Source organism: Rhizobium sp. Root149, from assembly GCF_001427345.1.
Classification (GTDB): domain Bacteria; phylum Pseudomonadota; class Alphaproteobacteria; order Rhizobiales; family Rhizobiaceae; genus Neorhizobium; species Neorhizobium rhizoryzae.
In genome coordinates this window covers 56,482-114,152 of the sequence record NZ_LMGD01000026.1, presented here as the reverse complement: position 1 = coordinate 114,152, position 57,671 = coordinate 56,482, and the positions used below count along the sequence as shown (strand labels likewise).

Annotated in this window: 48 protein-coding genes and 12 pseudogenes (2 of these 60 only partly in view); 25 read left to right on the top strand and 35 right to left on the bottom strand. The window is 57.5% G+C overall.

The features are described 5' to 3' along the window. Window positions 1-624 (bottom strand): annotated as a pseudogene (locus ASD54_RS25660) (site-specific integrase) (it extends 523 nt beyond the left edge of the window). Window positions 625-978: 354 nt separating this feature from the next. On the opposite strand from ASD54_RS25660, the gene ASD54_RS25655 reads away from it, so the two are divergent. Then, window positions 979-1,326 (top strand): hypothetical protein, encoded by a 348-nt coding sequence (locus tag ASD54_RS25655; protein ID WP_062557436.1) that lies wholly within the window; start codon window positions 979-981, stop codon window positions 1,324-1,326. A 5-nt stretch (window positions 1,327-1,331) separates the two neighbouring features. On the opposite strand, the gene ASD54_RS25650 is transcribed toward ASD54_RS25655, so the two are convergent. Then, window positions 1,332-3,005: a transposase gene (locus tag ASD54_RS25650; protein WP_062557435.1), complete on the bottom strand. Its 1,674-nt coding sequence runs from the start codon at window positions 3,003-3,005 to the stop codon at window positions 1,332-1,334. Window positions 3,006-3,019: 14 nt separating this feature from the next. On the opposite strand from ASD54_RS25650, the gene ASD54_RS25645 reads away from it, so the two are divergent. Then, window positions 3,020-4,198, top strand: a complete 1,179-nt coding sequence (locus ASD54_RS25645) for an RHE_PE00001 family protein (protein ID WP_062557434.1) — start codon at window positions 3,020-3,022, stop codon at window positions 4,196-4,198. A 506-nt stretch (window positions 4,199-4,704) separates the two neighbouring features. Here ASD54_RS25645 and istB (ASD54_RS25635) read toward each other — a convergent pair. Both istB (ASD54_RS25635) and istA (ASD54_RS25630) read right to left on the bottom strand, forming a co-directional pair. Further along, window positions 4,705-5,499 (bottom strand): IS21-like element helper ATPase IstB, encoded by a 795-nt coding sequence (istB, locus tag ASD54_RS25635; RefSeq protein WP_062557432.1) that lies wholly within the window; start codon window positions 5,497-5,499, stop codon window positions 4,705-4,707. Beyond that, window positions 5,489-7,020, bottom strand: a pseudogene (istA, locus tag ASD54_RS25630) (IS21 family transposase). The gene istB (ASD54_RS25635) and the pseudogene istA (ASD54_RS25630) overlap by 11 nt, the downstream one beginning before the upstream one ends. A gap of 165 nt (window positions 7,021-7,185) precedes the next feature. On the opposite strand from istA (ASD54_RS25630), the gene ASD54_RS25625 reads away from it, so the two are divergent. After that, window positions 7,186-7,644, top strand: a complete 459-nt coding sequence (locus tag ASD54_RS25625; RefSeq protein WP_082547401.1) for a carboxymuconolactone decarboxylase family protein — start codon at window positions 7,186-7,188, stop codon at window positions 7,642-7,644. A 613-nt stretch (window positions 7,645-8,257) separates the two neighbouring features. Beyond that, window positions 8,258-9,295 (top strand): 2-keto-3-deoxygluconate permease, encoded by a 1,038-nt coding sequence (locus ASD54_RS25620; RefSeq protein WP_062557430.1) that lies wholly within the window; start codon window positions 8,258-8,260, stop codon window positions 9,293-9,295. Between the two features lie 168 nt (window positions 9,296-9,463). Here the strand turns inward: ASD54_RS25620 and ASD54_RS25615 are convergent. From ASD54_RS25615 to ASD54_RS25530, 19 genes and pseudogenes are all read right to left on the bottom strand, one after another. After that, window positions 9,464-10,672, bottom strand: a pseudogene (locus ASD54_RS25615) (IS66 family transposase); the annotation flags it as partial. Window positions 10,673-10,730: 58 nt separating this feature from the next. Continuing rightward, the gene (tnpB, locus tag ASD54_RS25610; RefSeq protein ID WP_062557429.1) at window positions 10,731-11,081 is read right to left on the bottom strand and encodes an IS66 family insertion sequence element accessory protein TnpB; all 351 of its coding nucleotides are present in this window, start codon (window positions 11,079-11,081) and stop codon (window positions 10,731-10,733) included. Beyond that, window positions 11,078-11,449 (bottom strand): transposase, encoded by a 372-nt coding sequence (locus ASD54_RS25605; protein ID WP_244484858.1) that lies wholly within the window; start codon window positions 11,447-11,449, stop codon window positions 11,078-11,080. Before ASD54_RS25605 ends, tnpB begins: the two co-directional genes overlap by 4 nt. Window positions 11,450-11,802: 353 nt before the next feature. Further along, a pseudogene (locus ASD54_RS26755) lies at window positions 11,803-11,962 on the bottom strand (IS630 family transposase); the annotation flags it as partial. Then, window positions 11,932-12,756, bottom strand: a complete 825-nt coding sequence (gene pcaD / locus ASD54_RS25600; RefSeq protein WP_244484857.1) for a 3-oxoadipate enol-lactonase — start codon at window positions 12,754-12,756, stop codon at window positions 11,932-11,934. The gene pcaD and the pseudogene ASD54_RS26755, both read right to left, overlap by 31 nt. 12 nt (window positions 12,757-12,768) lie before the next feature. Next, window positions 12,769-13,173: a RidA family protein gene (locus ASD54_RS25595; RefSeq protein WP_062557427.1), complete on the bottom strand. Its 405-nt coding sequence runs from the start codon at window positions 13,171-13,173 to the stop codon at window positions 12,769-12,771. Window positions 13,174-13,186: 13 nt separating this feature from the next. Then, window positions 13,187-14,458 (bottom strand): benzoate/H(+) symporter BenE family transporter, encoded by a 1,272-nt coding sequence (locus ASD54_RS25590; protein WP_200958494.1) that lies wholly within the window; start codon window positions 14,456-14,458, stop codon window positions 13,187-13,189. Then, window positions 14,451-15,239 (bottom strand): benzoate diol dehydrogenase BenD, encoded by a 789-nt coding sequence (benD, locus tag ASD54_RS25585; RefSeq protein ID WP_062557426.1) that lies wholly within the window; start codon window positions 15,237-15,239, stop codon window positions 14,451-14,453. The genes ASD54_RS25590 and benD overlap by 8 nt, the downstream gene beginning before the upstream one ends. After that, window positions 15,236-16,261, bottom strand: coding sequence for a benzoate 1,2-dioxygenase electron transfer component BenC (benC, locus tag ASD54_RS25580; RefSeq protein ID WP_062557425.1), 1,026 nt, complete (start codon window positions 16,259-16,261; stop codon window positions 15,236-15,238). Before benC ends, benD begins: the two co-directional genes overlap by 4 nt. A 35-nt stretch (window positions 16,262-16,296) precedes the next feature. Beyond that, window positions 16,297-16,785 (bottom strand): benzoate 1,2-dioxygenase small subunit, encoded by a 489-nt coding sequence (gene benB, locus ASD54_RS25575; RefSeq protein WP_062557424.1) that lies wholly within the window; start codon window positions 16,783-16,785, stop codon window positions 16,297-16,299. After that, window positions 16,782-18,140, bottom strand: coding sequence for a Rieske 2Fe-2S domain-containing protein (locus tag ASD54_RS25570; protein ID WP_062557423.1), 1,359 nt, complete (start codon window positions 18,138-18,140; stop codon window positions 16,782-16,784). The genes benB and ASD54_RS25570 overlap by 4 nt, the downstream gene beginning before the upstream one ends. A 100-nt stretch (window positions 18,141-18,240) precedes the next feature. Beyond that, on the bottom strand, window positions 18,241-19,179 hold the full coding sequence (catA, locus tag ASD54_RS25565) for a catechol 1,2-dioxygenase (RefSeq protein ID WP_062557422.1): 939 nt from the start codon (window positions 19,177-19,179) through the stop codon (window positions 18,241-18,243). Window positions 19,180-19,246: 67 nt separating this feature from the next. Continuing rightward, window positions 19,247-19,537, bottom strand: coding sequence for a muconolactone Delta-isomerase (catC, locus tag ASD54_RS25560; RefSeq protein WP_062557421.1), 291 nt, complete (start codon window positions 19,535-19,537; stop codon window positions 19,247-19,249). 10 nt (window positions 19,538-19,547) lie between these two features. Beyond that, the gene (locus ASD54_RS25555; RefSeq protein WP_062557420.1) at window positions 19,548-20,729 is read right to left on the bottom strand and encodes a muconate/chloromuconate family cycloisomerase; all 1,182 of its coding nucleotides are present in this window, start codon (window positions 20,727-20,729) and stop codon (window positions 19,548-19,550) included. A gap of 270 nt (window positions 20,730-20,999) precedes the next feature. Further along, complete coding sequence (locus ASD54_RS25550) at window positions 21,000-21,713, bottom strand: ABC transporter ATP-binding protein (protein WP_062557419.1); 714 nt, start codon at window positions 21,711-21,713, stop codon at window positions 21,000-21,002. Further along, window positions 21,710-22,468, bottom strand: a complete 759-nt coding sequence (locus ASD54_RS25545) for an ABC transporter ATP-binding protein (protein WP_062557418.1) — start codon at window positions 22,466-22,468, stop codon at window positions 21,710-21,712. Before ASD54_RS25545 ends, ASD54_RS25550 begins: the two co-directional genes overlap by 4 nt. Beyond that, entirely contained in the window at window positions 22,465-23,466 is a 1,002-nt protein-coding gene (locus ASD54_RS25540) for a branched-chain amino acid ABC transporter permease (protein ID WP_062557417.1), read from the bottom strand. Before ASD54_RS25540 ends, ASD54_RS25545 begins: the two co-directional genes overlap by 4 nt. 2 nt (window positions 23,467-23,468) lie before the next feature. Beyond that, window positions 23,469-24,341, bottom strand: coding sequence for a branched-chain amino acid ABC transporter permease (locus tag ASD54_RS25535; protein ID WP_062557416.1), 873 nt, complete (start codon window positions 24,339-24,341; stop codon window positions 23,469-23,471). A 94-nt stretch (window positions 24,342-24,435) separates the two neighbouring features. After that, window positions 24,436-25,647, bottom strand: coding sequence for an ABC transporter substrate-binding protein (locus tag ASD54_RS25530; RefSeq protein WP_062557415.1), 1,212 nt, complete (start codon window positions 25,645-25,647; stop codon window positions 24,436-24,438). A 340-nt stretch (window positions 25,648-25,987) separates the two neighbouring features. On the opposite strand from ASD54_RS25530, the gene ASD54_RS25525 reads away from it, so the two are divergent. Beyond that, on the top strand, window positions 25,988-26,920 hold the full coding sequence (locus tag ASD54_RS25525; protein WP_062557414.1) for a LysR family transcriptional regulator: 933 nt from the start codon (window positions 25,988-25,990) through the stop codon (window positions 26,918-26,920). A gap of 336 nt (window positions 26,921-27,256) precedes the next feature. Here the strand turns inward: ASD54_RS25525 and ASD54_RS25520 are convergent, their stop codons facing one another. The 3 genes from ASD54_RS25520 to ASD54_RS25510 form a co-directional block, all read right to left on the bottom strand. After that, entirely contained in the window at window positions 27,257-27,457 is a 201-nt protein-coding gene (locus ASD54_RS25520; RefSeq protein ID WP_062557413.1) for a hypothetical protein, read from the bottom strand. Window positions 27,458-27,468: 11 nt separating this feature from the next. Further along, window positions 27,469-28,683 carry an NtaA/DmoA family FMN-dependent monooxygenase gene (locus ASD54_RS25515; RefSeq protein ID WP_200958498.1) on the bottom strand — a complete coding sequence of 405 codons (1,215 nt, stop codon included), beginning with the start codon at window positions 28,681-28,683 and terminating at the stop codon, window positions 27,469-27,471. 148 nt (window positions 28,684-28,831) lie between these two features. Then, window positions 28,832-29,284, bottom strand: a complete 453-nt coding sequence (locus ASD54_RS25510; protein ID WP_062557412.1) for a MarR family winged helix-turn-helix transcriptional regulator — start codon at window positions 29,282-29,284, stop codon at window positions 28,832-28,834. A gap of 367 nt (window positions 29,285-29,651) precedes the next feature. Between ASD54_RS25510 and ASD54_RS25500 the strand changes: the two genes are divergently transcribed. Beyond that, complete coding sequence (locus ASD54_RS25500) at window positions 29,652-30,401, top strand: glucose 1-dehydrogenase (protein ID WP_062557410.1); 750 nt, start codon at window positions 29,652-29,654, stop codon at window positions 30,399-30,401. A 77-nt stretch (window positions 30,402-30,478) separates the two neighbouring features. After that, window positions 30,479-30,763, top strand: coding sequence for a nitroreductase family protein (locus ASD54_RS25495; RefSeq protein WP_348272053.1), 285 nt, complete (start codon window positions 30,479-30,481; stop codon window positions 30,761-30,763). Here ASD54_RS25495 and ASD54_RS26355 read toward each other — a convergent pair. The 3 pseudogenes from ASD54_RS26355 to ASD54_RS25480 all read right to left on the bottom strand — a co-directional run. Beyond that, a pseudogene (locus ASD54_RS26355) lies at window positions 30,725-31,330 on the bottom strand (transposase); the annotation flags it as partial. The gene ASD54_RS25495 and the pseudogene ASD54_RS26355 overlap by 39 nt on opposite strands. Window positions 31,331-31,688: 358 nt before the next feature. Continuing rightward, window positions 31,689-32,117 (bottom strand): annotated as a pseudogene (locus tag ASD54_RS26350) (transposase family protein); the annotation flags it as partial. Between the two features lie 60 nt (window positions 32,118-32,177). Continuing rightward, window positions 32,178-33,314 (bottom strand): annotated as a pseudogene (locus tag ASD54_RS25480) (IS3 family transposase). Between the two features lie 642 nt (window positions 33,315-33,956). On the opposite strand from ASD54_RS25480, the gene ASD54_RS25470 reads away from it, so the two are divergent. Together ASD54_RS25470 and ASD54_RS25465 are read left to right on the top strand one after the other, a co-directional pair. Next, window positions 33,957-36,308 (top strand): EAL domain-containing protein, encoded by a 2,352-nt coding sequence (locus tag ASD54_RS25470; protein ID WP_062557406.1) that lies wholly within the window; start codon window positions 33,957-33,959, stop codon window positions 36,306-36,308. Between the two features lie 8 nt (window positions 36,309-36,316). Next, window positions 36,317-36,739 (top strand): BLUF domain-containing protein, encoded by a 423-nt coding sequence (locus tag ASD54_RS25465; protein WP_062557405.1) that lies wholly within the window; start codon window positions 36,317-36,319, stop codon window positions 36,737-36,739. Between the two features lie 257 nt (window positions 36,740-36,996). Here ASD54_RS25465 and ASD54_RS25460 read toward each other — a convergent pair whose 3' ends face one another. Continuing rightward, complete coding sequence (locus ASD54_RS25460; protein WP_062557404.1) at window positions 36,997-37,443, bottom strand: AraC family transcriptional regulator; 447 nt, start codon at window positions 37,441-37,443, stop codon at window positions 36,997-36,999. Between the two features lie 122 nt (window positions 37,444-37,565). Between ASD54_RS25460 and ASD54_RS25455 the strand changes: the two are divergent. Further along, a pseudogene (locus ASD54_RS25455) lies at window positions 37,566-38,536 on the top strand (IS3 family transposase); the annotation flags it as partial. A gap of 209 nt (window positions 38,537-38,745) precedes the next feature. Here the strand turns inward: ASD54_RS25455 and istB (ASD54_RS25450) are convergent. After that, window positions 38,746-39,545, bottom strand: a pseudogene (gene istB / locus ASD54_RS25450) (IS21-like element ISSme2 family helper ATPase IstB). Then, a pseudogene (gene istA, locus ASD54_RS25445) lies at window positions 39,545-40,833 on the bottom strand (IS21 family transposase). Before istA (ASD54_RS25445) ends, istB (ASD54_RS25450) begins: the two co-directional pseudogenes overlap by 1 nt. A 72-nt stretch (window positions 40,834-40,905) precedes the next feature. Here istA (ASD54_RS25445) and ASD54_RS27540 point away from each other — a divergent pair. From ASD54_RS27540 to ASD54_RS25375, 15 genes and pseudogenes are all read left to right on the top strand, one after another. Next, window positions 40,906-41,088: pseudogene (locus ASD54_RS27540) on the top strand (hypothetical protein); the annotation flags it as partial. A gap of 118 nt (window positions 41,089-41,206) precedes the next feature. Continuing rightward, on the top strand, window positions 41,207-41,965 hold the full coding sequence (locus tag ASD54_RS25440; protein WP_082547399.1) for an SDR family NAD(P)-dependent oxidoreductase: 759 nt from the start codon (window positions 41,207-41,209) through the stop codon (window positions 41,963-41,965). A 101-nt stretch (window positions 41,966-42,066) separates the two neighbouring features. Then, window positions 42,067-43,752 (top strand): FAD-binding protein, encoded by a 1,686-nt coding sequence (locus ASD54_RS25435; protein ID WP_062557402.1) that lies wholly within the window; start codon window positions 42,067-42,069, stop codon window positions 43,750-43,752. Between the two features lie 14 nt (window positions 43,753-43,766). Continuing rightward, window positions 43,767-44,066 carry a YciI family protein gene (locus tag ASD54_RS25430; RefSeq protein WP_062557401.1) on the top strand — a complete coding sequence of 100 codons (300 nt, stop codon included), beginning with the start codon at window positions 43,767-43,769 and terminating at the stop codon, window positions 44,064-44,066. A 136-nt stretch (window positions 44,067-44,202) separates the two neighbouring features. Beyond that, window positions 44,203-45,252: a branched-chain amino acid ABC transporter permease gene (locus tag ASD54_RS25425; protein WP_062557400.1), complete on the top strand. Its 1,050-nt coding sequence runs from the start codon at window positions 44,203-44,205 to the stop codon at window positions 45,250-45,252. Next, entirely contained in the window at window positions 45,252-47,069 is a 1,818-nt protein-coding gene (locus ASD54_RS25420; protein ID WP_062557399.1) for a branched-chain amino acid ABC transporter ATP-binding protein/permease, read from the top strand. The genes ASD54_RS25425 and ASD54_RS25420 overlap by 1 nt, the downstream gene beginning before the upstream one ends. Next, window positions 47,069-47,791, top strand: coding sequence for an ABC transporter ATP-binding protein (locus ASD54_RS25415; RefSeq protein ID WP_156379376.1), 723 nt, complete (start codon window positions 47,069-47,071; stop codon window positions 47,789-47,791). Before ASD54_RS25420 ends, ASD54_RS25415 begins: the two co-directional genes overlap by 1 nt. Window positions 47,792-47,857: 66 nt before the next feature. Then, window positions 47,858-49,009 (top strand): ABC transporter substrate-binding protein, encoded by a 1,152-nt coding sequence (locus ASD54_RS25410; protein WP_062557397.1) that lies wholly within the window; start codon window positions 47,858-47,860, stop codon window positions 49,007-49,009. A gap of 60 nt (window positions 49,010-49,069) precedes the next feature. Continuing rightward, window positions 49,070-49,777 carry an NIPSNAP family protein gene (locus ASD54_RS25405; protein ID WP_062557396.1) on the top strand — a complete coding sequence of 236 codons (708 nt, stop codon included), beginning with the start codon at window positions 49,070-49,072 and terminating at the stop codon, window positions 49,775-49,777. Between the two features lie 47 nt (window positions 49,778-49,824). Then, complete coding sequence (locus ASD54_RS25400) at window positions 49,825-50,667, top strand: fumarylacetoacetate hydrolase family protein (protein ID WP_062557395.1); 843 nt, start codon at window positions 49,825-49,827, stop codon at window positions 50,665-50,667. Between the two features lie 13 nt (window positions 50,668-50,680). Next, window positions 50,681-51,421, top strand: a complete 741-nt coding sequence (locus tag ASD54_RS25395) for a GntR family transcriptional regulator (RefSeq protein WP_062557394.1) — start codon at window positions 50,681-50,683, stop codon at window positions 51,419-51,421. 72 nt (window positions 51,422-51,493) lie between these two features. Continuing rightward, window positions 51,494-53,131, top strand: a complete 1,638-nt coding sequence (locus ASD54_RS25390) for an FAD-dependent monooxygenase (protein ID WP_062557393.1) — start codon at window positions 51,494-51,496, stop codon at window positions 53,129-53,131. Between the two features lie 17 nt (window positions 53,132-53,148). Beyond that, window positions 53,149-53,898, top strand: coding sequence for an SDR family oxidoreductase (locus ASD54_RS25385; protein WP_062557392.1), 750 nt, complete (start codon window positions 53,149-53,151; stop codon window positions 53,896-53,898). A 1-nt stretch (window position 53,899) separates the two neighbouring features. Further along, complete coding sequence (locus tag ASD54_RS25380) at window positions 53,900-54,655, top strand: SDR family NAD(P)-dependent oxidoreductase (RefSeq protein ID WP_062557391.1); 756 nt, start codon at window positions 53,900-53,902, stop codon at window positions 54,653-54,655. A gap of 190 nt (window positions 54,656-54,845) precedes the next feature. After that, window positions 54,846-55,823: a VOC family protein gene (locus ASD54_RS25375; RefSeq protein ID WP_062557390.1), complete on the top strand. Its 978-nt coding sequence runs from the start codon at window positions 54,846-54,848 to the stop codon at window positions 55,821-55,823. 407 nt (window positions 55,824-56,230) lie between these two features. On the opposite strand, the gene ASD54_RS25370 is transcribed toward ASD54_RS25375, so the two are convergent. From ASD54_RS25370 to ASD54_RS25360, 3 genes and pseudogenes are all read right to left on the bottom strand, one after another. Next, complete coding sequence (locus ASD54_RS25370) at window positions 56,231-56,419, bottom strand: hypothetical protein (RefSeq protein ID WP_244484856.1); 189 nt, start codon at window positions 56,417-56,419, stop codon at window positions 56,231-56,233. A gap of 67 nt (window positions 56,420-56,486) precedes the next feature. Then, a pseudogene (locus tag ASD54_RS25365) lies at window positions 56,487-56,867 on the bottom strand (transposase); the annotation flags it as partial. 363 nt (window positions 56,868-57,230) lie between these two features. Next, window positions 57,231-57,671: the 3' end of a LacI family DNA-binding transcriptional regulator gene (locus ASD54_RS25360; protein ID WP_082547396.1), read on the bottom strand. It continues 615 nt past the right edge of the window; only the last 441 of its 1,056 coding nucleotides appear in the window; its start codon lies off the right edge, out of view — the gene reads right to left on this strand; the stop codon is at window positions 57,231-57,233.

Below are 57,671 nucleotides of genomic sequence, written 5' to 3'. Positions count from 1 at the left end.
GATCGCCCGGTCCCTGACATCGCGGAGGTTTTCGGTGGCGCAGGTCGCCAGCATTTTGGCCAAGACGTCGCCGGTGACGGCCTTGGCGCTTTTCCTTTTCCGGGGCCGTGGCGTGGCCCGGACGGCGAGGCGAATGGCCGACTTGAGGGCAGGGGAGGCGAAGGCGCCGGAGAGCCCGCGCCATTTCGTCAGCGTTGACCAGGAAGCCAGCCGTCGGCGCACGGTATCTGGGGCATGCGGTCCGGCGGTGCGCAAAAACCCCTGGTCGCGGAGGTTTTGGGAAACGGCCTCCGGCATCCCGTGGTCCGGATCGGACTTTTTCTTTTCAGGATCCCACAGATGGTGGGCGACAAACTTTAGCAGCAGCGCTTCAGGCGCCGGCCAAGGCAGCGACGTTTTTGCCGCCGCCATTGACCACGCCTGTAGATAGGCGAGATCAGACGTGAGTGCCCGAAGGGTATTTTCGCCCATGCCCTCGTTGACCAGATGCTTTAGGGTTTGGATATCCTGGTCGGTCAGCAACTCGGCGAGTTCGTCGCGTCGCTCCATCGGCAGGACGGCGGCAATCGTGTCGAGCTCTTCGGCGCGACGTTCGACGGCAGATTGTTGCGAAGAGGACGGCATTCAGACTCCTAAGTGGCCGCAACGAGGGCTTTGAAAACCCGTGGCGAAGGCCACATTTTCTCATTTGCAAGTCGAAATCAATAACCCACGATAAGCAATACTTATCGGCGGTGAGCCGCCGCGGGCTTCTTTGTAGTATGTGGGGAACCGTAGCGGCGCCCTAGCTTTCGTTTAAGACATCGTTTGCCATAAAAACAATGCCTTACGATCTCGGAAAATTGCCCATCTCCACCCTGCTGAAAGTAAGCAGGGCAGATCCGGTGGCAGTGCCTGGAACATGGCCGGTCGTCGCCTGCTGGTGCGGCCGTTGGCATGGTGGAGCTGATCAGGATTAGGAGAGGAGGGCGCAAGCCCATGCGGCAGATCGATATTGACAGCCTCGACGAGGCAACCCTCGTCGAACTCAACGCGCGCATCGTCGAGCGTCTGCAGTATTTGCATCACCAGCGAACCACTGCGGCCCTACAAGAAATCAGGGTTGGAAGCGGCGTGGAGTTTGAAGGCCCTGGCGGTGTTCTGGTTCGTGGTGTCGTCATCCGCCGCAACAAGAAGACGGTGACGGTGCATGCCGATGATGAGCGACAGTGGAATGTTTCGCCGACACTGCTGAAACCCACCGGCGTCCACGTGCTCGATACCGCGGGTCAGATCCAGTCCGACGACGGCAAGATCGTGTCCTTCCCAAAGCCAGACCGTCGGTGATGCGCTCAGGACCTGGCAACGATCATGGTGGCCAGTGGGGGAATGGCTGGGCGCGATGTGCAGATCCCCAGCCGGTCGCCGAGATAGTGCCAGAACGACAGGCCGAGCTTCTGGCAGGTCTTCGAGAGGCCGAGCAGGCTGTCGCGCGCCTGACGGCCGTTGCGACTGACCGTGCCGCCAGAGATCTTGCGCTTGATGACAAAGCCACGCAGATCGCGCTCGGATGCATTGGTGTGCAGCGGGATCTCCGGCCGCTCCAGAACCCGCAGCAGTTCCGGCTTGCGGCGCCTGAGCCGAAGCAGCAGCTTGTCGAGCTCGCCATAGCCGGTGCGGATCGAAAAGATCCGGTCGAAGCGCGCCTGCAGGCCCAGTGCCGCACGCGCGTCAAGCCTTCGTCGATAGGCTTTCAGGGCCTTGTAAAAGTGCCAGATCAGTTCGCGCAGGGTTTCGACCTGTTTCACCTGCTGTGGCGTGGCCGGCATCAGCTTGTGCAGCAGCCGTTCGGCATGCACCCAACACAGCGCATGGGTGCCGACGCGAAACTGACCGGCATCGTCGGAGACAATCACCGCGTTGCCAACCAGACCATGATGGCGAATGGCGCCCCAGATGCCAGCCTCGGCGAACGGCCGAAGCGTCTCGGTGTCGAGGATGTCGATACCATGTTCGGCGAGATGCTGGAGAAACGGCACCTGATTGGCAAACCGCCGCGGTCCGCTTCTCTTCAGCCGGGCAGCAAGGGCGGGGTCCACCGGACGGTCTTCGAGAATGGTGAAGGCGGCATCGTTGAGGACATAGTCCTGATAGTTGCCGCGCAGCAGCGCCAGGAAGTTCAACCGCGACTTCGCCGGCGCCGTGCGAAAGGCAGTGAAATGCTCGCCGCCGATCTGCGTCGTATGAAAATTGCGGTTGGCGTGACGGGCACCGGTGTCGTCGGCCGTCACATAGGGCGCCGAGACGAGGCCGGCATGCAGCACGGCGGCATCCTCCGCATGAAAGCCATCCAGCCTCTCTGTCAGAAAGCGGACCACCTGGCGTTTGGAGATCTCCACACCGACGTCGTTCAGCAACGTCGTCAGTCGCTGCGTCGTGACCTGCCCATGGGCGTGAAGCATCAGGCAGAAGCGCCGCAGATTGGGCCCAAAACCACCTCGTATCCCCGCAGGCAGCGGCGCGATGATCATGCGCCCATCCGGAGCGACCCAGTATTCGCGGCGATAGCGCACCACCTCGACCCGCAGCACCAGGTCACGGACGAAGCAGTCCTTGTAGCCCTTGAAACGCGATCCGGCCGGTACACTGGCAGCCAGCACCTCTTCACGCGTCACGCGCTTCGTGTCGTTCTTCGGACCGCGTGGCGGCGCAGGCCTTGGGCTGCCGGAAGCCGGCTTGTCACTCGTTGCCCGTTCCATGCCCGACGGTCTGAAGGGCGGGCGGGGCGGCAGGTTTTTCAGCCGCGCGATCTCGTCACGCAGAAGCTGGTTGTCGACCTTCAGCCGGGTGTTTTCGAGCCTGAGCTGATCGTTTTCGGCTCGAAGCTGGTGGTTTTCCGCTTCGAGCTTCTCAATCCGGGCGTCTGCCCGATCAGCCCGCTCCACCAGACCGGTTACAAGCTCTCGCAGCGCCTTCAGCGACAGCGTGTCAGCATGCTCGGCCATGGGCAGGCGGCGCTTCGTCATTACGGAAGTGAATCATGATTTACCGGAAACAGGAATCCCTGCTGCCACCGGATTTGCTCCAGGTACTGCTGAAACCTGTCGCCGACGCCAGCAGCGCCCTCGCCCGCCTCGACGAGCGCATCGCCCGCTCCCCCGTCGGTCCGGGCTGGCTCGAACGCCAAAACTTCACCGACGCCTGCGCCTCCCTGTGGATCGACGGCGAACTCGTCCACCTCGAAGACCTCGTCCTCCACGACAGTCTGCGAGACATCCGCACCCCAACCCACGAACTCACCATCGCCCGCGACGTGCTGCGCACACGGCGCCGGATTGCTGACCATCCACCTGCGTGGGCTCTGTCTGAAGAGGGCCTGCGCGGCCTGCGCCGGCCGTGGGCCGGGGCATCTTTGGGTGATGGGGGCACCGGCGTGGCCGACCAGCCCACCGCGGGTGAAGTGGGTGCCGGGGAAGGGGAGGGGGCGGAGGTCAGTGCGGTGGACGGTGAGGCTGGCGAGGACGCCCTGGATGCCGAGCTCGCCGCCATCGATGCGCTGCTGGCGCGTTCCGAAGCGGCGATCGAACAAGCGAAGAAGCCAGGCCGGGCTCCGGCCCCGGCCTCGGGCGCCGGCCGCGAACGCGACCCATTGGTCTATGATCTGGATTGGGATGAGGATGCGCGGCTGGAGGAATGGCGGGCCGTGCTGCGCGGGACGCAAGAGTTTCCGGCGGTGCTGCAGGCGATCGTCGCGCTTGATGCCTGGAACGAGATCGGCGTTCTGCAGCATGCCGCCTGGATGGGCCGGCTGCTCACCGCCGCCATCCTGCGCCAGGGTGGTGTCACATCAGGTGGTCACCTCGCAGCCATCAATCTCGGCCTGAAAACCATCCCCGTCGATCGCCGCCGCCATCGCAACCGGGAAACGCGCCTGCTGGCGATCGCTCACGGGTTTTTGGCGACCGCCGAGATCGGGCTGAAGGAGCATAATCGGTTGGCGCTGGCGCGGCAAATGATGGAACGCAAGCTGGCGGGGCGGCGGGCCTCGTCAAAGCTGCCGGAGCTGGTCGAGCTGGTCATGGCGAAGCCATTGGTGTCGGCCGGGATGGTGGCAAAAACGCTCGAGGTGACGCCGCAAGGCGCGCGGCGTATTGTTTTGGAGCTGGGGCTCAGGGAGATGACGGGGAGGGGGAGGTTTCGGGCATGGAGTATCCTATAGACTATCCGAAATCTCGGGATTAACCCTTGGTTGAATCCCAGTGCCCATTCCGCGGAGCGCGGCCTGCCTCACGACGTAATTTTCTAAAAAATATAGTTTCGAGCTTTAAATACCTCTTATTATGAGAGACATAAGGGCAGGCCTTTTGCCTCACTACAGTAAGTTTGAGCACCGTGCTCCCTTTAGAAAGCAGATGATGCAAACCCTTAAGCAAGTTGCGTCAGAGTACTCCAAGGCTTTGAATGATGCAGCCAAATCTGCTGTCCCTGGTGAACCGGAAGCTCAGCTCACAACGCCCGTCGCCAACTTGCTGGTCCAACTTAGTGAAATTTACAAAGTAGGCGACCTTACTCTAATTCGAGAAACCCGATTAGACAGGACACGTCCTGATTTTGCTGTCTTTCTTACGAAAGCCGGTAAGACCTACCAGAAGGTGTTGGTTTCCACGCAGAACTGAGCCGGTTTTTCCACCGAGAAGTGAGCCGCCTCTGAGTATGGTTTTCTGATCAGGCTTTGGTCAAGGGATTGGCCTTTTCTCCTCTCTTCTGTGCTGCTGCGGCCGAACTGGCCTTGAAGCGGAAGCTGTCGTTTCCTGTTTCCAGGATGTGGCAACGGTGGGTCAGGCGGTCGAGCAAAGCGGTGGTCATTTTAGCGTCGCCGAAGACGGTAGCCCATTCGCTGAAGCTGAGGTTGGTGGTGATGATGACGCTGGTGCGCTCATAAAGCTTGCTCAGCAGGTGGAAGAGCAGCGCTCCCCCCGACGCGCTGAACGGAAGGTATCCGAGCTCATCCAGGATCAGCAGATCGAGACGGACCAACGTTTCGGCGATCTGGCCAGCCTTGCCTCTGGCCTTTTCCTGCTCGAGCGCATTGACCAATTCAATGGTCGAGAAGAAGCGGACTTTCCGACGATGATGCTCGATGGCCTGGACGCCAAGGGCGGTCGCGATATGGGTTTTGCCGGTGCCTGGTCCGCCGACGAGGACAATGTTCTGCGCTCCGTCCATGAACTCACACCAGTGCAGTTGGCGTACCGTCGCTTCGTTGATCTCGCTGGCGGCGAAGTCGTATCCGGAGATGTCCTTGTAGGCCGGGAAGCGTGCAGCCTTCATATGATAGGCAATCGAGCGAACCTCGCGCTCGGCCATCTCGGCTTTCAGCAACTGAGACAGGATCGGCACGGCCGCATCGAAGGCTGGTGCTCCTTGCTCGATCAGGTCGGTGACCGCTTGGGCCATGCCATACATCTTCAGGCTACGCAGCATGATGACGACGGCGGCGCTGGCGGGATCATGACGCATGGCGACCTCCCACGATCCGGACACGCAAGCCATCGTAGCGTTCAACGTTGGCCCTGGGTTCGCGCAGCAAGGTCAGCGCCTGTGGTGTGTCGATATCGGGACCATCGGTGGTTTTGCCGTCGATCAGCCGATGCAGCAGGTTCAACACATGGGTCTTGGTTGCCACGCCAGCATCTAGGGCGAGTCCACAGCGCGGAGGACGACCTGTTCGTCGTGATGAAGGACGAGAGCAAGGATATCAGCCATCTCACGATCACCACGGGGGCGGCGAAGCATCTGGTCCTGCAGTTGTCGAAAGCCCAGCGGCAATTCCAGGAAGGGAGCACCATTGCGCAGGGCACCAGGCTTGCGCTGGATGACGGCAAGGTAATGCCGCCAGTCATAAATCGTTCGCGGTGGTTTGTCGTGACTGCGTTCTATGATCCGTGGATGTTCGCAGAGGATATTGCCCTCGGCTGCAACGACCAGCCGCTCAGGATAAATCCGCAGGCTGACGGGCCGGTTAGCAAAGGAGGCCGGCACGCTGTAGCGGTTCCGTTCGAAGGTGATCAGGCATGTCGGCGAGACACGCTTGCTCTGCTCGACGAAGCCGTCAAACATCGCGGGCAATGCCATCAAAGCAGGCTGCTCATCAGCCCAAACATCGGCGATCGAACCGGGCAGACTCCCGTGTGGTGTCTCCTGCCACAGGTCCTGGCAATGCTGCTCCAGCCACAGATTCAACGCTGCCAAATCCGGGAAGTCCGGCATCTGTTGCCACAGGCGTGGTCGGGCATCCTGAACGTTCTTCTCGACCTGTCCCTTCTCCCAGCCTGCGGCGGGATTGCAGAACTCTGGCGCAAAAACGTAGTGGTTCGTCATCGCAAGGAACCGGATGTTGACCTGTCGCTCCTTGCCCCGGCCGACGCGATCGACCGCTGTCTTCATATTATCGTAGATGCCGCGAGCAGGGACGCCGCCGAACACACGGAAGCCGTGCCAATGGGCGTCGAAGAGCATCTCGTGCGTTTGCAGCAGATACGCCCTGACCAGAAAAGCCCGACTGTGCGATAGCTTGATATGCGCGACCTGCAGCTTCGTGCGCTCGCCGCCAATGACGGCATAGTCCTCAATCCAATCGAATTGGAATGCTTCGCCTGGGCGGAAAGACAGCGGAACAAATATGCCGCGGCCCGTCGTCTGCTGCTCACGTTGTCGTTCCGCTCGCCAATCACGGGCGAAGGCGGCAACCCGACCATAGGAGCCGGTAAAGCCGAGAGCCACCAGATCGGCATGAACCTGCTTCAGTGTTCGTCGCTGCTTGCGCGACTTCCCGGCCTCTGTCTTCAGCCAGGCCGCCAGCTTGTCGGCAAAAGGGTCAAGCTTGCTAGGCCGTTCCGGTACCGTGAATGTTGGTTCGATTGTACCAGCGTTCAGATACTTCGCGATCGTGTTCCGCGACAGTCCCGTGCGCCGGCTGATCTCGCGGATCGACTGCTTCTCGCGCAGCGCCATCCGACGGATGATGTTTAAAAGTCCCATGTGGATCACTCCGTTGCCCCCGTCGCTCTCCGCGTTGGGGGAAGGTTCACATGGCTCAATTCTCAATGGAAATTATGCGCCTAACCGGCTCAGTTCTGCGCGGAAACCAACAATGCAGACGTCACACCGCATGTTGCCGAGATCTTTGCCGGAGCAAAAGCTTCCATGGGGAAGGTGCCAAACTTGTTCCGCGTTCTCGCGCATGCTCCGGCCGTGCTGGACGTGTACACCGGCAGCAAGCGCTTTCTGCATGATGGGGTGCTAAGCCCGCAGGCTCAGGAGCAGATTGCGATCGCTATTGCAGCGGCCAATGGCTGTGACTACTGCGTTGTCGCCCACACCGGTGCGGCGCGTGCAGTCGGCGTTTCGGCAGAAGACCGCGCCTCCGCTCAATCCGGTCGTACGTCAGATTCAAAGATCCAAGCTGTCCTTGATCTGGCACTTGCCGTCAACGCGACGCATGGGCAAGCCTCAGCGCCAGCCCTGGAAACTGCCCGTTCCTATGGACTTTCGGATGCGGAGATCCTGGAAACAGTAGCACATGTCGCCGTTAACATCCTCACCAACAGCGTAAACAACATCGTCGGCACGACATTGGACTTCCCGAAGGTAGAGCGCGTCTAAATGGTAGATGTACCATGCAGCTGGGGGCCAAATCGGTAGCCCCAACGCGGCGAAAGTTTTAGCAGTCGTTAGTTCGATTCCCATCAAGGTGAAGGCATGTATAGCTACAGCAGCTTCACGCCACTTATGTCGCATAGAGCCGTTGGCAACGGCTTACGTCATTGTAAATGCCCAGATATTGGCGCGAGCCAATCACGCGGTGAGTTGCATCATCGATGCAATGATAACTTCGCATTCGAACGGTAACAATGCGTTAGACAGAACTAGATGCCAATAAATCCGCTTCTTCATTCGCTCTACTCTAACTTGCTATGACGGTTCACCGTCCCGCATTATGCAATTTAGGTATTGAAAACTACCTAAATAGTGTTGGACGGAAAACGGCGCCTGCGGCCACTATCAGCCTTGAATAGATCTTTAGCCCTCGCTCTGCTTCGCCACGCACTTTAGCCCGTTCGTCGAGCACGTGAAGCCCATTTGATCAACTCTTGCCAACCATCGACCGCAAAGTTGTCGGTGGGGACGATGTATAGCCAGAACCTGATTCTCGGGAAAGTACGCCGTTCGCGCAAGGGCGCCGCACTACACTGAAAATTTTGACGGAGGAGCCCCCATGGAGACTTTACTAAAGCAGCTTGGCCGGATTCCCGGTGCGTTGATGATCGTACCACTTTTCTTGGGAGCTGTTGTTGCCAGCCTGGCGCCTCAGGCACTTGAAATCGGGAGTTTTACCACCGCCCTGTTCAAAAGCGGCACAGCCGTACTTATCGGGCTTTTCTTCGTGTGTGTCGGTTCGCAGATCGATCTACGCGCCGCACTTCCTGCCGTTGAGAAGGGGATTGTTCTTCTGCTTGCGAAATTCGGCGTCGCCGTTGCTTTCGGGCTATCTGTGGCATTCGTCATGCCCGACGGGACTTTGTGGGGGATGTTGCCGCTCGCGATTATCGCCGCCATGTCGAACTCGAACGGCTCGTTGTTCGTGGCGTTGACCAGCCAGTTCGGCAATTCAAGTGACAAGGGCGCCATTTCGGTGCTTTCGATCAACGATGGTCCTTTCCTGACAATGATTGCCTTGGGCGCTGCTGGCCTGGCAGCGTTTCCGGCGCTGGCGCTCTTTGCCGCGGTTTTCCCGATGATATTCGGCTTCGTCTTAGGCAATACGAGCCCAACTGCCAAGGCGTTTCTCGGCCCAGGTGAAAAGCTGATTATCCCGTTTGCGGCCTTTGCTATCGGAGCGGGTATCAAGTTCGATGTATTGCTGACCTCAGGGGCGATCGGCATTTTGCTCGGGTTGATGACCGTCGTCCTGTCCGGTGGGGCTGCAGTATTGTGCCTGTGGCTGTGGCATGTCCTACGGGGCCATCCTCGCTCAACACGCAACGTAATCGCCGGTGCGGCAGAAGCGAGCACGGCCGGAAATGCCATTGCGACCCCTGCCGCCCTTGCCGCCATCGATCCGTCTATCCTCCCGTTTCAGGAGATGGCGACAGCCCAAGTCGCAACGGCAGTCGTTTGCACCGCCTTCACCATGCCCTTCGTGGTCGCCTGGCTGGCCGGCTGGCAACGGCGAAATGGCATTACACCGGAGGCAGAACAGGCCCTTTATGAAGCCCGCAGTCCAGAGGTCCAGGCTACCGTCGCCAATACCTAACTCGCAGCATCAGAGGCGCGCTCCGTCGTCGGCGCGCCTTATATTATGAAGAAAGAGCAAAGAAAAGGACAGTATTCAGCAAGCGAGTCATAATGCCCGGCCGGGCAGAGCAGTGGCCGGCTTCTTGTCAATGAATGGCTGCTTTAGGTAGTATCCATCCGGTGAGGGCCGAGCGGCACGCCGTTCCTCGACGGACATGCCGTTTATGCCGCGCTCGATGTCGAAGAGCGCGTCAATGCGGGCCACGGCCTCAAGCGCGACAGGAGATATCTCATGGGCGGGCTTGCCCTCGCGCACGTTGCCGGCGATGTCAGCCAGTTCGAAGAACTTGCGCCGCGCATGGCTCCAGCAGAGCGCGCTCTTGACCGGCCCCGGGCTTCGATCGGCACGATAGAGATCGTTATAGCCGCCGTATGCATCTGCTTGGAGGGTGCCATGCCACTCGGCGAGATGCCGATTGGGATGGGTCTTCTCACGATCGGGTGAGAAGTAGAAGAGTGCCGCAGGCGGCGCACCGCCTGCAAACGGACGATCATCGCGCACATAGGTCCATAACCTTGCCTGCCGTGTTGCTCCCCTGGCCAGGAGCGGCACGGTGGTGTCGTCACCATGCAGCCGAACGGCTGCCAGAACATGGGCGCGGATCAGGTCATGGATCGGCTGCAGCGCCGTCGCGCAAGCGCCAACCTGATCGGCCAGCGTGGAGAGGCTGAGATCGACGCCTTCCCTGGCGTAGCGCTCGGCCTGGCGGTTCAAGGGCTGATGCTGGCCGAACTTCTCGAACAGGATCGTCGCCAGCAGGTTCGGTCCCGCCCATCCGCGCGGTGTGGCATGGAAGGGAGCCGGTGGCTGGCTGATCCTCTCGCAATCCCGGCAAGTGAACTTCTCGCGCACCGTCTGGATCACCTTCCACTGGCGCGGGATCGCCTCCAGCGTCTCGGTGATGTCCTCGCCCATCTTCACGATCCGGGCCGAGCCGAAGCAGGTGCATTGCGTGGGAGCTTCGATGACCAGGCGCTCGCGCGGCAGGTGCTCGGGAAACGGCTTGCGGGTCGGCCGGCGGCGTTCGAAGGCGGAGACATTTGTGATCTTCGCTGCCACGCGTTCCGCCGCGATCTCGTCCTCAGTGGCATCGGCTTCGAGTTCTTCGAGCTGCAGCTCCATCTGGTCGATCAGCCGGGCACGCCGTTCCGAACTCTGGCCAAATTGCTCGCGACGCATCTTGGCGATCTCGAGCTTGAGGTGCCGGATCATCGCCTCCGATGTCGTCACGACGGCGCGCACCTGTGCGAGATCGGCCTCGGCGGAGGCGGCACGCGCTTCCGATGCCGCGAGCGCAGCGCGCAATCTGGCTATCTCCGAAGCAGCATCATCCATGGCCGAAAGCTATCATGGAACACGCCGAAGCCCAACAAAAACAGTGGATTCTAAGCGATCAGCCTGCCTTGGAAGGCCGTTGCGTCCAGCGTGGATTGCGCCAGTCGATCCCCTCCAGGAGATATCCCAACTGCGCCGACGATACGGGCACGGCGGAGCCATTTTGACTTACCGGCCAGATGAACTTGCCAGCCTCAAGGCGCTTTATGTAGAGCGACATGCCAATCCCGTCATGCCACAGGACCTTGATCAGATCGCCCTTGCGACCCCGAAAGCAGAAGACTTCGCCGCCATGAGGATCGCGGCCAAGGCCTTGCTGAACCTTCAGCGCCAGGCTGTTCATGCCGCAGCGCATGTCCGTAACCCCACCCGCGATCCATACCTTCACCCCGGCTGGAAAGGCGATCATGAGGCATCCACGACGGGCAACAGGCGGGCAAGGATGGCTGGGTCAAGCGAGGACGGGATCGTGAGCCGTCGGCCGTTCGGCAGGCCGATCTCGATCGTCTTGTCGTCGTCAGGCCGGGGCGGCGCGGCCATCTCGGACGATGCCGGCGGCGGCGGCGAAATCGTAAGCGGCACGAAGCCTGTTGACGCGGAGACGCTCAGAAGCCCGCTTCGGTACTGACGACGCCAGCTCGTCAACAACGATCGCGACAATCCATATCGCCGCGCCGTCGCCGAACCCTGTCGAAACCCCTGCAGGCTCTCCTCGACGATCCGGACCTTCTCTTCGTCCGACCAATCCCGACGGCGACCAAGATCATCGGCGGACAAGACCTCAATGGGGGAAATGATTGTAGAGCATGACATAAGGCATGGACTTAAAGCCAATCAGCAGATCACGGCAGACGGCCTTTGGCGGAGGCATACTTTAGGTGCGTCCGTGGTCGAGGTTGACTACTTGCAGACGCGAGACGATGTTGCGGCAGTGATCACGGCGGAAGAAACACTCTCAACCGCAAGGGATCGAGGCCTTAGTGCGCCGATGGCTGTTTTCGACGTTATGCTGCTGTTGGGCGGCGGTTATTTATGAAATTATATGTTGCCCGCCAGCGTCGGCTACACACGCGAGGTCGTGGACCGGGACTGGTTTCTGGACAATGGTGACCTGCTAGAGCAGATCCTGTTCAATCCGGGTCATATCCAGCGGCGCTGAAGTAGTTGCGGATTCAGCCGGTGTGAAGCCGGGGATCAAGCATCGACCGCGTCCCAGAGAGCTTTGATCTTTCGCTGTGCCCGACCTCGCAACATGGCCTTCAGTTTGGAGAATGCATTTTCGATGCCACTTGCCGCTCGAGAAAGAAATCTCGAACAACTTTATTGAAAGACTTGGCAGACTCGACATTGACAATGTGCTTGCCCGGCAATGTCGAGTGTTGGCCATTCTGCACACTAGCGGCAATCTGTTGCAGTTCGGATGGGGGACATACCGGATCATTGTCACCTGAAATACACAGTACATTATGATATATTGCAGGAAGATTATCGTGGAAGTCTGCTGCAGCTAGGGCTGAGCAGCAGCCGATGTATCCCTCCTCTGCCGTACTAATTAAGCTCTCAAGTAGACGATCGACTTTATCTTGTTCGGCGAGATAGTATTGCGGCGTAAACCAACGCTCCAAGGTTGCTTCCCTTAACACCGACAGACCTTTTTCTTTCACCGTCACGATACGTGCGTTCCAGCTCTCTGCGCTGCCGATCCTTGCCGCCGTCGCGCAAAGCACGATTCTGTCGAGACGATCGGCTGCATTTATGCCGAGCCACTGACCTGTTAACCCGCCAAGAGAGATTCCACAGAAATTGGCGCGATCGATGTCCAATGCATCCAGCAATGCTAAGATGTCCCCGCCGAGCTCGGCAAGGGTATAGGGCGCCCGGGGAGCGGAAGATTCACCGTGCCCCCGGGTATCGTACCGTAGGATGCGGAACTCATGCGACAGGTCAGCTATTTGCGCATCCCACATACTTAGGTTGGTACCGAGGGAATTTGAGAAGAGCAGCCATGGACCAGTCTCCCCAGCGAGTCGATATCGCAACCGGTGGGTGCCAAGGTCTAAGAAGTGACTCTGCATATCAACCATCTTAAGCCTCACTCAATCTGCACTTTGAAGGACAGCCACGGCTTTGATTTCTACTATGTAGCCTGGCGCGCCTCCGAGCATGGGCGCGCCGATCGCTGTCCATGCCGGCCGTGGATGTGTTTCAAAATACTGGTCGCGCACCTGCATGAATAACGGCAAGTCACGCATGTCCGTATGCCAAGAAGTCAGATCAACGACATCTGCTAATGAAGCTCCAGCCGTCTCGAGTACCAGTTTTAGATTCTCGAAAGCCTGTTCAACCTGTGCTCTGCTGTCGACGACCAGTTGCATATTTTGGTCGCGGCCAATCTGCCCCGAAACGTAGACAGTATTGCCCACCTTTACCCCTGGCGCATAACCAATATTGTCATACACCGCTTGCATAGTCGCAGGTATCACTGCTTGGCGCGTTGTCATTCTCACACCCCCCTTAGCGCCTTTCGTTCAAAATAACCGAGTGCCCGTCGCCAGATTTCCATCTGACGAGGCCATGTGTTGCAAGACCAAATACTAAGCTCCAGAAGGCCGCACCCAAACCGAATAGCGACATGCCAGAGGCGGAGACTATAAACGTCACCAACGCGGCATCTCGATCTAAGGGATCGCTCATCGAAGCTGCCAGTGCGCCAGCGATTGTGGGAAAAAGGGCTAACCCAGCCAAGGTCGCGATCAACTCTTCTGGCAGCATAGCGAAGAATGATAAAACCGTAGCCGCGAACGCGCCTAGAACCAGATACAAGACACCGCCGACGACTCCAGCGACGTAGCGTCTGGAGCGGTCCACGTGAGCTCCCTCACCAGCGCAAATCGCGGCAGTGATCGCAGCGAGGTTCAAACCATGACATCCGAACGGCGCCAAAAAGGCTGAGCCAGCAGCGACCCAAGCAATCAAAGGGCTAGCATTTGGACGCTGGTAACCATTGGTCCGCAGCACCGCCATTCCCGGGAGCCATTGACCAGTAAGTGAGACCACGGCTAGCGGTACAGCAATATTGGTGATTGCTTGCCATTCGAAATGTGGCGTCGTCCAGGTCGGCAGGGTCAACGCGACTGAGTGCACGGATCCCGTTATCTCGCCTTCGCCAAGTGCGATCATCACACCCACAACTAGCACGCCAACTACTACATAGCGTGGGAACCAGCGCCTGCCGACAAACAAGGCTACAAACATCATCCCCGCCATCGAGGGATGGGTCGGCAACGCAAGGATCATGTGTGAGACGAACCCAAACAGGATGGCAGAAAGCATAGCTGCAGAGATACCAGGAGGCAGTTTCGAGACAAATCTGTCGAAACTGCCCGTAATTCCAATGACAACAATTCCCAAGCTGGCAACCAGGGAAGCGCCGGTGGCCGCGGCGAAGTCCACGGATGGAAGGAGTGTAATTAGCAGTGCGGAGCCGGGGGCCGACCAGGCAATAACCACAGGCACCCTGTATCGGAGACTCAAAAGGATGCCGAAAATCCCACTACCGGTTGAAATAGTCCATACCCAGGATGCAAGAAGTTCATGGCTCAAGCCTTCGGCCGCATGGAATACGATGACCAGTGGTCCAGCAAAGGAAATCAGCGTTGCGATCACGCCTGCTACCGATGCAGAGAAAGAGGTATCGTTACGCAGGCTACGCAACATGCCAGCCATTCCGTTCCCGCGTATTCGCTGTTGTTTGGCGCTGTTACTCTTCATAAGGAAATCAGCCAAGATCCCCACCGGCAACCGGGAGAACACTTCCGGTAATATAGGAAGCTTCATCCGATGCCAGGAAAAGGATGGGCGCGGCCTGTTCATCGATGGTGCCATATCGCCTCATGAAGCTGGACTGTTTGACTTGCTGTACAACCTCGGCCATCCAAATTTTCTCGGCCTCACTATCACCAGCAGCGTTGCGCGGAATACGGCGTGGTGGCGCTTCAGTACCACCCGGCGCCGTCGCAACCACGCGGATATTTCGTCCGGCAAGTTCCATGGCGAGCGACTGCGTCAGTGCGTTCACGCCGCCCTTAGCGGCGGAATACGGCATGCGATGAATGCCGCGGGTGGCATTTGAGGAGACATTTACGATCGTCCCCCCGTTGCGAGCGAATAAATGCGGCAGAACTGCGTGACAGCAATATAGGGTCGGCATAAGCGAGCGCCTGATTTCTGCGTCGATCTGTGGGGGTTCAAACTCAGCGAAGGGGCGCATACGGATTGCGCCACCGACATTGTTGATCAAGATGTCAATGCCACCGAAAGTCTCGGTCGCGAACTGCATGGCCGAGTGGGCGCCTTGGTAGGACTCGAGATCACAAGCAAATGTTGCAACCTCCGCTCCCTCAGCTTCAAGTGCGACTTCAGAAACGAGGGGCGAGCGATCAACTAGTAAAACCTTCCCGCCCTCTCTCGCTGCACGTAAAGCTACAGCGCGGCCAATGCCCTGGGCGGCCCCGGTAACAATAAGCACCTTGTCTGCAAAACGACCAGCGAATGTTTGCGTACTCATGCAACCGCTCCCGTCACGATATTGGGGGTAAACTTTTCGTAGTGGAAGCTATTGGGCTTGACCCCCTGACTGTCGAAGTACCCACGCACGGCATCAACCATTGGCGGGGGACCGCACAGATAGACATCCACGTCACCGCCATTGAGCACCTCTGGCAAGATATGTTGCGTCACCCAGCCTTTTCGGGGATGTTTCGAGACCTCGTCCGCCACAACCGTTGTGAAGCTGAAGTTCGACAGCCTTCGTGAATACGCCTCGATTTCATCGACCAACACGAGATCGAGATCACGCGTAACACCGTAGAGCAAGTGCACACTTTGTTCTGAATTGCTCTGCGCGAGCACCTCTAACATCGATAGAAAAGGTGCCAGACCCGTACCTCCTGCAAGGAATAATAGCGGACGCTTGACTTCCCTCAGATAAAAGCTGCCCAAGGGACCAGCAAATTGCAATTTTTGACCGGGCTGCGCTTGCTCTAGCCAAGTGCTCATCACGCCGCCTGAAATTTTCTTTATGAGAAAACCGATGCGGCGCTCGCCAGGGGCGGAGCTGAAGGAATAGGATCGGTGCTGGCCGCTCCCCGGAACATCGATATTGACATATTGCCCGGGTAAAAAGGCGGGCACGACATCCTGCACATCCATTTCTAAGACGATCGCCGCGTCATTGTGCGATACGACCTTTGCGACTGTGGCGGAAAATTTCTGCTGGACAATCTTGCAGGCCGTCGAGGTTGTTGGGACGGCAATTACGCAGTCGCTCGCTGGCACCATCTGGCAAGTCAGCACGAGCCCTTCGGCTGCTTCACCAGCGGTGAGGGCGTCCTCGATGTAGTCTTCGCCTAGATCGTAGCTGCCGCTTTCAGCGCGGCATTTGCAGGTGCCGCACACACCATCGGAACAATCCATAGGCAGATTGATCTTATTGCGAAAGGCGACGTCAAGCACCTTCTCGCCCTCAGGGCATTCGATGACGCGTGTTATTCCGTCCTCGAAGTTCAGTGCAATCTTGTAATTGGCCATAATTCTTCTCGTCTTCTTTGCACCTCCAGCGTCGATCAGATGTGATAGACGTCGATGACTTGGCGGATATAGTCGTTCTTCAGCACGATCTTTTTGCTCGTGATCACGATGCCGTCTTCCGCTTCGCGCAATGACACAAAGATGGTTCCAAAGAAGTGGTCGGTGACTTTGTAGCGGTGACTGAGTGTATTGAAGTTATAACGAACGTCGACCTCGTCACCGCGTTGCGCCAGGAGCTCCACATTGGTGATGTTGTGGCTCGTTCGAGGCTCTGGCGTGGAGGCGCCAGAACGCTCGGTTTTGATGCGGAAAACGCGGTCCTCAAGCCCGTCGCGATTGGGGTAGTAAATCAATGAAATTTGCGACTGGGGATCCTCAGTAACCTGATCGTCGTCGTCCCACGCAGGCATCCAGTATGAGGCAGTCGATGCATAGCACGAGAGCCACTCATCCCACTGGCGATCGTCCAGAAGTCGCGCCTCCCTGTAGAGAAAAGCACATACAGCGTCGTGCGAAATTGTCATGCCGACACCTGTCGCTGCTCAGCGGCAAGGGCACTACGCATAGCGCCCGCCCAGTATTCATGCTGGCGCACAAACAAACCTTCATCTTCGCTGCGCTCGCCTGACAGGAGAGGATTTATACCCATGCGCTTGGCATTTTCATCTGGTCCGTCGAGCCACAGCGGTGCGCCGCGTGACATATCGTTCCACGGCGCTGCGATGCCTGCGTAACCAGCTTGGCACGCTCTGAATTCCTCAAGGTCGTCGGCGGTGCCCATACCGGAAACGTTGAAGAAATCTTCGTACTGACGAATACGAAGGGTTCGATCGGCCTCGCTTTCACCCTTCGGTGCGAAGCAGAAGATGCTGATTTCAGTTTTGTCGACACTGATCGGACGGGTGACGCGGATCTGCGTGCTGAACTGATCCATAAGAAACACGTTTGGATAGAGACACAAATTGCGCGTTTGATTGACGATGAAGCCTGCCTTTTCCTCGCCGACCCGCGCCTTGATTTCGTCGCGGTGATTGTAGACCGGTCGGACCTCCGGGTTCATCGTATTGGTCCAGAGAAGGATATGGCCATTCTCGAAACCATAGACACCAGCAATCGATTTGCTCCAGCTATTGGCATCGACCGCTTTCGTGCCTTCTTCCTTGCGCCGGCCCATTGTTGCCGCGTAGTTCCAGTGCACGGTGCTCACATGGTAGCCATCGCAGCCGTTCTCCATCTGGAGTTTCCAGTTCCCATCGTAGATATACGAAGAATTGCCACGCAAAACTTCGAGCCCGTTCGGCGCCTGATCAACGATCTGATCTATGATGACTTTCGTCTCCCCGAGAAAATTTTCCAGCGTCGCAACGTTTTCGTTGAGGCTTCCAAACAGGAAACCGCGGTAGCTTTGGAACCGCGGCACGCGCTTCAGGTCGTGCGAACCATCTTTAGCGAACTGCGGCGGGTATTGGGTGGTCTTCTCATCCTTGACCTTGAGCAGCTTACCGGTATTGGAGAATGTCCATCCATGAAACGGGCAAGTGAAGCTGCCTTTGTTGCCATGCTTGCGCCGACACAACATAGCGCCCTTGTGTGCACAGGCGTTGATTACGGCGTGCAGCTCGCCGGTTTTGTCGCGGCTTATGACGACCGGCTGGCGGCCGATGTAGGTGGTATAATAGTCGTTGTTTTCGGGGATCTGGCTTTCATGAGCCAAGTAAACCCAGTTTCCCTCGAAAATGTGCTTCATTTCGAGTTCAAAAAGATCCGTATTGGTAAAGATATCGCGCCGGCACCTGAATAGGCCGGCCTCCTTATCGTCCTGCACCGCATTGGCGAGCAATTCATTGAGTTCATGAGCTTTGGCGATATTCGCAGACATCGTTTCTCTCTCCCAGGAATGGTTACGGTGAGCCGCAGCGGCGTACGTCGCGCCGCTAAAGGAAAGGCGGCGGCTTGACTGATAGCCGCCACCGCATTGACTACGCGGCTGCGCGCTTGCGCTGTAGATTGACCTGATTATCGACACCGTTCACCAAAGGCGTGAGATGAACGTCGAAGACGATCTCGGCGAAGGGGCCATTCAGGTTGTTTGCTTGAATGCTGTCAGCGTCAGTACGCTCGATCACGTCTGGTACGAGACCATCGCGGGTGGCATAGGCGAAATCATCGTTGACGAGAGGGTCGCCCGCAATGTTGATCTGCGTGGTCAGCTTGCGGTGGCCATCGGCGCTTATGAAGAAATGGATGTGCGCCGGTCGTTGGCCGTGGCGACCGAGTGCAGACAAAAGTTGCTCTGTCGGGCTGCCGGGTGGAACGCCATAACCCTTTGGCACGATGCTCTGGAACTTGTAACAGCCCTCGTCATCGGTGATGATTGTGCGGCGCATGTTAAATGGCGCCTGCTTCCCAGTCGGGTCGAAGTGAGAATAAAAGCCACGGGTGTCGCAATGCCACACTTCGACAGTTGCGCCGGACAGCGTCTTGCCATCGGCGCCGTAGACCTTGCCGTGCATGATCAACGTGTGGCCATCGGTATCGGTACCGTCGTCTAGACGTGCAAAACCTGTCGAAACCGGAGCTCCGGCGACGTAGAGAGGGCCTTCGATAGTGCGCGGAGTGCCATTTTGAATTCCCAGTTCTTCGTCGATCGCGTCCAGGCGTTCGTCAAGGTAGTGATCGAGTCCAAGGCCTGGAGAGATAAGGCCCGCTTGTCCAGACGCGCCGATTTCGTTTACCCATGCAATAGCGGTCCAGTATTCGTCTGGCGTAATATTAAGATCGTCGATCGCCTTGAATAGGTCCGACATCAGTCTATGTGTAATTTCTTTAACGCGGGGGTTCCCCTTATCGTTGGTAAGGCCGCTCAGAACTTGCAGGAATTCCTGGGTCTCTGATCTGTCAAAGATTTTCGCCGTCATCTTAACTCCTCCGTTTTTGGATGCTTGAATTGCTGTTGTTAGAACTTAGGAAAGGTGCGCTAGCCCCTCATTTGTCGTCTTCGTGGATCGACGAGGGGTGCTTCAACAATGGTGCGACCTTGATAGTCATGAACTTGAACAGCGGTAGGCCAGAAAGCACTTCATGCAATTCAGCGTTGTCCTTGACATCAAAAATGCTAAAGTTCGCGTACTCGCCAGCGATGCGCCAGATGTGGCGCCACTTCCCGCTACGTTGTAGATCCTGAGAGTAGGCCTTCTCTCTAGAAATGATTTCCGCTGCTTCTTCAGCAGGCAAGTCACGCGGGATGTTGACGTCCATTCGCACATGAAAAAGCATTGTGAGCACCCTACCTGGCAGCGTGGATCGATTTGCGTGCACCATCGCGGACAAAATATTTCACTCGATCTTCATCAAGCTCGATGCCGAGTCCCGGTCCATCGGGTAGAACGAGTTCAAAGTCGCGATAGCTAAGTGGCTGGAGGAGGATTTCCTCCGTCAAAAGCAGGGGCCCAAACAATTCAGTACCCCACTGCAAATTTGCAAAGGTCGCGAAGGTATGTGCCGAAGCGATCGTCCCTACAGCGCTTTCAAGCATAGTCCCACCGTACAACTCGATACCGGCGGCATCGGCAATCGCGCCCACGCGCTGGGCATTGAAGAGTCCACCACTTTGCTCAACCTTCACTGCAAAGACGTCTGCACCACCGATTTTCGCGATATCAAATGCGGATTCCGGGCCATGCAGGGACTCGTCGGCCATGAGTGCTATGGGGAAGCGGCGAACAAGCCGAGCCAGCGCCGCAGCAGAGGCAACCGGCTGCTCGACAAGTTCGCACCCGACATCAGCCAAAGCCGACATTCCGTATGTCGCTTGGGTTTCACTCCAAGCCATATTGACATCAACGCGCACAGCTCCGCGATCGCTCAACGCACGCTTGATAGCCGCTACATGGGCGATATCCTCTTCGAGCGGTTTAGCGCCGATTTTCAGCTTGAAGATCTTGTGCCGACGGAGAGCCAGCATCCGTTCCGCCTCAGCAATATCTTTGGCGGTATCGCCGGAGGCGAGGGTCCATGCAACCGGTAAACGCTCGCGGCGCCGTCCTCCCAGCAACTCGCTGACAGGGAGGCCCAAGCGCTTACCGTGTGCATCGAGCAAAGCTGTTTCCACCGCACTCTTGGCGAAGCGATTGTCTTTGATCATCTTGCCAATGCGGGCCATCATCGCCTGCACTCGTGTAGCGTCCTGAGCAGCCATGATGGGGGCGAAGTAGGTATCGATCGCTAATTTCATGCTCTCAGGGCTTTCGCCGCCGTAGGCGAGGCCGCCGATCGTTGTGCCTTCGCCGATGCCGACTACACCGTCGCTGCAGTAGACCTTCACCAGCATCAGTGTTTGCCCGTCCATAGTCGCAACTGACAACTTGTGGGGTCGGATTGTCGGCAGATCCACCAGCATTGTCTCCACCCGCTCAACGACAGCGGCTGGAGTTGTAATCGGTTCGCGTAGATTTGGATTTGTGTTCATGGCAGCAATATGCGTCCCAGCGACCCTGAACGTCCAACACCGTTTACGTCTGAAACGATACCCTGGAGGTATAATGGGGAGTGGATCGATTGAGTTTGCAGCGTTGCTGCGTTGCAGCATACCTAATTTGCGAACGACCGACATTGTCCAAGGATGGTGACGACCGCTCAGGGTAGTGCCAACCTTTGTTGCGATAGTGCGAGAATGAAGGTTTGTTACTTCGGTCGAGAGCCGGTAGCCCTCGACCGGCATCGGTCGGATGCGATAGCGCTATTGGACACCCAGATGGCGTTCCAAGAATTCGGGTTGGGCGAGGAGATCGACTGGGGGGCCATCGAACTCAATCTGGCCCTTTGACATGACCACCATCCGGTCTGCAATCTTTGCTAGAGACCGAACATCCTTGTCCACGACGATCGTGGCTATTCCTTCCGACCTTACGACGGTAAGGGTCCTCCAGATTTCCTGCGCCACGAGCGGCGCCAACCCTTCGGTGGCTTCGTCGATAAGGATGAGATCGGGGTTCGTCATAAGGGCACGACCGATTGTCAACATTTGTTGCTCTCCGCCCGAAAGTTGATGGCCGCCATTGTTGCGCCGCTGCGCTAGACGCGGAAACAACGTAAGCACGCGATCAAGCGTCCAATTCTGCTTGCCACTTGGGCCTTTTCTTGCTGCCATGAGAAGGTTTTCAATGACGGAAAGCGAGCCGAAGACTCCACGGCCTTCAGGAACGTAAGCGACGCCGCTCTGGGCAATCTTTTCCGGCAATGCTGTGCGGATTTCCGCTTCCCTCCAGACGACATTTCCAGTCGTCTTCGGCACCAACCCCATCAATGATCGCAAAAACGTGGTCTTGCCCATACCGTTCCGCCCGAGCAATGCCACTTGTTCTCCAGACCTCAAGCTAAGGTCAATTCCATGCAGAACTTGACTGACCCCGTAAAAGCTCTGGAGTGAGTTAACCTTTAATAGTGCGCTCACGCTGCCTCTTCCCCTTCACCGAGATACGCGGCCCTTACCTTTGAATCGCGCCGTACTTCGTCCACTGGACCAGAAGCAATTACCTGACCGTCAGCCATGACGGTCAATCGATCAGCGATTGCGAACACCACATCCATATCGTGTTCCACAAGAAGCACGCCCCTATTGTCCTTGAGCGCACTGATGACTTGCGCCATTTGCTTTGCTTCACCATGTCCCATGCCAGCCAGCGGTTCATCAAGTAGAACGATCCGGGGGTCTGTTGCCAGCACCATGGCTACTTCCAACTGACGCTGTTCACCGTGGCTCATCATCCGTGCAGGTGTATCGATCTGATGTGCCAATCCCGCATCGGACAATGCCGCTTCGACAGCTTTGCGGTTGGTCGCCTCCTGGTGGGCACTTCGCCACATAGCAATTGAGCCCGGTCGTGCCCCTTGCGCCGCTATACGCACGTTTTCGCCAACTGTACGTTCCTGGAAAATGGTGGTTTTCTGAAAGGAACGCCCTATACCGGCACGGCAGCGCACGTTCGGCGACTGCGCTGTGATATCGCGACCTTCCAACATGATCTTACCGGATGTCGGCATCAGATCTCCGGAGAGTAGATTGATTAAAGACGATTTACCGGCCCCGTTTGGTCCTATCACCGCATGTATCTCGCCCCGTGCAACCATCAGGGATACGTCTGACACTGCGGTGAGCCCACCAAAGCGCTTGGTCAGACCATCGACTTTGAGCAGTTCATGCCTCATGAGCGTCCCTCCACTGTGACAGGCCGATTAGAGATACGGCCAATAAGGTCTCGAACGCCGACGAAACGAAGCAAATCCTGAAGGCCGCCCGGCACGAAGATTACAAGAAAAATGATGATAAGGCCGTAGGCTAACTTCCACTCGTCGACGTGGGTCTTGAGTAGATCCTCAAGGGCCGCCAGAAGAGCGGCCCCGAACAGCGGCCCCGCAACGCGGCGCGTACCGCCTAGAACCACCATTACCAGAGCAGTCGCGGAGAGATGCCAGCCAAGCATCTGCGGAGCGACAAAACCGAATTGCGCGGTCGATAGATATCCAGCGGCGCCAGCAAGAATGGCAGACAGGACGAACGCGATTAAGCGGACCCTGAACACCGGTATCCCTAAAGCGGTGGCGCGCCGCTCATTGTCACGTGCGGCTGTAAGAGCATCTCCAAAGGGCGTCGAGAGAAGGTAGCTTATCAGAGCCCAGCAGACAGCGCATGTGAAAAGGGCCGCAAAATAGAAGACAACCGGGTTTTCAAGATCAACTAACGTAGTACCGGCAATCGACAGAGCCGGTTTGACATAAAGGAAGATACCATCCGATCCGCCGCCGATGTCTGTGTCGTGAAATAGGAAAAACAGCATTTCTCCAAAAGCGAGCGTCACCATGATAAAATAGACGCCTCGTGTCCGAAGCGACAACGCACCGATTATGGTGGCGCAGGCTGCCACCGCGCCAAGAGCAAGCACCATGCTCGACCCCAGGTTCGGCACCTCGTATTCCGGGGTGGTGAGCACAAGCATGTAGCCCGCGAGACCGAAGAATGCTGCATGACAGAGACTAACCAGTCCGCCGAAGCCCACTGAAAGGTTTAGCGCCATGGCTAACGTACCAAGAACCAAGACCTTGGCAATAAACTGGACATAGAAACCCGAGATCATAGCCGGCACGAACGCGGCCGCTACGAACAGAACAGCCATTGCAAAGTAATGCCGTGTGAAATGCGACGTCATGTTCAGATCTCTCTTTTTCCGAGGATACCGGTCGGACGCCACAAGAGCACAGCTGCCATGACCACGTAGATGAGCATGCCAGCGATTTCCGGAAGGAAGACCTTACCAAAAGTATCAATAGCACCAACGAGCAGAGCGCCGATCGCCGCTCCTGGAACAGAACCGATGCCCCCTAGGACCACCACCACGAAGGACAGGATCAGCATTCCATCTCCCATGCCAGGAAACACGGTGGAAACAGGGGCTATCACTGCTCCAGCAAGAGCGGCCAAAGCAATGCCAACAGCGAAGACCAGCCGGTTGACTCGATCGAAGGGGATTCCAAGAACTCTGGTCATCTCGCGGTTTTCGGCCCCGGCTCGCACGATCATTCCGATGCGCGTCCGATTGATGACCAGAAAGATGGTAACGGCCACAAGAAGGCAAAACACAATGAGCGCGAGGCGGTAGTGGGGATAAGACTGGATGTCGGTAAGAGTTACCGTACCACTCAGCCATCCAGGCAGAGGCACCGACTGGACATCACGTCCGAAGAGCATCTGTCGGACCTCGTCAAGAACGAGAATGAGGCCGAAACTCAGAAGAACTTGAGAAAGGTGATCGCGGCCGTAGAGCCTTTTAATGAAGACCGTTTCCAGAACAAGGCCGAGAAGAAAGCTGACCACAAAAGCCCCGAGAATTCCCACGGCCAAGCTTCCCGTTGAGGCGGTGAACCACCAGGCGAGATAGGCACCAAGCATGTAAAAGGCGCCATGGGCGAGATTGATTACGCCTAAAATGCCAAAAACAAGGGTGAGGCCGCTGGCGACCAAGAAAAGCACCAACCCGTATTGCAGGGCATTCAACAGCTGTATTGCTAAAGTACCAATGTCCATTTTTCTCCTCCACAGATTGTCGGCAAGTAAACTCGCCGACAATTCCAGTTCATGGACCCGTCAGACCCGAAACGACATAATGCCCCGTAAGCCTCTACCCCATCTTGCAACCGCGCGCCGGGTCGGCAACAGCGCTGCCGGCAGTGGAGACAAGAACGTTTTCACCATTCCGGACCTCGCGAAGATAGATGTTCTGGACGGGATTGTGCGCAACCGAGAAGCTCAGAGGGCCGCGCGGGCTATCGATCTGAGCCATTGCCATAGCTCCGAACACTTTGTCGCGAGCCTGGATATCCCCTCCCGCTGCGACCAACCCCGCTTCCAGGAGGGCGGCGGAATCGTATCCTTGAACCGCATAAATATCGCCATCTTCCCCTGTCTTCGTCTTGAAGTTCTGCAGGAAGCGACGGTTGGAGGGAGTGTCGAGGTCATCAGCATAGTGAAGCGTGGTGCGAATACCTTCGGCTGCGGCACCTTGTGCGGGCAATGTGCCGTCAGTCAAAAAGCCAGTCCCGTAAAGTGGGATCTTGCCCTTCAGACCCGCCGCCGCATAGTCCGTTACGAACTTGACCGCACCGCCGCCCGCGAAGAAAGCGAAGACAGCGTCAGGCTTTAATTGAGCTATACGGGTGATGAGCGCTTGAAACTCGACCTCGGGGAACGGGAGAGTCAGGTCCTCGACGATTTTCCCGCCAGCCTTTTCAAAGCCCTCTTTAAAGCCCTTCGTCATCTGCGTCCCAGCTGCATAGCGCCAGGTGATCGTAACGACGTTCCGATACCCTTCATCAAACATTACCTTGCCCATCGGCTGCGAGACCTGCCAGTTGGAAAAGGATGTTCGGAAGATGTTGCTTGCACAGAGGGGGCCGGTCGCTTCATCGGCGCCGGCATTGGGAATGATCAGAGGAACGCCTGTGTCACGCGCAACTTTCACCATAGCCATCGCTACGCCGGAGTGTACTGTGCCAAGAACCACATCGACTTTATCTCGACCGACGAGCCGGTTTATGTTGTCGGTGGCGGTCTCAGGCTTTGATTCATCGTCCAGGCGCACGAATTCTATGCGCCGGCCGCCAAGAGCCCCGGATTTCTCATCGACGTAGAGCTGAAAGCCTCTCTCGATAAATTGTCCGAGCTTGGCGAACGTACCACTGAATGGCAACATTACCCCAACCTTTAGCGGTACCGACTGTGCGATTGCTGGTGTCTTCAATCCGAAGGCCAATGAAGATGCTCCCATCGCTGCCGTGCTCAGAAATGCGCGGCGGCTAACGCTATCCTTGAATACTTTATTATCGACGGTCATTTATTCCTCCTCCTTGGATGCAGCGAGTACCTTAGAACTCGGTTTCGATGCGATTTTAATGGTAAGCAGGGCCCGTAGTCCGGAACGTCCGTATAGCGATGACCCAGCCATTCCTCAGGGCCCTGATGTAGGTGGATTCACGCGCTATCGAGAGCGTCGTGCATCCCTCGGAAAGTCCACTTTAGCTAAGCTCGCATTTTGAGTATAATAGCTTTAGCGAAGCGCGCATTAATCCGGATAACAGTGTGAGGCCCTCCTCCTGAGCAGAGGCAAAACTAGGGCTTTTTCATCGATCGGTCCAAAACCGATAAAGTGGGTTTTGATACTTGTGAGGTATAGTATGGAAGTGCGTCAGTTGCGGTATTTCGTCGAGGTGGTGCGCCAGAAAAACTTCTCGCGAGCGGCTGGTATACTCAATATCGCCCAGCCCCCCCTAAGCCGACAGATACAGCAGCTAGAGGAGGAGCTTGCTGTCAAGCTGATCGACCGAACGACGCGGCCTCTGATCCTCACAGAAGCCGGTCGCTTTTTTTATCAAAATGCTGTGCAGATACTTTCACGGCTCGATCACATACGGGATCAGACGCGGAAGATCGGTGGTTCGAAACGGGAAAGATTCATCATCGGGTGCGTTGCCTCCACCCTCTACAGCGGCACGCCCGACCTAGTACGTCGGATGCGGAAAAAATGGCCGGATCTCGACATCGATATAAAGGAAATGATGTCTACTGAGCAAATAGCGGCGTTGAAGGAAAATCGCATAGATCTTGGCTTTGGCCGGGTTCGATTTAATGATCCAGAGGTAGAGCGGCTTACACTACGCGAAGAGCGTTTGGTCGTCGCGATCCCGATGGAGCACCCAAAAACCTCATCCAGTGATCCTATTCCGTTAAGCGAGCTAGAAGGCGAACCGTTCATTGTGTATCCGTCTGCACTCAGACCAAGCTTTGCCGATGAAATACTGAACCTTCTCGCTGAATTCAGCATCACCCCATCTTCGATCGAGGAGGTTCGTGAGATTCAGGCAGCTCTTGGCATGGTCGCCGCGGGGGCCGGGCTCTGCATCGTACCAGCTTCTTCTCAACGGCAGCGACCAGATGATGTATTTTATCGAATGATCGAGGAAAAGCAGGCAACGTCGCCGGTTATTATGAGCTATAGGCGTGCTGATGCGGACGGCAGGATCAAAGAGGTCAAACAACTCATTCAGGAAATGTATGCCGATAAGCCTACTTGGTTGCAGCTTTCGGAGCTGTGGATCGAGCGCTCTTAAAGCTTTAGGGCTGCGTTCTGGCTGAACGCTATAAACCCCATCGCTAGCTACTTCAGGGCGCATCCGTCACCAGCTACCGGCCGTTTTCCGTCCCCCGGCGTCCCTGCAAATTTACCTACCCAAACTAGCTATTGCAAAACATGCTCTGGCCGGAAATCCAGCCCTATTTGGCCAAGCCCTGCATGGAGTGCCCCCCGTTTAACCGGACAGTCGGCTAGTTTGATTGGCCCTGATGAACGGCCTGGGGGAAGCCATCTTGAGCGCGGAATGGGGATGGATTTCGTTGTAGATGCTATGGAAGAGCCGCCCCGGCTCATCCGCTTGAGATCGGGCGGCTCAAGCCAACAGGAGTGGCTGCTCGACGGCCAGCGGGCACAGCGCCGGCGCTATTGAGCGCTTCATGGCTTCAGCGATGAGTTCTACTGACCTCAGTCGCGCGTCGTGATGATAAACGTCAGAAACGATCATCAAATCATCGACGCCTGTTTCCGCAAAAAATGCCTGCAAACCTTTGCGTACGTGATCGACCGAGCCCACACTGCAGACCTTCAACCTACCGAGAGTCGTCGATCCAGTCCGAGTTGATCCGGCACCCCCAGGTGGTCGCGTAAGGTCGTCCCAGCATAGTCGGGCGCGCGGAGCCCGCGTTGGCGCAGGATAGGGACGACCTGGTCGGCGAAGGCGTCTATGCTGTCCTGCTGATTGTCGGGAACGAGGATGAAGCCGTCGCAGACACCAGCATCAAGCCAGTGCTGCAGGAAATCCGCGGCCTCCTCGGGCGTGCCCACCAGCCCCGGGCTGGTGTCAAGCACGCCATGCGCGATGATGTCGCGGGGGGACCAGCCCTCTTGCGCCAATTGGACGGCCTGGGCCGATTTCGGCGCGGCGGGGTGCCCGCGCATGCCGCCAAGCTGCCTGTCGGTCAGCGGCGCGTCGGCATCGTCCATCGGAAGTCGGATACCGAGCAGCATCGACAGTTGGCTCAGACGCTGCGCCAGACCTGCACGTTCGTCCAGCGCGCGGCGACGATCAAGCGCCTCCCGCTTGGTGGCGCCCAGCCCGAAGCCCACGAACGGCACAAACTTCATCTCGTCCGGGTCGCGGCCCGCCTGGGCAGCCGCTTTCCGGACGATTTCGCGCTGGTTGCGACTGTCCTCGACCGTGTTAGGCATGCCGAGGATCCCGTTGGCATACATGCCTAGCCCTGACAGTCCACGGCCGCTGGCGAGCGGCATGAAGATGACCGGTTGTCCCTGCTCCGACGGCGGGATCTGGAGCGGGCCGCGCGCCCCGACATGGCGCCCGCTCAGATCGACCGGCTTAATGTGCGCCATGTCGGCGAAGCGGCCGGTGTTCTGATCGGGCTGCCCGGCCTCACGCCCCCAACTCGCCCACAATGCCTGGGTGATCTGGATCACCTCGTGCAGACGCTCGTACTTTGCGTTCCCTTGCGGCACCGGCTGCCCGTAATTGGCAAAGGCCTCGGGCTCGTAGCTCGGAATGGCGTTCCACCCCACGCGGCCATGGCTCATCACGTCCAGCGCCTTGAACTGCCGGGCGGTGGTGAACGGCTCCTGGAAGGAGGTCGTGCCCGTTGCGATCAGCCCGATGCGGCGGGTGGCCTGCGAGATCGCGGCCAGTTGCAGCATCGGCTCCATGATGTTGAGGACGGGGCCGTGTTCCAGATTGCCCTGCAGGATGGGGAAGTCCGGGGTGAACAGGAACGAGAAGCCGCCGCGCTCCGCTGCCTGCGCGTAACGAATGCGCTTCTACATTCGCGTAGTTCGCCGGATCGACACCCGGCATTCTCCATGTGTTCGGAAGGGTGCCGGCCCCGTAGTTCGAGGTCAGCGCCATGCCGAGGATCATCTTCTGCCCCATGAACCGGGTCCTTTTCGTCCTGTGAGAGTCTCAGTCGGCTTGTTCACCGACGGGACCGGCGAGGGTTTCGAGCGTCTGACGCAACGCTTCCGCCTCATGGTCGGTAAGCCGGCAGGCCGAGACGATCTGACCGGCCACGTTCCGGACTGCTGTTTCGAGCGCGCGACCGGCAGGCGTAAGGTCGACAAGGACCCGCCGTTCATCGACCGTATCCCGCTTGCGCGTCACTAACCCGGCAGCCTCGAGGCGTTTCACCAGCGGGGTGATGGTCCCCGTGTCCATGCCGAGCCGGTTGCCCAGCGACCCGACCCCGACCGGCGCACCATCCAGCAATTCAATCATTGCGAGATATTGCGGGAAGGTCAGGCGCAACGGCTCAAGGAACGGCTTGTGCATCCGTGAAACGCGGTTCGCCGCGCCATACAGGGCGAACGACAATTGCTTGTCCAGCTCACGCCTTGCCTCGGTAGGATTTGAATTCATCAATTCTCTCTAGCGCAACTCTATCTGGTGCACTAGATAAACATGCATGCGGATGTCCACAAGAGTTGTGCCCCCAGATTGTATACGCCGCCCGGCACCACAGGCGGCCAGGTCCGCGCTTGATCAGGTGAATGATCGAGGCCCTTGTCAGCTGACGTCGTCGGCGAGCGGCGCTGGTCCTTGTCCATGGTTGATCTGCCAAGGCACTCAACCCCCAGGTTTTCGACGGCACCATCTGCGGTCAACATGGGCGCTGCGGGCCGATATCACCTGGAACCAGAAACGTTCCGAAGCAGATCGGCCGCGCCTTTGAACGGCTCGGTATCCGCATCAGTCGACGGATCAACATCAAAGAGGAAGCAGAGACATGAACAAACTCGATAAGGTCGTGGTCGTAACGGGCGGCGCCAAAGGGATCGGAGAGGCGGCGGTTCGCCTGCTTGCCAGCTCCGGCGCGAAGGTTGTCATCACGGATGTCGATACCGAGGCTGGCGAGAAGCTTGCCGGTGAACTTGGCGATGATGTCACGTTCTTCCGTCACGACGTCGGCAGCGGGGATGACTGGAAGGCCGTTATCGACCATGCGGAAGATCGGTTCGGGCGCGTTGACGGTCTGGTCAACAACGCCGGCATCTTCATTCCCGCCGACATCGCGGAGATCGATATCGAAGCGGCCGCGAAGGTCATCCGCATCAACCAGATCGGCCACCTGATCGGCATGAAGCATGTCGTTCCTGCGATGCGTCGGGCCGGTGGAGGTTGGATCGTCAACGTCGGCTCGGAATCCGGTGCGCGGGCGATGCCGGGAATGATCGTCTATGCCGGCACCAAGTCGGCCGTCGCGGGCCAGACCCGCACGGCATCGGCCGAACTGGCGAAGGAGGGGATTCGTGTGAACCTTGTCATGCCCAGACCGATCCGAACGCCGATGATCGCGGCACTCGGCGACGAGAAGGTTCAGGGCATTGCCCAAGGCGTCCCGAGGGGACGGCTTGGCGAGCCGGAAGATATTGCGGCCGCCATCGCCTTCCTGCTGTCCGACGATGCCGGCTTCGTCACCGGCGCGGAAATCGCCGTTGATGGCGGGCGGATCGCCGCACCGATCGTGTTCGGCTGACCATAGTCCGCCTGCGAAACCAAGGCCACCCGGGCTTCGGGCGGCCCCACCTCCAGCCCACGAGTTATTGGACAGACATGATACAAAACCACTCCTCTGCCACGACAGCCAACCGCCCCCGGTCTGCACCCGGGATGACCGTCGCCGACGCCGTCACCACCCGGCGCTCGATACGTGCCTTCACCGACGAGCCGATTTCGCTGGAGACCCTCACCCGCGTGATGGAGCAGGCGCGTTGGGCCCCGTCCGGTACCACCGAAGCGTGGCTCCCCTGGCGGCCGCCAGTCGATCGCGATGCCGGCATCCTGGCATCCCCGCTTGAAAGACTGGCTCCTAAAATCGGCGCCGTTGTCGACGTGTAAGGTATCTGGCAAACCTGCGACGGGCCAAGCCTCGCCGATCTCCCGTTCACGGAGCCAAGCTGACTTGTCAAAAACGGAATGCAGAAGGCAAAGACTAGTCGAAAGGCGGGAAGGGGCATCCATCGTGAGGTAGAAGCCCGTCACCATCCGGCTGCAGACATCCATCGCCAGCGTCAGCCAAGGTCGGCCGATCGGCTGCCGCGTTTCCTCGTCAACGACAAAGATATCCGCTTTCGTATGATCGACTTGCACGATCTGCAATGGCCGGGACGCAGCTAACACCCCGGGAACAGCACGAGTGTTCTTGACGATTTTAGTTTCGCCGCGCCGTTTGGCCCGCTTCTGTAGATCGATGTCTTCGAGTCGAGCTTTGATTGTTCGGCGATGAGGCGGCCGAAGTCCAGCGGAGATGCAGTTCGTCTGCACATCCCGGACCAGCTGTGTAAATGATGGACGATTGCGGGTAAGGTAGTACCGGCTGATCGTCGTCCGAATGATCTCCTCCCGCCTGTCATCTAGCAGCCGATGTCCTTGTGGTCGGCCGGGCTTGCGCTCCACCAGGCTCATCACGGTGCCGCCGGCCCGGAATAGCTTGATGAGGCGGTATGCAGTCGCTTGACTGATTTTGAGGTCGGTCGCAAGCAGTGCCACATCCGCCACTGACATCCTGCCAGTGCGGCTTTTCAGACATTCGCGAATTGCGTCTGCGCGTCGACACGCTTCATCCCAAAGCGCTTCGTCAACTTCGTCAGGAAAGGGGTCACTCACAGCAAGAAACCATCGATTGCCTCGATCGTCTGATTCTCACATTAAGTGATCAGATTTAGGCAGAATTCTCAAGTTAAGTGCTTATTCTCAAATTAAGTGCTGAGCTATCTCTTTGAATTTGTCGCGACGGATTCTTGGGGTTAAGTGCAAAGCGACACCTTCGCCGCTCCAGATCGCAGACAATCGTATAGGTTTGGCCTCGCCTGAAGGCAAAATCATCAATACCGATGACAGTGAGTTCATCGTTGTGATCGGCGATACGGCGGCGAACTACCCGTAACAGAGTGTCATTGCTCACCGGCACCATCAGACGGTTGGCAAAGGCGGCCGCAGGTCTGCCGCCAAGCGCCAAACCAAGATGGTGAACGATATTCTTCAGCCGCTGCGTACGCCGGCCGCAACGTGTCAGCACCCCATTATCGAACTGTTCGCAGAAGATGCGCCGACCACACAGAACGGCATCACACCAGAATCGACGCGCCACGATTGCCAGTTCAACTCGCCAACCGCTGAAGGGCAGGTCAGCGGGCCGCCGTAGATACCAGCTTTGAACTCGTCGGCTCCGTCGCCCGCAAGCTGGACAAGAGAGGTGGCTCGGTTTGTCTGAACAGTTCCAGGCGTTTCGGTAAGTGGATTTCCGCCTCGATTATGCCGCCACCATCATTGGTGCCAGCGCGGTGAAGTAGGCATGATCCGGCGTCTGCCGGTCGAGGGATGAATGTGGGCGTCTGGTGTTGTAAAAGTTCAGATATCGGCCGATGCCAGCGCGGGCCTCGGACACTGTTTTGTAGGCGTGGAGGTAGACTTCCTCATATTTGATCGAACGCCAGAGTCGTTCGATGAACACGTTGTCCCGCCGCGCCCTTGCCGTCCATGGAGATGGCGATCTCCGCCTTCTTCAGCACGGCGGTAAAGTCGATGGAGGTGAACTGCGATCCCTGGTCGGTGTTGAAGATTTCCGGCCTGCCATGACGGGCAAGTGCCTCCTCTACTGCCTCGATGCAGAAGGCTGCTTCCATCGTGATCGACAACCGCCATGACAGGACCTTCCGGCTGAACCAGTCCACGACGGCGCAGAGATAGACAAATCCCCGCGCCATGGGGATGTAGGTCAAGTCCATCGCCCATACCTGATTAGGCCGGGTGACCCCCAACCTTCGTAGGAGGTAGGGATAAATTTTGTGCCCAGGCGCTGGTTTCGAGGTGTTCGGGCGGCGATAGATCGCTTCGATGCCCATCTTCTTCATCAGCGTGGCGACGTGCAGCCGCCCAGCTTCCAGCCCTTCTCCTCTCAAGAGCCCTTGCAACATCCGACTTCCCGCAAAGGGGTAGTCGAGATGCAACTCATCGATCCGGCGCATCAGAACCAGATCGCCGTCTGGCACCGGACGAGGCAGATAATAGACGCTGCCCCGGCTGAAGCCGAGAAGCTTCGCCTGGCGCACCACGGATAGCTTGTGCTCGCGGTCGATCATTTCTTTCCGCCCAGCAATCCCGCCTTGCCGAGCGCACCGGATAAAAAATCGTTCTCCAGTGTCAGTTCGCCGATCTTGGCGTGCAGTGTTTTGACATCGACGGTTGGACCCGCCGGTTCCGCCTTCGCTTCATCGCCAAAAACGCCTGTCGCCCCCTCAAGGAGCTGGTCTTTCCATTGCTTGATCTGGTTGGCGTGCACGTCAAACTGCTGGGACAATTCCACCAGAGTTTGTTCGCCCCTGATGGCGGCAAGTGCCACCTTTGCCTTGAAAGCCGGGCTGTGGTTCCGGCGTGGTCGTCTTGTCATGGTCTCTCCTGTTCCCGGCATCTAAGCCGAAGTCAGGCAGAAATTCCACTTATCCTAGCTGTGCAGATTTCCCGAGCCACCTCTCTACTCCTAGTGTTTGCACTAGGACTTCCGATGTTCGCATCAACCTCGCAAGACGGTCTTCGCCGGGGGCTTACGAGACATCGCGATGTCCACTCGCACGATTGGTTCATCTTCCACGACAATGACCGTGACCATGCTATCTGCCATAGCTTGCACTTTCCGCCACCAACCTGACCACCGACTCTTTAGTACGCTTGAACCCAGCTAACTCGCGATCAATCGCATTGATCCAACGATTTTCAGCGGATGCCTTCAAGGTTTAGGCCATGCTCGCTTCAGCCAAGCTGCAACCATGATCGGATGCCGCTTGGCAGCTTGGGGGCGGTGCGTAAAGATGGCCCGTGATCGCCAGCGCCAACACAAAGATTGATCTTCTTGGTTGCCGCTATGGAAGGACGGGGTGCCTATCCGAATGCCTATAGCTGTTCCCTCACACTACGCGGAAGCCATAGCAAAGCAGGAAAATTCATTAAGCATATCTTCAGATTCACACGCCCCACCTAATCGTTAAGGATGCCGTTTACCCGTCGCGTTTAAGTTGCCCGCCAGGAGAGTTGGATGGAAACAATCTACAATTGCCTGCGCGACGCTCATGATCAAGATCTTCTTTTGATCGCAGCGGCCGTTTGCGTCACAGGCGTTTATGCATCAATTTCGCTTGCGCGCCATGCTGGACGGCTTGACGAGAAAGGCCGCAGATTTTGGTTGATGGTCGCAATCGTGGCCGCCGGCTCTACCGCTTGGGCCACTCATATGATTGGTCTCCTCGCATTCCAACCAGGTATGCAATCGGGTTTCGACCCATACCTGACAATTCTCTCGCTGTTGTTGACCGTAATGGGGATCGGTGCCGCTTTGACCGTGTCTATCGGCACCCGTAATCGTGGCAGGCGCGCCAGTTCCGGCATTTTACTTGGCCTAAGCATTGCCCTGCTACACTATCTGGGCCAGTACGCCTACCTCGTTACTGGTACCATCAGTTGGGATCACCAACTCGTCGCTTTATCGCTCGTCGGCTCCCTCCCGCTGTTTTCCGCTGCGATCGTTCTATCCGGTGAGAGACCTGCCTGGCTTCGGCAGCTTGCCGCGCCAATTCTCGTCGCAGCGATAGCTCTGCTCCACTTCTCAGGGATGGCAGCGATCCGGTTTGCTTACGACCCCCGCATCGGCTTACCAGATACGGTGCTGTCCCCCGAAATGATTGCACCTATCGTCGCTGGCGTCAGTGTCACCTTGCTCATCCTGGCTTTTCTTGGACTGCGGTTTACGCTCGCCGCTCGTGCGCAGGCTGCTAAAGATCGTACAAGGTTGAAGCAACTAGCCGATTTGGCTGTCGAAGGATTGGCCATCTGCCAAGACGGCGCCATTGATGCTGTAAACAACAGTCTAGCGAAACTCGTAGGCTGTTCGCAGCAAATGCTTAAAGGTCAAGCGATCGCATCGTTGCTGCCGGACACACAGCTTGACAGCCTTTCTGAAGAGAAGGAGTTAGACGGCGAGCTCGTCGCGTCGGACGGAAGTCGAGTGCCAGTTCGGTTGCTTCGCCGAACAGTCAAGATTGGCAAGTCCGAGCATGTCGTCATCGCCATACGCGATCAGAGAGAACGTCTGCGCGCAGAACATAAGATGCGGATCCTGGCCCATACCGACTCACTGACCGGTCTTTCTAACCGACTACAATTTACCCAGACCCTCTCCTCGCGCTGTGAGACAGCCGAAATGACGGGTGAGCAGTTTGCACTTCTCCTTCTCGATTTGGATCGATTCAAGTTCGTAAACGACACATTTGGGCACTCCATGGGCGATGAGCTGCTCAAGCGCGTCGCCCAACGAGTTCGCGCCTGCAGCAAGGCTTCTACTTTTGTTGCGCGTCTGGGTGGCGATGAATTCGCCGTCGTTGTTGATGCGGCGAACGCGGAAACCGCTGCTGAAAACTTCACAGACCTACTCAGTAGGCCCTATCTCATTGACGGTACAGTGATAGACATAGCAGCCAGCGTCGGAATTGCCCTCTGTCCAGATCACGGCAATGATCTTTCGACCTTAAGTCGAAACGCCGATCTTGCGCTCTATGCGGCGAAGAGCACAGGTGGCAGTGTTCATCGCCTGTTTGACCGCAGTATGAGCGAACGAGCGCACGCCCGGCGCCAGCTCGAACTCGACCTCCGGCGTGCGCTGGTCCGAGAGGAATTCGATGTTTACTACCAGCCTCAGGTTGATCCTTCGGACGGAAGTTTTCAAGGGGCCGAGGCTTTGGTACGCTGGATACATGCAGAACGGGGCATTGTGTCACCTGCTGACTTCATTCCGCTCGCGGAAGAGACCGGCTTGATCTCACAGCTCGGCGAATGGGTCCTTCGCGCCGCCTGCGAGGAAGCAAAGGCTTGGCCGTCGCATCTTACGGTAGCCGTGAACCTGTCGCCTGTTCAACTCCGCGATCAAGCCTTGGCAGGGCGTGTCATGCAGATCTTGCAGGAAACGGGGCTACCACCCACGCGCCTCGAACTTGAAATCACCGAGACCGCCCTTCTTCAAGACGAAACCATGACTTACAACACACTGCATGCCCTACGGGCGATCGGGATCCGAATTTCTATGGATGATTTCGGAACCGGATATTCCTCGCTCAGCTATCTGCGGCGCTTCCCGTTTAACAAGATCAAGATCGATCAATCGTTTGTTCGACACGTCCCAGAAGATCGGGAGTCTGTCGCCATCATACAAGCAGTGACATCTCTCGCGTCAAAGCTGAATATGACCGTGACAGTGGAGGGAGTGGAGACGCCTGAGCAGAGAGCATTTACCGTCAACGAAGGCTGCAATCAAATTCAAGGTTACCTGATCAGCCGCCCTATTAATGCAGCGTCTATCCGGAAGATATTTCAAGAGCCACTCAGGTCTGTCGCGTAAGGAACCCCGTGCCCCTCTATAAGCTGCTCTATCGTAGCGATGTATCGCTTAAAGGCTCGCAAGATGACGTCGATCGTCAGATCGGAGACATTGTGCGAAGTTCCGCCTTATCAAATAGCAATGTAGGGCTTACAGGCGCCTTAATCGCCTCGGAAGGCGTTTTCATTCAAGCTTTAGAAGGGCCACTGCCGGCGCTTGAAGCGACATTTGAAAAGATCTGCCAAGACCTCAGGCACAAGCGCGTGAGCCTAATTGAACTTGCGGCAGCCGAAGAGCGGACATTCTCTGAGTGGAGCATGGCTCGTGTCCACGATGGAGTTGCCATGCTGGCTCCTTTCACTGTGTCAAATAACAAAGATGCCAGTCGCCTCGACGCTTCATTGATAAAAACACTTGTTACTTCGATGCGACACCTTCTTCTAGTTGGTTGATTGGCATGATCATTCGAGGATGTCGACTAACCGTCAAAGCCCGAGCATCGCGTTATCGTTGCCTTCGCAACCGTGAGCCATAACGAAGGAACAGTTCGGCTTCCGCCCGCTCAGGTTGGTGTCCACGTCGCATAAAACTGCGATGAACTCCAGTTCACGAAACCAGGGAAGGTCCCTCCCACTTAATAGTTTACTAATCGACCGAGTTGCCGGGTGACGGAATCACCAAAGTTGTCAACGCGACGGAGACGATGGGACTACAGGCGGTCTTTGAACGCCTTCACACTCATTCCCATCCATGATTTGAAAGTCCTCTGGAAATACGCGCTATCCTGGAAGCCGAGCCTGCCGGCGATTTCGTCGATAGTCATTTCTCCTGCGGCCAGAAGTAATTTGGCCTTTTCCATTCGACGTCGGAGCACGTGCTTATATGGGGTCTCTCCGGTCGCCGCCTTAAACGCCCTGCTGAAGTGGAAGCGGCTAAGGCCCGCAAGTTCTGCAAGGCTCGATAGGCTGAGATTTGAGCCAAGGTTTTCCTCGATAAACTCGTCGATAAGTGCCAGAGGGGCTCTGCCAAGGGACTGCGGCTCTCTCAATTGTGACATTGTCGCCTTGTGGATCGCCAAGACGGTAACGAGCCCCAACGCTTCTTCGTACAGACCGTCGGAATGACCTTGAGCCAATAGTCTCGCCCACTGGCACATATATCCCTCGACCTCCTCGCTCCGGTAATAGACCCTTTCATCGGCACGCTCGATAAAGCGCGCGCCAAGCTCCTCTCGAATGGACGCGGGGGAATGAGCCGAGTCCTTTGGCTCGCTTCGCCAACAAGCGGCTTCGCAAGGCGGTGTCGGACCTGACGCTCGAGAAACTGATCTTGAAAGAGGCTGCCTCGGGAAACTTATGAGCCCTTCCCGCCGCCGCCGATGCATCGACCATGTCATGGCGAAGTTCTCCCTCTCGGAGCGCTTCGCCTGCAAGGTTCTGGGCCAGCACCGTTCGACCCAGCGCAAGAGGCCTGGAGGCAGGCCAGATGAAGAGGCATTGACCGCCGACATCATCCGGCTCGCTTCCCGCTATGGCCGTTATGGATATCGCAGGATCACCGCGATGCTGCGGCGCGAAGGCTGGACGGTGAATGCCAAGCGCGTCGAGCGCATCTGGCGGCGGGAGGGGCTTAAGGTTCCCCAAAAGCAAGCGAAAAGAGGGCGTCTCTGGCTGAATGACGGATCGTGCATCCGGCTTCGACCGGAGCACCCCAACCATGTCTGGTCCTATGACTTCGTCGAGGGCCGCACCCACAATGGCAGGAAATTCCGCATGCTCAACATCATCGACGAGTTCACCCGGGAATGCCTGGCAATCCGCATCGATCGCAAGCTCAACTCCACCGACGTCATTGATGTTTTGTCGGACCTGTTCATCCTGCGCGGCGTGCCGGGCCATGTTCGTTCCGACAACGGCCCGGAGTTCATCGCCAAGGCCGTGCGGGAGTGGATTGCCGCTGTCGGTGCGAAGACCGCATTCATCGAACCAGGAAGCCCATGGGAGAACGGCTACTGCGAGAGCTTCAACTCGAAGCTTCGCGACGAACTGCTCAACGGTGAAATCTTCTATAGCCTCGCCGAGGCAAAGGTCATCATCGAGGCTTGGCGACGCTACTACAATACCGAGCGGCCGCACTCATCGCTCGGATATAAACCCCCGGCACCGCAGGCTATCATCTGGCCTGCGGTGCCGCCCGGATCGGCACCGCCATCTGCCCAGGCCATGGCCGAAAAGCCGATCATACATTAAGACTGAAACCGGACCACCTTATGGGGTCAGGCCAATTGCATTACGCAGTGAACCCGGATCGAAATTCTACAGCCATCTTCCACTGGAATAGAGTCTATCTCGACCGTGCAATCACACAACTGAAGTGAGCGGGTCGAGACATTCCGGATACTCTGTTGTCAAGCGAAGCGAAGAATTGACCCCTTCGGCGAATTGAAGAACTGACCCCTTCATTGATTTGCAGTTTCATCGGTTTTAAGCGCCGCTCCGGCCTTCTGCAGAAGGCCGGAGCGGCGCTTTTCGCGCAGTCGATAGCTGTCGCCGCGGATAGTGATCACGGTCGAGTGGTGAAGCAGACGGTCCAATATCACCGTTGCCACGACTGGGTCGCCAAATACGCTTCCCCATTCCCCTACAGAACGGTTCGAGGTGATCAGGATCGAGCCCTTTTCGTAACGGCGGGACACCAGTTGGAAGAACAGATGTGCGGCGTTGGCCTCGAAGGGCAAGTAACCAAGCTCGTCGATGATCAGCAGCTTCGGCCGCGACAGGATGGTCAACTGCTTATCGAGTTAGCCATCGCTATGGGCCTTCGCCAGCATCGCCACCAGCGTCGCCGCCGTGACAAATTGGACGTTGTAGTTTTGACGGATGGCTTCCCGGCCAAGGCTCACGGCCAGGTGGGTCTTGCCTGTGCCCGGTGGCCAAGGAATAGCACCGTGTCGCCATGGGCGATCCATCGGCAGGTCGCGAGCTCCCGGATCTGGCCCTGATCCAGTGATGGCTGCGCCTCAAAGTCGAAGCCGTCCAATTCGCGAACGAACGGGAATTGCGCCAGTTTGCTCGACATCGATATTCGCCGCTCGTCGCGCCGGGCAATCTCGCGCGATACAAGGAAAGCCAGCGCCTCGCGCAGGTTCATCTTTGAACGAGCCGCCTCATCCAGCAGAGTGTCGAGCTGGTCGCGGATCGCCGTAAGCTTCAACCGATCGAGGGTCGCGATCAACAGGTCATGATCAACGTTCGCCATCACCAGCTCCCTCCGACAACCGCCTCGTATTCCGCAAGCGGACGCAAGAGGCTGGAGGGCGAAAGCTCGATGGGTGCAGCGGCTCGCACGAGCCCCTCGGCCCCGGCAACACCGATAAAATGCGCTCGGTCTACAATCCGTTGTCGTCGTCCCTCGCAAACGGCATGGTCGGCGACCACTTGGCCGGCATGCCGTATAATGACACGGCCAGCCAAGACCACCACCTGGACACTCTCACCTATCAGGCGCCAAGGAACCGAATAGCTGTTTGTATCGAGATCAACGGCACAATTCGACTGAACCATGCGGACCAAATCCCGCAACTGTCCAAATGTTGCCCAACCGGCCAATGGACGTAACGCCTTCGCTTCGTCAGCAAAACGATCCGCCGGTTTTATTCCAGTAGTCCCGTGTTCACGCTGATCAGCAACCTCACGCGTCCACCGATCCAGATGTGCCTCGAATGCAGCCCAGCTTTCAAAGCGGCGGCCGGCAATAGCGTTCTTCTTGACGTAGCCGACACCACGCTCGTCCTTGCCTTTCGTACGTGCCCGATAGGGTGCGCAGGCACGCGGCATGAACCCCCAGTACCGTGCGAAGGCATGCAGACGCGGGTTGAATCTTACCTCCCGGGTCACAGCATCATGGTGCTCGACCAGCGCCTTCGCATTATCGATCAGCACTTCTGCCGTTACGCCGCCGAACCGTAAGAAGGCGCCTTCCATCCCTTCGAACCAATCCGTTTGACGCTCGCGCAACGATACGCGCGTGTGCAAACGCCGCGAATAACTCAGCGTCCCGATAAACACGTGAATGCGAACCCGTTCACCGCCAATCCACACCTTCGTGTCCCCAAAGTCGACCTGCATCTGATGACCCGGAGCAGTCTCAAAACGAACGGTCGCTCGCTCTGCGCCTTTAACTCTCGTCGCCACTGACGAACTCTCAGTTCTACAGACCGAAGACCAATTCTGATGCCGTGCTCGGCGGCCAGTTCCTGACGGATCACATCGGCATTGCCGTCATGCCGGAAAAAGCGCTCGCGTAACCAGTCATCCAGTCCATCAAAAGCAGTACGGCGGACCGGCTTTTTGAACGGCGCAGCACCGCCCTCGCGGAGATATCGCCGCACTGTGTTGCGTGCGCAGCCGAACTCCTTCGACAGCCGTTTGGCGCCCCAGCCAAGATCATGCAGCCGCAACATCGCCACCACCTCATCAGCCTGAAGCATATCCCCGCCCTGCATCGTTCGTGACGTTGCAGGATGCGCCGAAATCTCAGTCGTCATCCATCTCTCCTCGTTTGACACGAGGGGGCAATTCTCCATTTCGTTAGGGGGTCAATTTCTCACTTCGCCCGACATCTGTTGAAGCACATCTCGCCGCTGAGTTGGGAGCATCTCAACCTTACCGGCATCTACACTTGGGATGCCGAACATCAGATGCTGAACGGATTTCGATCGCTTCGTCTGCCAGCCGGGCTGCGGCGGGTCGCATGCGCTCTCATTCTGTTCGCCCTTAGCATACGATTTCGACTGCTCTAGTTCTCGCCCCTGTGAAAACGAGAGACGTTAAAAAATATTGAGAGTGAGAGATCGGTTTGACAATACTAACATATTAGAATATTAGCTGTGAACGGTGTCCTGCAAATGGTCATTGAACATGAAATGTTGTGGGAGGAGGTCGTCCATCATGTCAGCAGTATGTGTTGTTACGGGCGCAGGTGGAGGTATCGGACGTGCGATTTGTTTTGAGCTCGCACGACGAGGGAACCGGATTGTGGCGATCGACATGGATCCTCGTTCTCTGGCGAAGGTGACGGCCGATCTCGGTGCGGCCGGGCACAATTGCACCTCGGCATCCTTCGATCTGACGGATGCGAACGCGCTCGACAGGTTTTCGGACGATCTCGCCGAGGTCGACATTCTGGTCAACAATGCCGGCATTTTTAACTCTGCCGAATTCGACAATCTGACTGCCGCCGATTTTCGGCTGCAATACGACTTCAATGTCGTGGCAACGGCTGAACTCATTCGCCGATGCGTGCCGAAGATGAAAGCCGGAAGCGCAATCGTCAATTTGGCATCGGTCTCCATGTTCGGGGGGCTGTATACTTCGCATTATTCGGCCTCAAAGGCAGCGGTTGGCGCGCTCACGAAATCGCTTGCGCTGGAGTTCGCGAGCAGAGGGATTCGCGTGAACGCGGTTGCGCCGGGGCCGATCGCCACTCCAATGCTGCTCGGACGACAGGACAGCGATTTCGCCAACGTTGTGAAGCGCATCCCGCTCGGCCACTTCGGCGAACCGGAAGACGTCGCCGCCGCCGTAGGCTACCTGTCTTCGTCAGAGGCAAAGTTCGTGACCGGCGCCGTCCTGATCGTCGATGGCGGGCGAACGCTTACGGGCCCTCTATCGGCCTGACACGGGCTTGCTGTCTAAATCCCGCTGTCGCCTCCCTATCGTTGGGTGAGGCGCGGATTGATCAATTGAGGCCTTGGCCTCGGTCCATGGATATTAAGTATATGAGCCGTATTGAAGTCGATGTTCTTGTTCTGGGTTCCGGCGCGGCGGGACTTGCCGCTGCTACAGTTGCAGCGAGGTGCGGCGCACTTGTCCTTCTGGCCGAAAAGGAGCCCGTGTTCGGCGGGAGTACCGCGATCTCAGGCGGAGTGGTTTGGATCCCCAACAATCGCGAGATGGCCAAGATCGGGTTGACCGATAGTGGAGAGCAGGCAAAGGCCTATCTCTCTCACGTCGGTGGAAACAAGATCCGCCAGGATCTCGTCGATGCATTCATCGCAAACGGTCCCGAGATGGTGCAATTCATGCACGACAACACCGAGCTCCGTCTGATTCCGCGTCAGTGGGCGCCTGACTATTTTCCTGATGTCGAGGGTGCGTCGCATGGCGGACGAAGCATGGACCCGCAAGTGTACGACGGTAGCCGGCTCGGCAGTAAATTCTCGTCTCTCAAATGGCCGCTGAAGGAATTTCTCGTTTTCGGAGGCATGATGGTCGGGAGAAAGGAGATCGACGGTCTTCTCAATTCCCTCAAATCACCGGCCAACTTCCTGGCGACGGCAAGGATGATCACGCTCTTCTTCAAGGAAAAGTTGCTATATGGACGTGGTACGCGCTTGCTTCAGGGCAATTCGCTTGCTGCGCAGCTGCTCAAGTCCGCAATCGATGCCAAAGTGGAATTGTGGAGTGGCGTCACCACCCAGTCGCTTGAGCAGGAAGACGGACAGGTGAGGATAGCGCACATGATCCGCGCAGGTCGGCCTGTAACCGTTCGGGCGCGACGTGGCATCGTTTTGGCCGGCGGAGGCGCAGCAGCTGACGGCGCCGGTATGCGGGATGCGCTGGCGACCCCTGACCGGCATTACACAATGGCTCCGGCCGGCAATGTCGGCGACCTTCAGAAGCTTGCCATAGCGCTGGGCGCAAGGGTCGATCAGAACGTGGTCGATCCAGCCAACTATGCTCCTGTCTCGGTCATGCAGCAGCCGGATGGTAGGGAGGTCAGGTTTCCGCACCTCTTCCTGGATCGTGCGAAGCCGGGACTGATCGCGGTGAATAGGAGTGGCCGGCGCTTCGTCGACGAGGCCACGTCATATCACAGTTTCGTTCGAGCCATGATCGAGGACAAGGCCGGATCCGCGGTGCCAGCTTGGCTGGTGTGCGATGCCAGGTTCATTCGTCGTTATGGCATGGGTCTCGTCCGTCCGGGCATTGGCTCGAAGATGCGTTTCATCAAATCAGGATATCTGAAAGCGGGTTCCAGTATTGTCGATCTGGCGGCGGCGATCGGGGTTCCCTCCGATGCGCTGCAAAATGAAGTCGACAGACACAACCGGTTTGCCATTGCGGGCCATGACCCGGACTTCGGCAAGGGAAGCAACGCATACGACCAGCATCAGGGCGATCTCGCTCACAAACCCAATCCGTGCCTTGGGCCGATCTCGACAGCGCCGTTTTATGCTGTCAAGGTCTTTCCCGGCGACATCGGCAGCACAAGGGGCCTTGTCACCGATGCATCTGCTCGCGTTCTCGACGAAGCGAGCACTCCGATCGCAGGTCTCTATGCCTGTGGCAACGACATGAATTCCGTCATGGCCGGGACGTATCCCGGAGCCGGCATAACTTTGGGACCTGCTTTGACCTTTGGTTACATCATCGGCAAGGCACTCGGCACAAACGAAGCATAATCGCGGAGAATGATATGGCTTTCATGATTTTCACCCGTGATCGCAGCGACGGCGCATCCATTCGCGATGCATGCCGTGCGGAGCACTACCGTTATCTCCAGGCTAACGCTCATCTGCTTGTCGCGTCGGGAGGCCTGCTCAACGATTCCAGCGCCTATTCGGGCGGGCTGATCCTTCTCAACGTTGCCACCATGGCCGAGGCCGAAGCTTTCATCGCCGGAGATCCGTTCACCAGGGAAGGTCTTTTCGGTGAAGTGATCCTCATGCCGTGGGTTCCTGCGTTCCTGGACGGAAAACAGGTGCCGAAAAACTAATACGGCATTTACATACTAGAATATTAGAATTACAGTTTCACGTGGCTCTTCATCATTTGATGGAGAGGAATGTCAAAAGCTCGCGTTACGAGCGCTGCTACCGAAGCTGGGAGCTCGATATGCGGGAGGAGAGAAAATGGACTTGCAGATAGCCGCTATCCTGTTTCAGGACGGCATGGGCTCTGGGGCGATTTACGCAATGCTGGCGTTGGGCTTCGTCCTCGTGTTCACGACAACGCGCATCATCTTTGCCTCCTACGGCGATCTGATCGCTTATGCCGCCTTGACCCTGCATGCGCTGCAGCAAGGAAGGCTGCCGGGGACGGTAGCACTGATCGCCGTTCTTGCATTTCTGGCCGTCGCCGCCGAATGCATCGCGCTCGCTCGCCGTGGCGAGTATAGGCATATGCCTCGCGCAGTGCTGATCTGGCTCATTCTTCCGCTGCTTCCGGCGGCCATAAGTTATCTTATCGCCGGAGCCATGCTGCATCCGGCTCTTCAGATCGCTTTAACCATAGCGCTCGTCGTTCCGATCGGGCCGCTCCTGTATCGAATCGTCTTCCAGCCGATTGAAACCGCGTCGACGCTGACTTTGTTGATTGTCGCGCTTGTGCTTCATTACCTGATCTCCGGGCTCGCTCTGCTTTTCTTCGGGCCGGAAGGCATTCGCACCGCGGCGATCATTCGAGGATCTTTTGATCTCTTCGGCGTCATGCTGCAGTATCAGCTGCTTGCGGTGGTCTCCGCGGCAATCTTGATCGCTGCAATGCTTGCGGTCTTCTTTAACCAGTCGCTTTCAGGCAAGGCTTTGAGGGCTACGGCCTTCAACAGGGACGGCGCGCGGCTGGTGGGAATTTCGACGCGCCGGGCGGGAAGCATATCGTTCATGATGGCCGGCATCATTGCTTCGGTCGTCGGCATCCTCATCGGTTCGAGTGTGACCATATATTATGACTCGGGTCTGATGATCGGCCTGAAAGGCTTTGTCGGCGCCGTTCTCGGCGGTTTTGCAAGCTATCCGCTTGCGACACTGGGGTCGGTGCTGATCGGCATAGTCGAGTCCTATTCCTCATTCTTCGCCAGCACCTTCAAGGAAATTATCGTCTACCTGGCGATAGTGCCGATCATCTTGCTGAGAGTATTCATCACTCCTCATTCCGTCGAGGAAGAAGAGGAGCACGCCTGATGAGCAATAAGAACACTAAAACATCCGGAAGCATTTCGAGGGCGACCTTCAATCTGATCCTGACGTCTGCGATCATCCTCATGCTGATCCTGCCGCTCATTCTGACATCCTTCAGCATATCGATGCTCAACCTCGTCGGTATCTACGCAATATCGACGCTCGGCCTGATACTGTTGACCGGCTCCGGGGGGATCACCTCGTTCGCCCAGGCTGCCTTCGCCGGCATCGGCGCATATTGCTCCGCCTATCTGAGCCTTCGCATGGGCCTGGACCCCTGGATCGGCCTGGTTGCGGCAATGGTCGTCGTGGCAGTTTGCGCTTTGGTCATGGGCGGCATCACGCTGCATCTCGGAGGTCATTATCTTCCCATTACGACACTGGCCTGGGCTGTGGCAATTTACATGCTGCTCGGGACGATCACGCCGCTCGGCGCGCACAGCGGGGTGGGCGACCTACCGTCGATAGCCGTGTTCGGATATGAATTGGCCCGTCCCGAGCAGGCTTATTACCTGGTCTGGGGTATTCTGGTTCTGGCACTGATCGGATCGGCAAACCTGCTCTCATCGAGACTTGGCCGGGCGATCGGTGCGCTCCGAGGCGGCGCGCTCCTTGCTGAGAGCCTCGGCGTCCACGGCTTCCGGGTCCGCATGCTTCTGTTCGTGCTGGCAGCGGAACTGGCCTGTATTTCAGGTTGGCTTTTCGCGCATACGCAGCACTTTATTTCCCCGACATCGTTTGATCTGAATGCCGGCATGCAGATCCTGCTGATGTCCGTGCTCGGAGGCGTCGGCAATGTGCTTGGCGCAGTGGTGGGCTCAGCGGTGGTAACCCTTGGTCGAAACTGGATACAGGATCTGCTTCCGGCTCTGGGGCTTGGAGGTGGCACCGCTGAAATTGTGATCTTCGGCCTGGTTTTCATCCTGATCATTCAGTATTCGCCGCGCGGCCTCTCACCTTTGCTCAGCCGTATCCTGCCCTCGCGCCCCCGCCCGGAACTGCCCAGGATTGCGGACGGAGAAGGCCTTTCCTATAGCCGCACGCAGGACGCGGACCGGGGACGAGAGCCGCTTCTCAGGCTGGATGCCGTGACAAAGCGCTTTGGCGGTCTCGTGGCGGTCTCCGACCTGACCTTCGATGTCCGGCAGGGCAAGATTCTCGCCCTGATCGGCCCGAACGGCGCGGGCAAGAGTACGACCTTCGATCTGATCAGCGGCTTGAAGATCCCCACCACGGGCTCGGTCTCCTTCATTGGCCAGACCGTGGCGGCGGGACCGGCGCGTCGGCTCATTTCCAGGGGGCTCTCGCGCACGTTCCAGCATGTCAAGCTGCGACCCAAACTGAACCTGCTGGAAAACGTCATGATGGGTGCGCATTGGAGAATGCAGTCCGGCTTCTTTGCGGGCGTCCTCAAGCTCGATCGAGAAGAGGAGCGGCAGTTCGAAAAACTCGCTCTTCTCGCGCTCCATGAAGTCGGAATCGGTGATGACCCCTATATGCTGGCCGGGAATCTCGCGCTTGGTCAGCAGCGTCTCCTCGAAATTGCACGGGCGCTTGCCTCGGACCCTCTCCTTGTCATCCTCGACGAGCCTGCGGCCGGTCTGCGCGCCCTGGAGAAGAAGGATCTTGCTGCGCTTCTTCGTCGATTGCGCGGGAACGGCATCACGATACTGCTCGTCGAACACGACATGGATTTCGTCATGGGCCTTGCCGACGACGTCGTCGTCCTGGAGTTCGGCCGGCGTCTGGCCATCGGAGACCCGGAGGAGGTTCGCAACGATCCGAAAGTCCAGGAAGCCTATCTTGGGGGAGTCGCCTGATGTCGTTTCTCAAGGTCAACGGACTGGATGCGAGTTACGGCAAGATTGCCGCCATTCGCGATATTTCGATCGAAATCGAGGCTGGAACGATCGTTACGATCATCGGCCCCAACGGCGCCGGCAAGAGCACGTTCCTCAAAGCGCTGATGGGATTGATGCCCTACAAGGGTCATGCCTCTTTCGAAGGAGCCGAGCTCGGCCGCCACGAAGTTCAAGCGCGTGTCGGAAAAGGGATCATCCTCGTGCCGGAGACGCGGGAGCTGTTTTCAGAAATGACGGTGAGGGACAACCTGACGCTGGGTTCCTACAGCCGTCGCTTCCAGAGCAGGGCGTCTATTCGCGAGGATTTCGACAAGGTCTACTCGCTGTTTCCGAGGCTTGCCGAGAGGGCAGGGCAGGAAGCCGGAACGCTTTCCGGCGGTGAAAGGCAGATGCTGGCATTGGGCCGCGCTCTGATGGCACGTCCGAAGCTTCTCATGCTGGACGAGCCGAGCCTCGGCCTGGCTCCCATCATCGTCCGCGAGATCTTTCAGATCATTGCAAATCTGAGGTCGATGAATGTCGGAGTCCTGCTGGTAGAGCAGAATGCCAGGGCCGCCCTGCAGACGGCCGACTTTGGTTATGTCCTTGAAACTGGCGAGATCGTGATGTCCGGACCGGCACCGGACCTGCTCAACCATCCGCGTGTCATGCAGACCTATCTGGGGGGCTCCACGATCTGAGCGGAACAATCGGCGGTATCGCCAGGCCAGTGGTGGGTGAATTTCGTTTCAAAAGGAGGAGAATGAATGAGTAAGAACCATATCATCAGGACCGCTTTGGTCGCTGGAGTACTCGCTGCGAGCTTCGGCGTCGCCAGTGCGGAAGTCAAGGTCGGCGTCATCCATGCGCTTTCAGGATCTGCCGCCTCCCAAGGCATTTCGCAGAACCAGGCCATCCAGATCGCCATTCCCAAGGAGATTGGGGGCGAGAAGGTCAGGCTCGTTATTCTTGACGATGCAGGCGATCCGGCGATTGCGACCAGAAACGCTAAAAAGCTCATTGAAGAGGAAAAGGTCGACGTTCTTCTGGGACCGACGACGACGCCGGCTGCCATCGCAATCGCTCAGGTGGCTTCCTCTTCGAAAATCGCGCTGTTGCCCGCCGCGCCGGTAACTCTCGGGGACGCTCGTGACGAGTGGTTGTTCAACATTCCACCACCTCCGATGAAATGGATTGTCCCGATCATTGGCGACATGAAGAAGCGCGGTGTCAAGACCGTCGGCTTCATCGGATTCTCGGACGCCTGGGGTGATATCAGCTTGAAGGCGCTCCAGAGCTTCGCGGAGCAGGGAGGTTACAAGATTATTACCGATGAGCGCTACGCGCGGTCGGATACGTCTGTCACCGGACAGGTTTTGCGGGTTATCGGCGCCAAGCCGGACGCTGTATTCCTCGGCGTATCCGGATCGCCGGGCGTGCTTGCGAACGTCACCTTGAACGAACGAGGCTATGCCGGCCCGATCTATAACGGGAACGGCATCTTCAACAAGGATTTCCTCAGCCTGGGCGGCTCAGCGATCGAAGGCATATTCGCGTCGGTCGGAGCGATCGCGGTCGGCGATCAGTTGCCCGACAACGAACCTAGAAAAGCCGTCGTTCGGGATTTTTTCAACAAGTTCAACTCAACCTATGGAAAAGACAAGGCCGACGCGATTTCGGGGTTTGGTTATGATTCCGGGCTTCTTGCCACCCAGGCTATCGAGAAAGCCTTGAAGAAGGCGAAGCCCGGCACCCCCGAGTTCCGCGTTGCTGTCAGAGACGGAATGCGAGAAATCGACCGGCTGCCCGGAACCCATAGCATATACACATTCGCCGATCCGAAATGGCCATGGGGTGTCGGCGACGACGCAACGTTTCTCGTGACCGTCAAAGGCGGGAATTGGACCCTCGCCAAGTGAAAGAAGGCAGGCCCGCCTGACAATTGCGGGCCTCCACTTCCACACCAACGGATGATGACAATGAACACCTCGGACGACAGCCTTTATGAATTGCGAATCTACGCCATCGCTCCAGGACGGCTCGAAGATATGGCCCGGCGCTTTCGCGACGATATAAAGACCCTTTTCCCCAGGCACGGGATACGGATCATTGGTAGCTGGACATGCTACAGCGGTCCGAAAATGCCGGCATTCGTATACCTGATGCGTTGGAAGAACTTCGAGGAACGTGCCGCGGCATTTGGCAGTTTCGTCGCAGATCCTGATTGGCACGAGGCGCGGGAAAGGACTAACGGTCCTTCCGAACTGGTCGAGCACTACGAAATCCAGTTTCTGCGCGGCCTGGATACGGGCGAATTATCCGAGCCGATGCCCCTGTCTGCGGGCGAGACATACGAACTTGCATTGCACTGCGCCGCCAACGGTCGGGCCGCCGCCATGCGCGAAACGCTCATGAAATACGATCTGGCAGCGCGCTCGCAGGCCGGTGCCAAGGTCATCGGGGTTTTCGAGGGCATATCCGGATCGCGCCTTCCTTCCCTCGTCAGTCTCGTCCGTTGGAACGATGCCAACCAGTGGCTGAATGCGCAATCCGCAATCCGCGACGACGCTCGTCATGTCGAACGCATAGCAGAGGAAATCCGCGTCGAGGGCAGGAGCATTCTTGCCGAGGCGGACCGCTACATAATGCAGCCGGTCGAAGTCCACTGGGACGTCCGTGCCCTCTAGACAATCCACTTGAACCAAGCAGTCTGTGTCAGACAAGGAATGATGTAATGAAGCTTGTTAGTTTTTCCGTCTCGGGTCGCGAAAGCTGGGGCATTGCGGAAAAGGAAAAGATCCTTGATCTTGGGGCCGTCGCTGGCGAAGGTGTTCACGATCTTCGTTCCGCTCTGGCAAATGGCATCGATATGAAGAGCCGAGACGTGGCGCCGGTTCTCGATATCGCCGATGTCACCTTTCTTCCGGTCATTCCGAACCCCGACAAGATCTTCTGCATCGGCATCAACTACGCCACGCACCTGGCGGAGACGGGCCGGCCGGCTCCTGAACATCCGGTTGTCTTCACGCGGGTTCCCGCGTCGCAGGTCGGGCACGGCGGATCCATTCTACGCCCTCGTGAGTCCAGCCAGCTGGATTTCGAAGGCGAACTGGCGGTCATCATTGGTAAGCCTGCCAGACGGGTCTCGCCAGAGGCGGCTCTCGACTACGTGGCGGGCTACGCCTGCTACAACGACGGCTCGATACGGGATTGGCAGCGTCATACGTCTCAGTTCGCCCCGGGCAAGAATTTCTTCAGAACCGGTGGTTTCGGGCCGTGGCTGGTTACCGCTGACGAGATATCGGATCCTGCCGCGCTCAAACTCACCACGCGGCTCAATGGCACGGTGATGCAGGAGGCTCCGATATCCGATCTCGTGTTCGACGTGAAGCAACTGATCGCCTATTGCTCGACATTTACACCCCTGCTGCCGGGCGACGTGATTGTAACCGGAACGACGGGAGGCGTTGGCGTTTTCAGGGAGCCGCCTGTGTTCATGAAGGATGGCGACATCGTCGAGGTCGAAATCTCCGGAATCGGCATACTGAGAAATACGGTCGCGGACGAGGTTGTTTGAGGATATTACGAGAATGGAAGAGCTTGAGCGAATCGGGCGGCTACCGGGACAGAATTTGATGCAGCGGACTGAAGTGTTATCCATCAAACAGACAACACGTCGAGCCGGTCTGGCAGAGTATGTCTACAGCTATATCAAGGATTTGCTCCTTGACGGCAGGTTTGATACGCTTGAGACCCTTCCTGTCGAGAACTTCGCCAAAGACCTGAATGTCAGCCGACAGCCGGTGATGGATTCCCTCAAGCGTCTGGCTTTGGAAGGATTCGTCTTGATCGTTCCCCAGGTCGGTTGTCAGGTCCGCAAATACTCGCCGGATGAGATCAGCGATTTCTTTCGTCTTTTTGCCGAAGGCGAAGCGCTGATAGCCGAGTTGCTCGCCGAACGCGCCGATCGAAGTGATATCGCCGTAATCTCATCAATCTCGGAACAGATTGGTGAATTGCGGGAGCTGAAGACCAATCCGGAGGCGATAGGTCTTCAGTATCGCCACCTCAACAGGCGTCTTCATTTCGAGATGCGTCGGGCGTCGCGTTCGATACCGGTCGCCGAGGTCGTCGAATCTCTGGGCGACAGAAGTGACTTTTTCGTCGCCACGTCACGCCGGCCACTTTTCGCGGACAGGCTCAAAAGCGCACATGCCGAACATGAAGCCATCATCGAAGCTGTAAGATCGAAGGATCCTCAGCGCGCGCGCGATGTCATGAAGCAGCATATTCTCCAGATCGGAGAACGTTTGCGGAACAAAGTGTCCTGACATCAAGAAGCTCACTTAAAACGTGGGCTCCTAAAATTCTAGAATTTCTTTTGTTAACCGGGAGAACAGGTTTTGAACAGTGTCCCTGTTGTAGTCGCGGGCGGTGGCCCTGTGGGAATGACGCTGGCGTTAGATCTTGCGCGGCGCGGCGTCCGATGCCTGATCGTCGAGCGAAACGATACGACGACCAAACATCCGAAAATGGACATCACGAACTCGCGAAGCATGGAACTGTTTCGCGCGCTGGGGATAGCCGAAGAACTTCGCGCTGCGGCCGTTCCGACATCTCATCCATTCGATGTTTCCTGGATAACCGACTTCACCGGTGAGGAATTGCATCGGTTCTCATATCCGTCGGTCGATGCGATGCGGGAACGGATCAGGCAGACCAACGACGGAACTCAGCCGCTGGAGCCGCCCATGCGGGTATCTCAGGTCGTCATCGAGCCGGTCTTGCTGGCGGCGATCGCACGTCAGCCTCTCATCGAGCACAGATTCAACACGCAATTCCATTCTTACCGGGAAAGTGAGAGCGGACTTGTCGTTGCATTGCGAGACGTCGTCGAAGGAAAGACGCAGGAGATTTCCTGTCAATATCTCGTCGGCTGCGACGGCGGTGGCAGTCAGGTTCGTCAGGAAGCGGGCATTGAGCTCGAAGGACAGGCGCGGGTCATGGAACGGTTCATGACGCATTTCAGATCGTCTGAAAGAGACCTTCTGATGCGTTGGGGTGTGGCGTGGCACTACCAGTCTGTGTACGGGACCCTCATCGCCCAGGACGATGACTCGATCTGGACGCTCCATTCCCGCTTCCCGGATGGGGAAATGGGCGATGTCGACCCAAGGTCACTGATCCGGCGGTTTGTTGGACGAGACATCGATGCCGAGATCCTGGTCGCCAACCGATGGGCGCCCCATCTCCTCGTCGCCAAGTCGTATCGCAGTGGCCGCGTTTTTCTCGCAGGGGACGCCGCCCACCAATATATCCCGACCGGGGGATATGGGATGAACACCGGCATAGGCGACGCAACCAATCTCGGCTGGAAACTGGCTGCCAAGGTCTTGGACTTTGCAGGCGAAACCCTGCTCGCCAGCTATGAGGCCGAAAGATTGCCCGTCGGCAAGAGAAACTGTGCTGCGGCGAAGAAAAACAACGACGTCCGACGCGCGATCGGGGCCATCTATGGCGATGCTCTCTTCGAGCAGGGAAGCCGCGGCGATCTGGCGCGCTCGCAGGCTTCGAAAGACATCGCATCTCTCGGAAACCTCGAAAACGAAGCATGGGGCATCGAGCACGGCTATGTCTATGACGGTTCCCCGGTTGTTGGACGTGAGGAGGGCGCGGCCCCGGAATTTGATCCAGCGGTTTACGCGCCTTCGACATTTCCGGGAGCACGGCTTCCCAGCACTTTTTTACCTGATGGTACCGCTATCTATGACCTTCTCGGCGATTGGCTGACGCTCCTGATCTTCGCGAAGACGGAAGGGCGTGGCCGTTTCGAGGAGGCGGCCGCAAAATTCGGCGTCCCCCTCAAGATCGTTGAAATCGAGGCCGGCAAACTCGCAGCCATCTACGAGCGGCCGCTGATCCTTGTCCGGCCTGACCAGCACGTCGCCTGGCGCGGTGACGCGATCCCGGACCTGGGTGGGGCCATCGACGTCATCGCGCGAACGCTCGGCATCGAACGCGACGCTGAGACCAATTATTGAAAGCCAGGGAGAAGAGCATGAAAGTTGTCCTGTTGACGGGAGCTGCCCAGGGAATAGGCCGCGCCACCGCAGAGAGGTTCATAAGGGAGGGATATCGTCTCGTCGCCAGCGACATTGATATGCAGGGCTTGGAAGACTTGCAGAAACTGGCCCCCGAGCGCGTCAAAATCCTGGCGCAGGACATCACGGGGGACGCTGCGCCGCAGGCGGCGGTTGATATTGCCCTGAGCGCCTTCGGGAATCTCGACGTTCTGGTAAACAATGCAGGGATCGGCCGTCCAAAGCCCCTAGGCAAAACGACGGATGAGGAGATCGACCGATTCCTGAACGTCAATATCAGAGCACAGCTACGCTATAGCCGAGCAGCTCTCGAAGTGATGAAGCCCGGAAGTTCGATGATCAATATCTGCTCCATTTTCGGCTTCAGAGGGAGTGCCAGCGGAGGCGTGTACTCTGTGACAAAGGCCGCAATGGTCGGGCTGACCAGGCAGATGGCCGCCGATTACGGACCGACAGGTATCAGGGTGAATGGCGTGGCGCCGGGCCTCATCAAGACACCTTTGACAGCCGAGCGCATCGATAACGATCGCGCGTTCCAGCGGCTCATGGTCGACACGACGCCCTTTCCCAGAGTGGGTACGCCCGACGACATCGCGAGCGCGGTTCATTTTCTCGCGTCGCCCGATGCCAGCTTTATATCGGGACATGTGCTGGTCGTGGATGGTGGATGGCTGGCAGCCAATGGCGCGAAGCCGGAAGAGGCATGATATGACCATCGTGGATAAGCGTCTGTCCGGTAGAACAATCGTGATTGCAGGCGGCGGATCAGGGATCGGCCGTGCAACCGCCGATCTATTTGTGCGAGAGGGCGCCCGCGTGGGTATTCTCGATCGCTCGCTGGATGCCGGCAGGGAGGTCGCCGAAGCGTGCGGCGGTGATGCCGTGGAAGCGGATATCACCGAGCATAAATCTGTCGAGCAGGCCTTTCTCAAGCTCTCGCAATCTCTGGGGTCGATCGACGGCCTCGTGGTGACAGCCGGCATTTTCGATGCCGCCCTGTTCAGGGATACCGGCCCGGAGATATGGAACCGTTCCTTGGCCGTGAACCTGACGGGCACCTACACGGTCTGCCGATGCGCGCTCCCTTATCTGGAAAAATCGGCGAACTCGACAATCGTTACCCTGGGATCGGGTGTCGCGCTCGTGCCGCCCGGGCCGGGCTCTGCAGCCTATGTCGCTTCCAAGGGCGGGGTGATTGCATTCTCCCGCGCACTTGCGATCGAACTTGCGCCGTCGGTCCGGGTAAATTGCGTATGCCCCGGCATGGTGGACACACCCATGACCGGCTCGGCGATAAAAGATGCGGACGGCGAGGTGAAATCTTCCGTTGCCAGCAAATATGCGATGAACCGCGTCGCATCCGCGCAGGAGATCGCCGCATCAATCCTGTTCCTGACGAGCAATGAATCGTCTTACGTCACAGGTGCCACGCTCGCAGTAGATGGAGGGCGGACATTTCATTGATTGTCCGGAGTGTCGAACTGCCGTCTGTCGGAAGACAGGAGCATGACCCTTCGATGTGAGGCGACATGCGAGGTGAAAGATCTTTGCCCGTCGGAGCAGGCGGATAATCGTAGGTTACTCTTCTGATGACAGCGGTGTCACACCAACTGAAAGCCGCGCGATAGCGGTCTGTTTCGAAGGATACAAGGTCATGGGAATATGCGCATTGGGATATCTGGGCGTTCGTTCGCCCTTGCTTGAAGAATGGGCCGATTTTGCAGGCGGTCTGCTTGGAATGCAGAAGATCGATGGTGCCGGAAAATCGCTCGCGTTCCGCATGGACGATCGAAAACAACGCTTTGTCGTCTCCGACGAAGTCGGCGATACCCTTGCTTTCATGGGATGGGAAGTATCGGACAAGGATGATTTGGTGGCTTACGCGGCGCGCGTTGAATCTGCCGGCTTCCAGGTCAACCTCGGCACGAAGAACTTGGCCGATCGCCGCTTCGTTGAGGAACTGATCTATTTCCTGGATCCGGCGGGCAACCGCATCGAGTTGTTCTGGAAACCAATGATCGCGTCCGAGCCATTCGTCCCGGGGCGGCCGATAGAAGGGTTCAAGACGGGACCCTACGGCATGGGACACGCCGTCCTGCATGTCGATAACATTCAGGAACAACTGATCTTCTACCGTGATATCTTGGGGTTTGCGGTTTCCGATTTCGGTATCGAACCTTATCCACTCTATTTCTTTCACGTCAACGAGCGCCACCACAGCCTTGCAATGGTGGGATCGGGCAGGAAAGGATTTCATCATTTCATGGTGGAATTCAAAAATCTCGATGACGTCGGTCAGGGTTACGATCTCGCCCAACTGCAGGAAGGCAAGGTTGCCTATACTCTTGGTCGCCATACCAACGACTACATGACCTCGTTTTACGCGAATACACCGTCCGGATTCTTTGTCGAAAACGGCTGGGGTGGCCGGATCATTGAGCCGGCGACCTGGGAGCCCCACGAAACGACCGCCGGCCCCAGTTTTTGGGGCCACGAGCGACTCTATCTTGAGGAAGAGGGTGGGCGGCGAACCTTGCGCGAAATGCGGTTGAAGGCCGCAAGGGAAGGCATCAGGGCTCCAGGCATTCCCGATTGCCCGTGGCTGTATAATGATTTTCTAACCAAAAGCTGACACTAGACCAAGCCTGACTGTCACTGAGTATTTTTTCCAAAATGAGTTAGAGTCCGACCCATCGAGGACGGACTTATGAAGAAACAGCGATTTACGGAAGAGCAGAGCATGAGGTGTTGAAAGCGCTGGATGGCCTGCTGCCGGTTTGCTGGACTTTAAGTTAAGATGTTCCTTCTGAAAGCGGGGAGCCTAAACGAAAAGATGAATTATTCAGCCGCGAGTATAAGCTTGAATCGGTGAAGCTGATCAGGGAACGTGGTGTTTGAACCGCCCCGGCTTTACCGGAGACCATTTGGTTTAAGTTACGCGGCCAATGTTGGTGCGTCGTAAACATCCGAGGAAGGCCACGGGATAGGGCCTCGCGCGCGTATCGGAGCCGGTGTAGTCTGATCGGATTGCGCTGGTTCTTATGCGCCGGCGGCGTCCTTACGGGCTTCGACGATGTATTTGAGGTTCTCGATGCCGTCTTCGGAGAAGAGGACAATGTGCTCGCTCAATTCTGACGCTGGAAAGTTGTCATAGGCACTGAGGCAGCCGTCTTCGGAGAACATTTCGATCGAGAATTCGTGCAGGAAGTCTTCGTCTTCGCCGAGCATTTCGGCCCCGTATTTCAGCGTGTAGAGAGTTGAGCTTCTATATCCAATTTGTTGGTCCCCTTCTCCATCAGGCGGCCTGCAGAGAAACCGGGTTATCAATCTGCCGGAGGTTTTTCCACTCCCATGGAAGCAATTCGTGCAGGTGGGAGTCGGGAAGATCGGCGATGCGAATAAGGATGTCGGCGAGCCATGCCTTGGGATCGACGTCGTTCAGGCGTGCCGTCATGATGAGGGTGAGCATGACGGCGGCGCGGTCAGCACCGCGATCGGAACCGGCAAATAGCCAGGATTTTCTGCCGCAAGCGACACCGCGCAACGCTCTTTCTGCGGCATTGTTCGTCATGCAAATTCTACCGTCGTCAACATAGCGGCCGAAGTCGGACCAACGCGAGAGCATATAATCGATCGGCTGGATCAGGGGGGAGGATCGCGACAGGACAGCACGTTTCCCTGGAGGAGTTACCAATGGCGCAGAAAATGAAAGCCGCGATCTTTGTCGAGAAAGGCCGTATCTGACGCACAGGGAGTGGAACCCAATATGCACCTTTACGGTCAACGACAGTCAGGCCCTCGACCGCGATGTTTTTATGAAAAGGGCGGACGCAGTCCCGCTCACGTTCGAACGCGGAAGCTGCCGCCAGCTAGCTCGTACTCGACGTTCAAGTTCGGAGCTAAGCTGTCCAAGTGGGTCCAACTGATCTCTTCAGTCCGCATGGAGCAGCTTGTGCAGAGGTCCCATGTCGCCTAGCACGATAAGCTTCGGAGGTACGTAAACGCTCATGTTCGGCGAACGACACGGCTCTGTTACAGGCTATATCCTGGATCTTCGCGTGGACGAACGATGAATCAGATCGCCTCTGACAATAATGTGTTCAGGATCAGTATCTGGATGCTCGATGGAGCGCATCATGCAGTCAACAATCCTCTCGGTCATCTGTTCGATCGGCTGAGAATATGTCGTCAAGTTGAAGCTCGGCCAGCTTGCTGCGGCGATATCGTCAAACCCCGCAATTGAAATGTCGGTGCCGGGCGAGAGGCCGTATTCGTATTTCGCCACTTCAAGTCCTGCCAGAGCCATGTGGTCGTTCGCGTAGAACAGCGCTTCCGGGCGATTGGGCCGAGAAAGAAGTTCGCGTGTGACGCTGCGCGCGTCCTGCAGCAGATAGTTGCCGCACACTACCTCCGCGTCCATTCCCCGCCGCTTGAGCGTTTCCCGGAAGCTCTTTTCGCGCTCCAGGCTGGTCGAGGTTTC

Bases quoted from the DNA above. Each gene is read 5' to 3' on its own strand.
- ASD54_RS25595 (WP_062557427.1), bottom strand. From the start codon at position 13,173: ATGACAACGCGCCAAGCAGTGATACCTGCGACTATGCAAGCGGTGTAT.
- ASD54_RS25375 (WP_062557390.1), top strand. From the start codon at position 54,846: ATGGGAATATGCGCATTGGGATATCTGGGCGTTCGTTCGCCCTTGCTT.
- ASD54_RS25500 (WP_062557410.1), top strand. From the start codon at position 29,652: ATGAACAAACTCGATAAGGTCGTGGTCGTAACGGGCGGCGCCAAAGGG.
- ASD54_RS25400 (WP_062557395.1), top strand. From the start codon at position 49,825: ATGAAGCTTGTTAGTTTTTCCGTCTCGGGTCGCGAAAGCTGGGGCATT.
- pcaD (WP_244484857.1), bottom strand. From the start codon at position 12,756: ATGGTTGATATGCAGAGTCACTTCTTAGACCTTGGCACCCACCGGTTG.
- ASD54_RS25530 (WP_062557415.1), bottom strand. From the start codon at position 25,647: ATGACCGTCGATAATAAAGTATTCAAGGATAGCGTTAGCCGCCGCGCA.
- ASD54_RS25435 (WP_062557402.1), top strand. From the start codon at position 42,067: ATGAGCCGTATTGAAGTCGATGTTCTTGTTCTGGGTTCCGGCGCGGCG.
- ASD54_RS25380 (WP_062557391.1), top strand. From the start codon at position 53,900: ATGACCATCGTGGATAAGCGTCTGTCCGGTAGAACAATCGTGATTGCA.
- benC (WP_062557425.1), bottom strand. From the start codon at position 16,261: ATGGCCAATTACAAGATTGCACTGAACTTCGAGGACGGAATAACACGC.
- ASD54_RS25535 (WP_062557416.1), bottom strand. From the start codon at position 24,341: ATGGACATTGGTACTTTAGCAATACAGCTGTTGAATGCCCTGCAATAC.
- ASD54_RS25655 (WP_062557436.1), top strand. From the start codon at position 979: ATGCGGCAGATCGATATTGACAGCCTCGACGAGGCAACCCTCGTCGAA.
- ASD54_RS25495 (WP_348272053.1), top strand. From the start codon at position 30,479: ATGATACAAAACCACTCCTCTGCCACGACAGCCAACCGCCCCCGGTCT.
- ASD54_RS25460 (WP_062557404.1), bottom strand. From the start codon at position 37,443: ATGTGCCAGTGGGCGAGACTATTGGCTCAAGGTCATTCCGACGGTCTG.
- istB (WP_062557432.1), bottom strand. From the start codon at position 5,499: ATGCGTCATGATCCCGCCAGCGCCGCCGTCGTCATCATGCTGCGTAGC.
- ASD54_RS25510 (WP_062557412.1), bottom strand. From the start codon at position 29,284: ATGAATTCAAATCCTACCGAGGCAAGGCGTGAGCTGGACAAGCAATTG.
- ASD54_RS25430 (WP_062557401.1), top strand. From the start codon at position 43,767: ATGGCTTTCATGATTTTCACCCGTGATCGCAGCGACGGCGCATCCATT.
- ASD54_RS25525 (WP_062557414.1), top strand. From the start codon at position 25,988: ATGGAAGTGCGTCAGTTGCGGTATTTCGTCGAGGTGGTGCGCCAGAAA.
- ASD54_RS25420 (WP_062557399.1), top strand. From the start codon at position 45,252: ATGAGCAATAAGAACACTAAAACATCCGGAAGCATTTCGAGGGCGACC.
- ASD54_RS25570 (WP_062557423.1), bottom strand. From the start codon at position 18,140: ATGTCTGCGAATATCGCCAAAGCTCATGAACTCAATGAATTGCTCGCC.
- ASD54_RS25545 (WP_062557418.1), bottom strand. From the start codon at position 22,468: ATGAGGCATGAACTGCTCAAAGTCGATGGTCTGACCAAGCGCTTTGGT.
- ASD54_RS25385 (WP_062557392.1), top strand. From the start codon at position 53,149: ATGAAAGTTGTCCTGTTGACGGGAGCTGCCCAGGGAATAGGCCGCGCC.
- ASD54_RS25370 (WP_244484856.1), bottom strand. From the start codon at position 56,419: ATGCTCGGCGAAGACGAAGACTTCCTGCACGAATTCTCGATCGAAATG.
- ASD54_RS25645 (WP_062557434.1), top strand. From the start codon at position 3,020: ATGATTTACCGGAAACAGGAATCCCTGCTGCCACCGGATTTGCTCCAG.
- ASD54_RS25540 (WP_062557417.1), bottom strand. From the start codon at position 23,466: ATGACGTCGCATTTCACACGGCATTACTTTGCAATGGCTGTTCTGTTC.
- ASD54_RS25440 (WP_082547399.1), top strand. From the start codon at position 41,207: ATGAAATGTTGTGGGAGGAGGTCGTCCATCATGTCAGCAGTATGTGTT.
- benB (WP_062557424.1), bottom strand. From the start codon at position 16,785: ATGACAATTTCGCACGACGCTGTATGTGCTTTTCTCTACAGGGAGGCG.
- ASD54_RS25415 (WP_156379376.1), top strand. From the start codon at position 47,069: ATGTCGTTTCTCAAGGTCAACGGACTGGATGCGAGTTACGGCAAGATT.
- ASD54_RS25650 (WP_062557435.1), bottom strand. From the start codon at position 3,005: ATGACGAAGCGCCGCCTGCCCATGGCCGAGCATGCTGACACGCTGTCG.
- ASD54_RS25410 (WP_062557397.1), top strand. From the start codon at position 47,858: ATGAGTAAGAACCATATCATCAGGACCGCTTTGGTCGCTGGAGTACTC.
- ASD54_RS25625 (WP_082547401.1), top strand. From the start codon at position 7,186: ATGGGGAAGGTGCCAAACTTGTTCCGCGTTCTCGCGCATGCTCCGGCC.
- ASD54_RS25555 (WP_062557420.1), bottom strand. From the start codon at position 20,729: ATGAACACAAATCCAAATCTACGCGAACCGATTACAACTCCAGCCGCT.
- benD (WP_062557426.1), bottom strand. From the start codon at position 15,239: ATGAGTACGCAAACATTCGCTGGTCGTTTTGCAGACAAGGTGCTTATT.
- tnpB (WP_062557429.1), bottom strand. From the start codon at position 11,081: ATGATCGCCTTTCCAGCCGGGGTGAAGGTATGGATCGCGGGTGGGGTT.
- ASD54_RS25620 (WP_062557430.1), top strand. From the start codon at position 8,258: ATGGAGACTTTACTAAAGCAGCTTGGCCGGATTCCCGGTGCGTTGATG.
- ASD54_RS25405 (WP_062557396.1), top strand. From the start codon at position 49,070: ATGAACACCTCGGACGACAGCCTTTATGAATTGCGAATCTACGCCATC.
- ASD54_RS25395 (WP_062557394.1), top strand. From the start codon at position 50,681: ATGGAAGAGCTTGAGCGAATCGGGCGGCTACCGGGACAGAATTTGATG.
- catA (WP_062557422.1), bottom strand. From the start codon at position 19,179: ATGACGGCGAAAATCTTTGACAGATCAGAGACCCAGGAATTCCTGCAA.
- ASD54_RS25470 (WP_062557406.1), top strand. From the start codon at position 33,957: ATGGAAACAATCTACAATTGCCTGCGCGACGCTCATGATCAAGATCTT.
- ASD54_RS25425 (WP_062557400.1), top strand. From the start codon at position 44,203: ATGGACTTGCAGATAGCCGCTATCCTGTTTCAGGACGGCATGGGCTCT.
- catC (WP_062557421.1), bottom strand. From the start codon at position 19,537: ATGCTTTTTCATGTGCGAATGGACGTCAACATCCCGCGTGACTTGCCT.